Source organism: Alteromonas sp. KUL17 (genome assembly GCF_006538305.1).
GTDB lineage: Bacteria > Pseudomonadota > Gammaproteobacteria > Enterobacterales > Alteromonadaceae > Alteromonas > Alteromonas macleodii.
The window spans coordinates 288,357-346,027 of record NZ_BJKJ01000003.1 but is presented as its reverse complement, the minus strand read 5'-3'; the positions used below and the strand labels follow the sequence as shown (position 1 = coordinate 346,027).

Annotated in this window: 60 protein-coding genes, 1 tRNA gene and 1 pseudogene (2 of these 62 cut by a window edge); 51 read left to right on the top strand and 11 right to left on the bottom strand. The window is 42.4% G+C overall.

Annotated features, from left to right (window positions below; translation table 11 throughout):
* The 6 genes from glmM to KUL49_RS04770 form a co-directional block, all read left to right on the top strand.
* Positions 1-1,160 carry the 3' portion of a phosphoglucosamine mutase gene (gene glmM, locus KUL49_RS04795; protein ID WP_131136475.1) on the top strand. 184 nt of this gene lie to the left of the window's left edge, so 1,160 of the gene's 1,344 nt are visible here — the last part of the coding sequence; its start codon lies off the left edge, out of view; its stop codon occupies positions 1,158-1,160.
* A 96-nt stretch (positions 1,161-1,256) separates the two neighbouring features.
* Positions 1,257-2,000, top strand: coding sequence for a triose-phosphate isomerase (tpiA, locus tag KUL49_RS04790; protein WP_039229431.1), 744 nt, complete (start codon positions 1,257-1,259; stop codon positions 1,998-2,000).
* A 10-nt stretch (positions 2,001-2,010) separates the two neighbouring features.
* Positions 2,011-2,424 carry a preprotein translocase subunit SecG gene (gene secG / locus KUL49_RS04785; RefSeq protein ID WP_131136474.1) on the top strand — a complete coding sequence of 138 codons (414 nt, stop codon included), beginning with the start codon at positions 2,011-2,013 and terminating at the stop codon, positions 2,422-2,424.
* Positions 2,425-2,433: 9 nt separating this feature from the next.
* A tRNA-Leu gene (locus tag KUL49_RS04780) sits at positions 2,434-2,519 on the top strand.
* A 235-nt stretch (positions 2,520-2,754) separates the two neighbouring features.
* On the top strand, positions 2,755-5,049 hold the full coding sequence (locus KUL49_RS04775; RefSeq protein WP_131136473.1) for a GGDEF domain-containing protein: 2,295 nt from the start codon (positions 2,755-2,757) through the stop codon (positions 5,047-5,049).
* A gap of 193 nt (positions 5,050-5,242) precedes the next feature.
* Positions 5,243-5,401, top strand: a complete 159-nt coding sequence (locus KUL49_RS04770; RefSeq protein WP_014949371.1) for a YqaE/Pmp3 family membrane protein — start codon at positions 5,243-5,245, stop codon at positions 5,399-5,401.
* Between the two features lie 161 nt (positions 5,402-5,562).
* Here the strand turns inward: KUL49_RS04770 and KUL49_RS04765 are convergent, their stop codons facing one another.
* The 3 genes from KUL49_RS04765 to KUL49_RS04755 all read right to left on the bottom strand — a co-directional run bounded on the left by KUL49_RS04765 (position 5,563) and on the right by KUL49_RS04755 (position 9,239).
* Positions 5,563-6,018, bottom strand: coding sequence for a hemerythrin domain-containing protein (locus KUL49_RS04765; RefSeq protein ID WP_014949372.1), 456 nt, complete (start codon positions 6,016-6,018; stop codon positions 5,563-5,565).
* 229 nt (positions 6,019-6,247) lie between these two features.
* Complete coding sequence (gene gdhA / locus KUL49_RS04760) at positions 6,248-7,603, bottom strand: NADP-specific glutamate dehydrogenase (protein ID WP_131136472.1); 1,356 nt, start codon at positions 7,601-7,603, stop codon at positions 6,248-6,250.
* 7 nt (positions 7,604-7,610) lie between these two features.
* Positions 7,611-9,239, bottom strand: a complete 1,629-nt coding sequence (locus tag KUL49_RS04755; protein WP_131136471.1) for a diacylglycerol kinase family protein — start codon at positions 9,237-9,239, stop codon at positions 7,611-7,613.
* A 150-nt stretch (positions 9,240-9,389) separates the two neighbouring features.
* Here KUL49_RS04755 and KUL49_RS04750 point away from each other — a divergent pair, with 150 nt between their 5' ends.
* Together KUL49_RS04750 and KUL49_RS04745 are read left to right on the top strand one after the other, a co-directional pair.
* Positions 9,390-9,920 carry a DUF2878 domain-containing protein gene (locus KUL49_RS04750; protein WP_131136470.1) on the top strand — a complete coding sequence of 177 codons (531 nt, stop codon included), beginning with the start codon at positions 9,390-9,392 and terminating at the stop codon, positions 9,918-9,920.
* Between the two features lie 20 nt (positions 9,921-9,940).
* On the top strand, positions 9,941-10,645 hold the full coding sequence (locus tag KUL49_RS04745; RefSeq protein WP_131136469.1) for an SDR family NAD(P)-dependent oxidoreductase: 705 nt from the start codon (positions 9,941-9,943) through the stop codon (positions 10,643-10,645).
* Positions 10,646-10,716: 71 nt separating this feature from the next.
* On the opposite strand, the gene KUL49_RS04740 is transcribed toward KUL49_RS04745, so the two are convergent.
* Positions 10,717-11,547, bottom strand: coding sequence for an HAD family hydrolase (locus tag KUL49_RS04740; RefSeq protein ID WP_131136468.1), 831 nt, complete (start codon positions 11,545-11,547; stop codon positions 10,717-10,719).
* A gap of 179 nt (positions 11,548-11,726) precedes the next feature.
* Positions 11,727-12,317, bottom strand: a complete 591-nt coding sequence (locus KUL49_RS04735) for a hypothetical protein (RefSeq protein ID WP_131136467.1) — start codon at positions 12,315-12,317, stop codon at positions 11,727-11,729.
* A gap of 583 nt (positions 12,318-12,900) precedes the next feature.
* On the opposite strand from KUL49_RS04735, the gene KUL49_RS04730 reads away from it, so the two are divergent.
* The 5 genes from KUL49_RS04730 to KUL49_RS04710 all read left to right on the top strand — a co-directional run bounded on the left by KUL49_RS04730 (position 12,901) and on the right by KUL49_RS04710 (position 19,279).
* Positions 12,901-13,947, top strand: a complete 1,047-nt coding sequence (locus tag KUL49_RS04730) for a DNA topoisomerase IB (RefSeq protein WP_131136466.1) — start codon at positions 12,901-12,903, stop codon at positions 13,945-13,947.
* Positions 13,948-14,313: 366 nt separating this feature from the next.
* Positions 14,314-15,828 (top strand): sodium/proline symporter PutP, encoded by a 1,515-nt coding sequence (gene putP / locus KUL49_RS04725; RefSeq protein WP_061486965.1) that lies wholly within the window; start codon positions 14,314-14,316, stop codon positions 15,826-15,828.
* A 16-nt stretch (positions 15,829-15,844) separates the two neighbouring features.
* Positions 15,845-16,954, top strand: coding sequence for a glutamate 5-kinase (proB, locus tag KUL49_RS04720; protein WP_014949381.1), 1,110 nt, complete (start codon positions 15,845-15,847; stop codon positions 16,952-16,954).
* Positions 16,951-18,198 carry a glutamate-5-semialdehyde dehydrogenase gene (locus KUL49_RS04715; RefSeq protein WP_131136465.1) on the top strand — a complete coding sequence of 416 codons (1,248 nt, stop codon included), beginning with the start codon at positions 16,951-16,953 and terminating at the stop codon, positions 18,196-18,198. Before proB ends, KUL49_RS04715 begins: the two co-directional genes overlap by 4 nt.
* Before the next feature lie 130 nt (positions 18,199-18,328).
* Positions 18,329-19,279 carry a mechanosensitive ion channel family protein gene (locus KUL49_RS04710; RefSeq protein WP_069944269.1) on the top strand — a complete coding sequence of 317 codons (951 nt, stop codon included), beginning with the start codon at positions 18,329-18,331 and terminating at the stop codon, positions 19,277-19,279.
* Between the two features lie 3 nt (positions 19,280-19,282).
* Here KUL49_RS04710 and KUL49_RS04705 read toward each other — a convergent pair whose 3' ends face one another.
* Positions 19,283-19,837 (bottom strand): HNH endonuclease, encoded by a 555-nt coding sequence (locus KUL49_RS04705; protein ID WP_014949384.1) that lies wholly within the window; start codon positions 19,835-19,837, stop codon positions 19,283-19,285.
* Positions 19,838-20,176: 339 nt separating this feature from the next.
* Here KUL49_RS04705 and pnp point away from each other — a divergent pair, with 339 nt between their 5' ends.
* The 10 genes from pnp to KUL49_RS04655 all read left to right on the top strand — a co-directional run bounded on the left by pnp (position 20,177) and on the right by KUL49_RS04655 (position 28,210).
* Complete coding sequence (pnp, locus tag KUL49_RS04700; protein WP_131136464.1) at positions 20,177-22,288, top strand: polyribonucleotide nucleotidyltransferase; 2,112 nt, start codon at positions 20,177-20,179, stop codon at positions 22,286-22,288.
* A gap of 161 nt (positions 22,289-22,449) precedes the next feature.
* Entirely contained in the window at positions 22,450-22,743 is a 294-nt protein-coding gene (locus KUL49_RS04695) for a DUF1244 domain-containing protein (RefSeq protein WP_012518312.1), read from the top strand.
* Positions 22,744-22,926: 183 nt separating this feature from the next.
* Positions 22,927-23,682, top strand: a complete 756-nt coding sequence (locus tag KUL49_RS04690; RefSeq protein WP_131136463.1) for a hypothetical protein — start codon at positions 22,927-22,929, stop codon at positions 23,680-23,682.
* Between the two features lie 91 nt (positions 23,683-23,773).
* Complete coding sequence (locus KUL49_RS04685) at positions 23,774-24,064, top strand: hypothetical protein (RefSeq protein ID WP_131136462.1); 291 nt, start codon at positions 23,774-23,776, stop codon at positions 24,062-24,064.
* 331 nt (positions 24,065-24,395) lie between these two features.
* Positions 24,396-25,055: a hypothetical protein gene (locus KUL49_RS04680; RefSeq protein WP_131136461.1), complete on the top strand. Its 660-nt coding sequence runs from the start codon at positions 24,396-24,398 to the stop codon at positions 25,053-25,055.
* Positions 25,056-25,182: 127 nt separating this feature from the next.
* On the top strand, positions 25,183-25,941 hold the full coding sequence (locus KUL49_RS04675) for a hypothetical protein (RefSeq protein WP_131136460.1): 759 nt from the start codon (positions 25,183-25,185) through the stop codon (positions 25,939-25,941).
* A 176-nt stretch (positions 25,942-26,117) separates the two neighbouring features.
* Entirely contained in the window at positions 26,118-26,567 is a 450-nt protein-coding gene (locus KUL49_RS04670) for an MBOAT family O-acyltransferase (protein WP_131136459.1), read from the top strand.
* 143 nt (positions 26,568-26,710) lie between these two features.
* Complete coding sequence (locus tag KUL49_RS04665) at positions 26,711-27,181, top strand: hypothetical protein (RefSeq protein ID WP_014998279.1); 471 nt, start codon at positions 26,711-26,713, stop codon at positions 27,179-27,181.
* Between the two features lie 34 nt (positions 27,182-27,215).
* Complete coding sequence (locus KUL49_RS04660; RefSeq protein ID WP_242633718.1) at positions 27,216-27,548, top strand: hypothetical protein; 333 nt, start codon at positions 27,216-27,218, stop codon at positions 27,546-27,548.
* A 149-nt stretch (positions 27,549-27,697) separates the two neighbouring features.
* On the top strand, positions 27,698-28,210 hold the full coding sequence (locus KUL49_RS04655; RefSeq protein WP_131136458.1) for a hypothetical protein: 513 nt from the start codon (positions 27,698-27,700) through the stop codon (positions 28,208-28,210).
* Positions 28,211-28,455: 245 nt separating this feature from the next.
* Here the strand turns inward: KUL49_RS04655 and KUL49_RS04650 are convergent, their stop codons facing one another.
* The 3 genes from KUL49_RS04650 to KUL49_RS04640 form a co-directional block, all read right to left on the bottom strand.
* Positions 28,456-28,773: a CcdB family protein gene (locus tag KUL49_RS04650; RefSeq protein WP_131136457.1), complete on the bottom strand. Its 318-nt coding sequence runs from the start codon at positions 28,771-28,773 to the stop codon at positions 28,456-28,458.
* Positions 28,773-28,997 (bottom strand): type II toxin-antitoxin system CcdA family antitoxin, encoded by a 225-nt coding sequence (locus KUL49_RS04645; protein WP_207308450.1) that lies wholly within the window; start codon positions 28,995-28,997, stop codon positions 28,773-28,775. Before KUL49_RS04645 ends, KUL49_RS04650 begins: the two co-directional genes overlap by 1 nt.
* A gap of 163 nt (positions 28,998-29,160) precedes the next feature.
* Entirely contained in the window at positions 29,161-30,138 is a 978-nt protein-coding gene (locus tag KUL49_RS04640; RefSeq protein ID WP_131136455.1) for a transposase, read from the bottom strand.
* A 360-nt stretch (positions 30,139-30,498) separates the two neighbouring features.
* On the opposite strand from KUL49_RS04640, the gene KUL49_RS04635 reads away from it, so the two are divergent.
* The 24 genes and pseudogenes from KUL49_RS04635 to KUL49_RS04525 all read left to right on the top strand — a co-directional run bounded on the left by KUL49_RS04635 (position 30,499) and on the right by KUL49_RS04525 (position 52,031).
* The gene (locus tag KUL49_RS04635; RefSeq protein WP_131136454.1) at positions 30,499-31,308 is read left to right on the top strand and encodes a hypothetical protein; all 810 of its coding nucleotides are present in this window, start codon (positions 30,499-30,501) and stop codon (positions 31,306-31,308) included.
* A 113-nt stretch (positions 31,309-31,421) separates the two neighbouring features.
* Entirely contained in the window at positions 31,422-31,733 is a 312-nt protein-coding gene (locus tag KUL49_RS04630; protein WP_131136453.1) for a hypothetical protein, read from the top strand.
* A gap of 22 nt (positions 31,734-31,755) precedes the next feature.
* Positions 31,756-33,729 carry a hypothetical protein gene (locus KUL49_RS04625; protein ID WP_131136452.1) on the top strand — a complete coding sequence of 658 codons (1,974 nt, stop codon included), beginning with the start codon at positions 31,756-31,758 and terminating at the stop codon, positions 33,727-33,729.
* A gap of 2 nt (positions 33,730-33,731) precedes the next feature.
* Positions 33,732-36,308: a DEAD/DEAH box helicase family protein gene (locus KUL49_RS04620; RefSeq protein ID WP_131136451.1), complete on the top strand. Its 2,577-nt coding sequence runs from the start codon at positions 33,732-33,734 to the stop codon at positions 36,306-36,308.
* Between the two features lie 480 nt (positions 36,309-36,788).
* Positions 36,789-37,577: a PhzF family phenazine biosynthesis protein gene (locus KUL49_RS04615; protein ID WP_131136450.1), complete on the top strand. Its 789-nt coding sequence runs from the start codon at positions 36,789-36,791 to the stop codon at positions 37,575-37,577.
* Between the two features lie 210 nt (positions 37,578-37,787).
* Positions 37,788-38,402: a hypothetical protein gene (locus KUL49_RS04610; RefSeq protein WP_242633717.1), complete on the top strand. Its 615-nt coding sequence runs from the start codon at positions 37,788-37,790 to the stop codon at positions 38,400-38,402.
* 73 nt (positions 38,403-38,475) lie between these two features.
* Positions 38,476-39,141: a hypothetical protein gene (locus tag KUL49_RS04605; protein WP_131136449.1), complete on the top strand. Its 666-nt coding sequence runs from the start codon at positions 38,476-38,478 to the stop codon at positions 39,139-39,141.
* Positions 39,142-39,216: 75 nt separating this feature from the next.
* Positions 39,217-40,236, top strand: coding sequence for a hypothetical protein (locus KUL49_RS04600; RefSeq protein ID WP_131136448.1), 1,020 nt, complete (start codon positions 39,217-39,219; stop codon positions 40,234-40,236).
* 162 nt (positions 40,237-40,398) lie between these two features.
* Entirely contained in the window at positions 40,399-40,893 is a 495-nt protein-coding gene (locus tag KUL49_RS04595) for an AAA family ATPase (protein ID WP_131136447.1), read from the top strand.
* 42 nt (positions 40,894-40,935) lie between these two features.
* Positions 40,936-41,403: a nuclear transport factor 2 family protein gene (locus tag KUL49_RS04590; protein WP_131136446.1), complete on the top strand. Its 468-nt coding sequence runs from the start codon at positions 40,936-40,938 to the stop codon at positions 41,401-41,403.
* A 106-nt stretch (positions 41,404-41,509) separates the two neighbouring features.
* A complete protein-coding gene (locus tag KUL49_RS04585) occupies positions 41,510-42,541 on the top strand; it encodes a serine hydrolase (RefSeq protein WP_131136445.1) in 1,032 nt (343 codons plus the stop codon).
* Positions 42,542-42,604: 63 nt separating this feature from the next.
* Positions 42,605-43,039: a DUF6419 family natural product biosynthesis protein gene (locus KUL49_RS20765; RefSeq protein ID WP_181412761.1), complete on the top strand. Its 435-nt coding sequence runs from the start codon at positions 42,605-42,607 to the stop codon at positions 43,037-43,039.
* A gap of 34 nt (positions 43,040-43,073) precedes the next feature.
* Entirely contained in the window at positions 43,074-43,478 is a 405-nt protein-coding gene (locus tag KUL49_RS04575) for an MAPEG family protein (RefSeq protein ID WP_101564524.1), read from the top strand.
* Positions 43,479-43,492: 14 nt separating this feature from the next.
* Positions 43,493-43,717: a hypothetical protein gene (locus KUL49_RS04570; RefSeq protein ID WP_014949408.1), complete on the top strand. Its 225-nt coding sequence runs from the start codon at positions 43,493-43,495 to the stop codon at positions 43,715-43,717.
* Between the two features lie 21 nt (positions 43,718-43,738).
* Complete coding sequence (locus KUL49_RS04565; protein ID WP_014998290.1) at positions 43,739-43,996, top strand: hypothetical protein; 258 nt, start codon at positions 43,739-43,741, stop codon at positions 43,994-43,996.
* Between the two features lie 46 nt (positions 43,997-44,042).
* A complete protein-coding gene (locus tag KUL49_RS04560; protein WP_131136444.1) occupies positions 44,043-44,588 on the top strand; it encodes a hypothetical protein in 546 nt (181 codons plus the stop codon).
* Between the two features lie 78 nt (positions 44,589-44,666).
* Positions 44,667-45,712, top strand: a pseudogene (locus KUL49_RS04555) (DUF2157 domain-containing protein).
* Between the two features lie 94 nt (positions 45,713-45,806).
* Complete coding sequence (locus tag KUL49_RS04550; RefSeq protein ID WP_131136443.1) at positions 45,807-46,526, top strand: DUF4328 domain-containing protein; 720 nt, start codon at positions 45,807-45,809, stop codon at positions 46,524-46,526.
* Positions 46,527-46,793: 267 nt separating this feature from the next.
* Positions 46,794-48,509, top strand: a complete 1,716-nt coding sequence (locus KUL49_RS04545; protein ID WP_014976513.1) for an OFA family MFS transporter — start codon at positions 46,794-46,796, stop codon at positions 48,507-48,509.
* 127 nt (positions 48,510-48,636) lie between these two features.
* Positions 48,637-49,683, top strand: a complete 1,047-nt coding sequence (locus KUL49_RS04540; RefSeq protein WP_242633716.1) for a succinylglutamate desuccinylase/aspartoacylase family protein — start codon at positions 48,637-48,639, stop codon at positions 49,681-49,683.
* A gap of 95 nt (positions 49,684-49,778) precedes the next feature.
* Complete coding sequence (locus KUL49_RS20760) at positions 49,779-49,955, top strand: hypothetical protein (RefSeq protein ID WP_165477875.1); 177 nt, start codon at positions 49,779-49,781, stop codon at positions 49,953-49,955.
* A gap of 100 nt (positions 49,956-50,055) precedes the next feature.
* A complete protein-coding gene (locus KUL49_RS04535; protein WP_014949416.1) occupies positions 50,056-50,748 on the top strand; it encodes an energy transducer TonB in 693 nt (230 codons plus the stop codon).
* A 9-nt stretch (positions 50,749-50,757) separates the two neighbouring features.
* Positions 50,758-51,360 (top strand): RNA polymerase sigma factor, encoded by a 603-nt coding sequence (locus KUL49_RS04530; protein ID WP_131136442.1) that lies wholly within the window; start codon positions 50,758-50,760, stop codon positions 51,358-51,360.
* Positions 51,361-51,362: 2 nt separating this feature from the next.
* Complete coding sequence (locus KUL49_RS04525) at positions 51,363-52,031, top strand: hypothetical protein (protein ID WP_131136441.1); 669 nt, start codon at positions 51,363-51,365, stop codon at positions 52,029-52,031.
* 93 nt (positions 52,032-52,124) lie between these two features.
* On the opposite strand, the gene cdd is transcribed toward KUL49_RS04525, so the two are convergent.
* A complete protein-coding gene (cdd, locus tag KUL49_RS04520) occupies positions 52,125-52,532 on the bottom strand; it encodes a cytidine deaminase (protein ID WP_039220705.1) in 408 nt (135 codons plus the stop codon).
* 135 nt (positions 52,533-52,667) lie between these two features.
* Here cdd and nlpI point away from each other — a divergent pair, with 135 nt between their 5' ends.
* Entirely contained in the window at positions 52,668-53,570 is a 903-nt protein-coding gene (gene nlpI, locus KUL49_RS04515) for a lipoprotein NlpI (RefSeq protein WP_014949420.1), read from the top strand.
* A 12-nt stretch (positions 53,571-53,582) separates the two neighbouring features.
* Positions 53,583-55,247: a sel1 repeat family protein gene (locus KUL49_RS04510; RefSeq protein WP_131136440.1), complete on the top strand. Its 1,665-nt coding sequence runs from the start codon at positions 53,583-53,585 to the stop codon at positions 55,245-55,247.
* Positions 55,248-55,282: 35 nt separating this feature from the next.
* Here the strand turns inward: KUL49_RS04510 and cysZ are convergent, their stop codons facing one another.
* Positions 55,283-56,020, bottom strand: a complete 738-nt coding sequence (cysZ, locus tag KUL49_RS04505) for a sulfate transporter CysZ (RefSeq protein ID WP_014976521.1) — start codon at positions 56,018-56,020, stop codon at positions 55,283-55,285.
* A 262-nt stretch (positions 56,021-56,282) separates the two neighbouring features.
* Here cysZ and KUL49_RS21510 point away from each other — a divergent pair, with 262 nt between their 5' ends.
* Entirely contained in the window at positions 56,283-57,050 is a 768-nt protein-coding gene (locus KUL49_RS21510) for a chromosome segregation SMC family protein (RefSeq protein WP_373995652.1), read from the top strand.
* Positions 57,011-57,671 carry the 5' end (the start) of a chromosome segregation protein SMC gene (gene smc / locus KUL49_RS04500; protein WP_373995654.1) on the top strand. It continues 2,150 nt past the right edge of the window, so 661 of the gene's 2,811 nt are visible here — the first part of the coding sequence; the start codon lies at positions 57,011-57,013; its stop codon lies beyond the right edge, outside the window. The genes KUL49_RS21510 and smc overlap by 40 nt, the downstream gene beginning before the upstream one ends.

The following is a 57,671-nucleotide window of genomic DNA, read 5'->3' as shown; positions in this document are numbered from 1 at the left end:
TGGAAGCAGGCTTATCTGCAGCGGGTATTAACATTGGTTTACTTGGTCCAATGCCAACACCTGCAATTGCATACTTAACAAAAACGTTTCGTTCAGAAGCGGGTATTGTCATTAGTGCTTCTCACAATCCTTTTTATGACAACGGCATCAAATTCTTCTCTGCTCAAGGCTTTAAACTAGACGATGATATTGAGCTTGGTATTGAAGACATGCTTGAGCAACCCATGACGTGTGTGGCGTCTGACAAACTAGGTAAAGCAACGCGTATAAATGATGCTGCGGGTCGTTACATAGAGTTTTGTAAGGGAACATTCCCCTCTGAGCTTTCACTCACTGGCCTTAAAATTGTTGTTGATTGCGCACATGGCGCGACGTATCACATTGCGCCAAACGTTCTGCGTGAACTGGGCGCAACGGTAATTGAACTAGGCACAGCGCCAAATGGCCTGAACATAAATGACGGTGTAGGTGCTACATCAATGAACGCCATTGTTGAGAAAGTTAAAGAGACGGGTGCAGACCTTGGTTTCGCGCTAGATGGCGACGGCGACCGCATTATGATGGTTGATCACCTAGGTAACATCTTAGATGGCGACCAAATTGTCTATATCATTGCTCGTGACGCACTTAAAAACGGCAAAATGCAAGGCGGCGTGGTAGGCACGTTGATGAGTAACTTAGGCCTTGAAAATGCGTTGTCTAAGCTTGGTGTGCCTTTCGCAAGAAGTAATGTGGGCGACCGTTATGTGATGGAGCTGTTACAGCAAAAAGGCTGGTCTATTGGCGGTGAAAACTCTGGTCATGTTCTCAATCTTAATATGAGCTCTACAGGTGACGGTATTGTAGCTGGGCTTCAAGTGCTTGCCGCAATGCTTCGTTCGCACATGGACTTACACGACTTAGCAAGTGGGTTTGAAATGTACCCGCAAACGCTAGTTAACGTGAGGTACGCTAACCAAGAAGTGGATTATTTAGCACACAGCAATGTACAAAATGCTAAGAAAGAGGCTGAGTCTGCGTTAGGTAAAACGGGCAGGGTACTTCTACGTAAAAGTGGTACTGAGCCGTTAATTCGTGTGATGGTTGAGTCGAATGACGAAAGCCAATCTCACAAATGGGCAGAGCATATTGCTGAAACTGTTCGTAATCTCGCCAATTAGTTGGCGTAGCAGGAAATTTTGCTTTTTGTGCTTGTATCTTCTCAATTAAATAGTTAATATCACGCCCGCTTTGAAGACAGGGCTAAGGTCTGCGTTGTGAGTAAAAATCTTAGAAAGCCATTCGTGGCTGGTAACTGGAAAATGAACGGAAATTTGGCATTAGTTGCTGAATTTAATCAAAAACTGGCGAATGTAAAAGCTGATTCGGAAATCGTAATTTGCGCTCCTTCACTTCTTTTACACGCATTTGAAACCCATTCGTTTGCCATTGGTGCTCAAAACGTAAGTCATCTTAATAACGGCGCTCACACTGGTGAGTTGTCAGTTGAAATGCTTAAAGAAGCAGGTTGCGGTTACGCAATTGTTGGGCATTCAGAAAGACGAGAAGACCAAGGCGAGTCAAGCGAACTTGTTGCATTAAAGGCAAAGCAGTGTGTTTCTTCAGGTGTCGTACCCATCATTTGTGTAGGTGAGCCACTTGAAGTGAGAGAAGCAGGTGATGTTGAATCGTTTGTTGGCGAGCAACTAGATGCACTAGTTAGCGCCATGTCTGTAGACGAACTCAGCAAAACTGTTATTGCATACGAGCCGATTTGGGCAATTGGTACTGGTAAAACAGCCAGCCCTGAGCAAGCACAAGAAGTACACGAATTTATTCGCGGCTACTTTAATAAAGTAGACGCACAATTGGCTCAAGGCCTTCGTATCTTGTACGGTGGTAGTGTTAAGCCAGATAATGCTGAAACCCTATTTGCACAGAAAGATGTAGATGGCGGTTTAATTGGCGGAGCCAGTTTAAAAGCTGAAGATTTTATTTCAATTTGCCAAGCGGCAAACTGACGAGGTATTTATGATTTACGAAGTGCTATTAGTAGCATACCTAATTGTAGCGCTATTACTTATTGGATTTGTATTGATCCAACAAGGTAAAGGTGCAGATATGGGCGCTTCATTTGGCTCAGGCGGTTCAAACACTGTTTTCGGTTCATCAGGTTCAGGTAACTTCATGACTCGTACGACCGCTATATTAGCAGGCTTGTTCTTCTTAATTAGCCTTTCTTTGGGTGCAATGACTGCAAACCGTGAAAGCGCGGAAGATGAGTGGAACAACCTAGAAGTTCCAGCGGCAGTAGAAGAGCCAGTAGAGCTACCAGCTGATCAAGACGTACCAGTTATTGAAGATGCAGCTCAAAGTAATGTTCCTGTTGTTGAAAGCGATGTAACAGACGTACCAAAGTCTGACGACGCTGAAGGTTCAAACTAATAAGTTTTCGCGGAAGTGGTGGAATTGGTAGACACGCCATCTTGAGGGGGTGGTGAGCATAGCTCGTGCGGGTTCAAGTCCCGCTTTCCGCACCAAATAAATGTATAGGCCAGCGCAATGCTGGCCTTTTCTGTTTTTACACTGTGTAATTCTTGTTAAGGTGACCCTGTACGCTCACTTTAAACTGGCCTTGTTAATTGTAACAAAGCGTTAAAATTTAAAATTTACAGGATGTTATGTCTGTTCCTATTTTTATTATTCAGCTATGCTTTTCAGTACTTAGTCATACTGTCTGCGACATAAACATAATAACTTTTACGAGGCACTATAGTGCAAAAAACACTTAGTCAGAGTTTGTTCCAAACCCTATTCATAGGGATTGTGATAGCATCACTTCTGATAATTGGAGCAGTGTGGCGCTCAGCCAATACTCTCGTTGTTCAAAATATTGACCATAATATTGTTTTAGCAGAGAAAGTATTCGATAAGGTTGTTGCGGATCGTCAAGCTGTCATACGCAACGTTTCGAAAGTACTGTCTCGCTCATTTGATTTCAGGCGTGCGGTTGGCACAGAGAATATACCCTCTATAGAAGCGGCGTTTACCAGTTACGCGCAGCGACTAAACACCGATATCATCGCTCTGGTAAGTCTAGACCATCAAGTAGTTGTAACGCGTACAGGCCTATTCGAAGTCGGTCAAAGTGTAGAAAGTAGCCTTGCATTGGTTGCTAAAGGGAAAGACAGCGGTTTCTTCGTAGTCGATAATAAATTAGTACAGTTAAATCTAATTCGTGTAGAAATACCTACGCTTAGATATTACATGCTAATAGGCGTTGAGTTTGATAGCGGATTATTAGAAGAGCTAAAAGCGCTCGTAGACGCTGAAATTATTATCTCAAGAACTGATACCAATGACGTTCTTACGACTACCTTAAAAGAAAATGATGCGCAACGGATCCTCGCGTCAGAACACGACCCCTCGTGGATAGATGTAACGTTTAAAGACGAGCTTACTTACTTTGCTCGTGAGGTGAATATCGCCTCTGATAGCAATTTGCCGGTTAAGATAACTCTAGCTGTAGATACAACGTCTTCATTTAGTTCTTTCACACGTATTCAAGTGACGATTCTGGCATTTTGCTTAGTCGCAATATTCATTGCTCTGGGTCTTTCTCTGCTGCTTGCCAGAAACGTGAGTCGACCAGTGTCTACCTTGGTAAAAGCAGTGAATAAGGTCGCGTCAGGAAGCTATGGCGCAACCCTTGACGCACCGTCGAACCTCAAAGAGATTACCGAACTTGCCAACGCAGTCGATAGCATGCAAGCAAGTATTAAAAGTCGTGAAAATCATATTCGTTATCAAGCAGAACACGACGTGCTTACCGGGCTTTTCAATCGGAACTATGTTGAAGGCTTCTTTGAGTCAGAACTTCAAGAAGAAAGAGAGTTACAGGTTGTTGCCATTACCGTAATCGGATTTCGAACCATTAACGACCTCTACGGTTACTCTAACGGCGATAATACACTGAAAGCATTGGCCGAGAGGCTTCAGCGTTGGCCTGGTACATCCGCAAGATTAGCTGGCGGTGAGATTTTATATATTACGCAAGATTCACTTAATGATGGCCAACTCGAAACGCTCAAGCACATATTAGAGCAACCAGTGGAAAGTAACCTGATTGCAATTCCAGTAAAAGTAGCCATGGCGGTTATCCAGTGCCCGCAAGATGCAACAACATCAGAAGAATTATTCAGAAAAATGAATATTGTTACTGATGAAGCGATACACAGCGACAGCTGGTGCGTTCGCTATAAAACAGAATTAGAAGATAAATACAATCGAAGACTATCAATTACCACCGAACTAAAACGTGCACTGGCTAGCCAGCAAAACGAACTGTCCATGGTTTACCAGCCAAAAATAGATCTGCAGACAATGAAAGTATGCAGCATGGAAGCGCTTATTCGCTGGAATAATAGTGTTCTGGGCTTCGTTCCACCTGATGAGTTTATTACCATCGCTGAGCAAGCAGGGTTAATTGAGCAAGTTACAACTTGGGTAATGAAGCAAACCATTTCAGACTTAGCTTATTTTAGAGGCATGGGGTATGGGTTCACTGTTGCGATGAACCTATCTACTCAGGATATTCAAAATAAGGTACTTCTAGGGAAGCTGGTGTCGCTTTTAACTCAGGAAGGCCTGTCACCTGAAGCTCTGGAACTTGAAATAACAGAAAGCGATTTAGTTGCTGATGCGTCGCTTGCTATAGAGAACCTTAATGAACTAACGGCGCGGGGCTTTCATTTCGCCATCGACGACTTTGGTACAGGCTATTCATCGTTAGCCTATTTAAAGAACTTGCCCGTAAAAACGATTAAAATTGATAAGAGTTTTATTCTGTCGCTGGCGAGTGATGAAAACGACCAGCAAATTGTTCATACCGTGCTGAGTTTGGCGAATGTGTTTAATTTAAAGGTTGTGGCTGAAGGTGTTGAAGACGTAGCGTCGCTTGAAATCTTAAAGGACTGGGGCTGTGATATCGTTCAAGGTTATTACATTAGTCGCCCACTTAGCCGTTCAGACCTTGAAGACTGGCTTCAAAATACGCCTTTCGGTGAATAGCTATTTCTTCAAATTAAATTTATTGTTTTACAGTAATCACTATGCCTTTGTTGCAGTATTTGGCGACATGGCATCGTAAATGCAAAACTAATAATGAAGCGTGTAAAACGCTCTGCGGGCCTGATTTCTTCGCCAAAGTGTGAGTATTTTGCCCACTGAGTTGTGAAATTACTTCAAAAACAAGGAATTTATTATGGACATCATTCGTATACTTTTATCGATTTTACTTCCACCGCTGGGCGTATTTTTACAAGTGGGTATCGGTGCTCACTTTTGGATTAATATCCTTTTAACTATTCTTGGCTATTTCCCAGGTGTTATTCACGCTGTTTACATCATCGCTAAAAAGTAGGTGGTGAAAAACGCTTTATTGGCGGCTATGCAATAAATCGCATAGTCGTAGCAAGTACAGCAACTAAATATGAAATAAACAAAAGCCAGCGTTAATAGCTGGCTTCTTACATTATGACGTTTGTCGAATAGGACGATTTCGGCAACGTGACATATCCCATGTTAGGCGGTGAGCTTTTCGTCGTCTAACTCTTGCTTCATCTCTTTTTGATATTCGTCTGCAAGTTTTGTTTTTTGGCGGTCATTAAGCACATTGCCTGCAACTTGGAAGAATTCCTGTTCTTCGTCGGCAAGGTGATGTTCTACCTTTTCCTGAAGTGTTTTCAAGTGACGTAACCAAGCTGGTGAACTCATATCCGTATCATCGAGCTTTGCGAGTAGCTCATCAATTTCGTGATGTTCTGCAATGCCGTGACGTGTTAAATCTACAGTGGCATCTTTCTCCAGAAGATGAGAATAGAAATGGCGCTCTTCAGCGATAGCATGACTTTCAAGCTGTGTCTTAAGCTCTTGATAATATTCACGGCGCGCAGCAGTGTTTCCGCTTGTTTCAGCTAGAATTTTAAGCAGTAAACGTTGCTTTTCATGGTCTTGACGCAAAGCTTCAAAAATTTTCATGGGTAGTTCCTTATAAATACCTAAAAAATGAATCACACCTGTGGTAATGCTATTTTTATTCCATTAGTGAGATATCTGTTACGCGCTGATTTTTAAAAGAAATTTCAAATGAAGTGACACAGAGTCATTGAATTGGGGAAGGGGACAACGCAAATTTTACAAGTCAGTTTCCGATAAATTCACGGCAGTAAGTCCGTGAATTTACCGAAAGAGGGAGATGGGATATGCGCTACACGCCTTGTGCGACCATGGCGTCAGCGAGTCTACGAAATGCTGCTACATTGGCGCCTTTCATATAATCAACGTAGCTGCTTCCAGCATCGCCTTCAGATTTACCCTCATCAACACAGCGCTGATGAATGCTTTCCATAATTGAATAGAGCTGTTCATCGAGTGCGCTTGCGTTACGTTGATTGAACATGGCGTTCTGGCTCATTTCTAAGCCTGATAGCGCAACGCCGCCAGCGTTAGATGCTTTGCCTGGTACGTATGCAATTTTGGCGTCTAAAAACAAAGCCTGCGCTTCGTTTGTGCACGGCATATTCGCACCTTCTAGTACCATTTGACAGCCGTTATCTAGCAGTGATTTTGCATCTTCTTCAAGTAGTTCGTTTTGCGTAGCGCAAGGCAGTGCTATGTCGCATTTTAAATGCCAAGGCTTTTTATCAGCTATCCACTTGCCCATGTTTTCATCTGCCATGTCAGCAAGGATATTGTTACGGTTTGCATGGTTGTCGATTGCCCATTTAAGCGCGGTATCAGTTAACCCATTCTCATTATGTAAAAGTCCTCGGCTATTAGACAGCGAAATAACTTTTCCGCCTTTCTCTACCGCTTTAAGTGCAGCATGCAACGCTACGTTTCCGGCTCCAGACACTGCAATGGTTTTGCCTTCAATTGGAGTACCTTGATGTCGACATACCGCTTCTAAAAAGTAAATTAAGCCAAAGCCTGTAGCTTCAGTACGCACATAGCTACCACCAAATTCTAAGCCTTTACCGGTTAACACGCCTTCGAACTTATTGTTTAGTCTGCGATACTCGCCATAAAGGTATCCTATTTCTCTTGCGCCAACGTTTATGTCACCTGCAGGTACATCGGTATTTGCGCCAATATGTCGCTGTAATTCACGCATGAAGGCTTGGCAAAACAACATAATGTCGCGATCAGTACGCCCTTTGGGGTTAAAGTCTGACCCGCCTTTACCTCCGCCCATGGGTAAGCCGGTCAGGGCATTCTTGAAACACTGTTCGAAAGCAAGAAACTTAAGCACCGATAAGTTGACGGTAGGATGAAAGCGCAAGCCACCTTTGTAAGGACCCATGGCTGAATTGTGCTGTACACGCCAACCTTGATTGACTTCAATATCGCCATCACTGTTCATCCACGACACGGTAAAATAAATAATGCGTTCAGGCATGCAAATGCGTCTTATAATATCGAACGCTTTGTAGTCTTTGTTTGCATTGTAAATAGGAACAATATCTTCTAATACTTCGTGTACCGCTTGTAGATATTCCGTTTCGTTAGCAAACTTCTCATTAAGAAAGGTATAGATTTCTTCAAAGTTACTTTTCTGAGTCATGTACTGCTTAATCCTTTTCTTCAAAATTGGTGAGAACGTTAAGGCTTCGAGGGCATGTTTTTATCTCAAGCTTTTCGCCTTCGTAGATCTCGCCGTCGACAGCATACGCCGTGGGCTTATCAAATGTTAACGTTATGCTTGATGCGCGTTCGTGCCGTATTGATTCAGATTGCTTCTTTGCTTCAGCTGGACTTAGCACTAGCTCTGCTAACGATGCGAATTGTTTATCAGAGCTGGGCTGAGGTAATAGCCAGGTCAAATCAAGCTTCCCATCGGTGATGTCAGGCGGCTCTGCGCCCTGAGCAAGTGCTGTGGTCATTGGGGCTGCGTTTGCAATAACAAAGCTCGGCGTTTCTAAGGTTTCAGCTGGCTGGTTGTCTTTTGCTACTTTAAACGTCATGTTTTCGTTATTTGAAATCGCGTTCCATAGCCCTTTAAGGTAGGCAAACTGGCCGCCTACATTCTTTTCTTCGCGATCAGCGGCCGAAATCATTTTTTCCTCGAAGCCAACTGCTGCTACCAAAAGCATAACGTGGTCGTTACAGGTTGCGGTATCTATGGCTAAGGTGTTGCCCTCTATAATGATGTCGCATGCTGTACTAATAGGCATGACTTTACTAATGTAGCCATGCAACACTTGGCTCAGTGCGTTTGCTGTACCAAAGGGGATAATCCCCATGGTAACGTCGGTGTTGACCAATGCCGAGGCGACTTCAGTTAACGTTCCATCGCCTCCGCATGCGACAATAATGTGGGCGCCGTCTTGTTTTGCCTTTTCTGCTAGTGCCTTACCGTCTACTTCAGGTGTGGTTTCTTTCACGGTCACTTTGAATTTTTTATTTAATCGAGAAAGAACGTCATCTCGGTATTGCTCCCATTTACCGCCCCCAGCAACTGGGTTAACGATAAGGGTTAGATTCTTTTGTAGTGAAAGTAGGCCACCATCTCTGATCTGCTGCAGCGATGCTAATTGACGTTTGTTGAGCCTTGCTGTTTGGCGTATCTGGTTAATTTCACGTAATGCTTCATCTACACTCAATGTAGGGTTTTTGGCCAGTAAATAGGCTGCAACTACCAGAACAGAGCGACCTCGTCCAAGCGCACAATGCACAACAACATTTTTCTTTTCAGAAATTTGCTGGTTCAACCAATTTATTGCTAAAACAAGCTGTTCAGGAGTGGGGCTGGTATGGTCGAGTACCGGTACGTTTAAATAGCGGTAATCTTCTTGATATGCCGTCCAATCCAGTCCATCAAATTCAGCGGTTACGTCAAGAATGGCATCAATGTTGTTATCGTTTAAAAGGCTAACGTGTTTTCCCGACATGCGGCACGCAAGGAATAAGTGCGGCTCAATTTTTTGTAGGGGAGGGACTTTATCCGTTCTGCGTGCGTATTCATTGTAAAGCCAAGAGCCCAGTAAAAAAGGTACAAAAATCCAGCGTATGTAGAATGGTATTGAGCCATCCTCACGTTTGCGAAACAGGCTTGGGTAGTTGAGCAAATAGGCGCTGCTTACGGCAATAAGGGAAAATGCAATCCAACCAAATACCACTTTTAATAATATCACTGGCACGGTAAGCGTTAGTGCTAACGCCACTAATGCACTAAGTACGTAATACTTCACCATTTTCACGATTAACACATCCTTTGTAATTGGAAAGAGCAAACAGTCTATGCATCTATACTTACACTGGAGCGTTTTCGTTTACTTTTGTCGCAATAGGGTTGAACTATCACGTACCGGTAAACGTATGCTTTGGTATTGAAAATATGAGCGTTTCAAATGAAGAATAGTGCGGTACTAAAGGTTGCGAACTTTGTATGGTTCCAAGGAATTTGGTGGCTGGTCATCTTGTTCCAGAATAAAGCAGTAATTCCAGTGTTAGGGTTAATCCTTCTATGGATAGTCATTTCGCCCAAGCGAGTGGAAGATATAAAGCTAATGGGCACGGTATTTTTGCTGGGCACGGTGGTTGATGCACTTTTAACCTTAAGCGGGCTGTTCATTTTTAACGAGACTGAAACGCTGGTCAGCTTCTGGCCAATTCCAATTTGGCTAAGTCTTCTATGGGCAGCCTTTGCAGGTACGGTCTATCACAGTTTAACCGCCTTTAATGGTCGAATGGCCGTTGCGGCGGTTGCTGGAGCTATCTTCGCGCCGCTCAGTTATATCGCCGGCGCCAAATTCGGCGCGGTTGAATTGGGCGCAAGCGTTGTGCTTTCTTATATTTTTATCGCTCTAGTGTGGAGTGTAATCTTCCCGCTGTGTTTTTATTTATCCAATCGTTTTGAGGCAAAACAAGCCCAAGCGTAAATGCAAGGAGTGTATTGGCAATGACGAAAAACGTATTAGTTACAGGTGGAAACAGAGGTATAGGTCTAGAAATAGTAAAAGGAATGCTGTCTAAAGGCTATAAAGTGCTAATGGGGTGTCGAGACGAAGAGGCCGGCCTTGAAGCCAAGAAAGATATTGTGGGAGGGGATTTGCATATTATTGAGATGCCTCTTGATAACGAAACAGCCATCGTCGATGCGTTTGTTCGAGCTGAGGCCGTGTATGGCCCTATTGATATCCTCATAAACAATGCAGGTATCTTAGACGACACGCCATGGAAAGATGTAAATTCTGAGACGTTGGCTAAATCGATGCAAATTAATGTGAACGCCCCGCTTACACTTATCCAGCAAACGTTACCGCAAATGATTGAGCGAGGTTTTGGACGTATTATCAATGTAAGCTCTAGTTACGGTAGCTTCGCCGAGGGGCTGAAAGGGCCACTGTGCTATGCGATAACAAAGGCTGCTGTTAATGCGCTTACGGTTAAGATGGCAGCGGTAGTTGATGAAGCTGCTGACGGTAAGTCTCTTGATGTAACCGTTAATAGCATGACCCCAGGTTGGGTGCATACTAGAATGGGGGGTAGTGATGCGCCCAAAACGCCCGAGGAGGGAGCAGATACGGCCATTTGGTTAGCAACCATGGAAGCGGGCGGCCCCCATGGCCAATTCTTAAAAGATAGAGAGCCTATAGAGTGGTAGCCTTAATTAACTAGCCTAATTCATATAGTTTGAAGGCTACCATTTTCACGATGCTTTTTAATCAGCATCTTCTAAAGTGAGAATCGCTCTCGTAGAAAGCGGGCGATTCCATCTTCATCGTGATGCCCAATGACGGAAGTGGCGGCGTCTTTGATATAAGGTTTAGCGTTAGAAGGTGCATAAGCCTCGTCTGCTAGCTTAAACATACTTAAATCATTATCACTGTCGCCAAACACAATAACGTTGCTTGCATTCAACTGTTGGCGCAAAAGCTCTACCGCACTGCCTTTATTCGCAAGATTGTGGTGTACATCCATCCAACGGTACTCGTCTCCTTCGATAGCTGGCCCAGAGTACGCTATCAGTCCTTCGTGCATGTTGAGCTGCTTATACATGTCATAGACTAGCGGTGCATCTCCGATCATACTGATGTTTGTTATATGTGCATTAGCAGGTAGCGACTCAATAGACGCTAGTCGCGCTTTAGTGCGCGAAAAATACTTTTCAATTAAATCGTGTTCCACCTGATGCTTAGGCGACGAATGGTAAATCACGTGCTCGTGACCTGGGCTATCCATATTCACTGTGTTAATGAAAGGCGTAATATTATTATTTACGGCGTGCTCGATAATAAGATTTACTTCACTGGGCGCGAGCAAATTTTCTAGTGTTAGCGCGTTTCCGGCAGGATCCCAAATTGCCACCCCATTATTATAAATGTGAGGGAGTACAAAAGACTGACCTTGTAGCACAAATTGCGCTGAATGCATGGTACGACCCGTCGCTACAGTGAATGCAATGTCTCTCTCACCAAGCAAGCCCAACGTCTCTTTAGTAAACGAGGAGATTTCAGAAGACTTATTTAATAAAGTGCCATCTAAATCAAAAAATATTAAATCCATACAATTGGTGCCTAATCTCTCTTTCAGAATAACGCCGACCAAACGACGAAAGGCAATAAACGTGGAGTTCGTTATATTGCCCTTCGAAAATATTGGAACAGCTAGATTGATAACTCCGCTATGATTACTGTATCACATTCTGCTTTGAAGCAGCGTTCCATATTATGTCGCTAGTCTTGCTACCGAATAGATTCGACCACTTTGTCGGTGTGCTGCTTCAGTAATTGCGAGACTTTAGAAGCAGACTGTGACTTTTTAAGGTTAATTACCAGCGCAACTTTACCATATCTAACCGCGTGTCTTACGGTTTGTATAACCTCATTTCTGTCTGGACGTAAACCGATTAAACCCGCTATGAATAACCCAATGAATATGCCTGGGCTAATTAGTGCTATGTAGGTAAACAAATGATTTTGTTGAGTAAGCGCTGGGCCAAACTGCGTTAACAAAAATGCCGCCACTAAACCTACAATCAGACCGATTGAACCAAGCAACAGGTGGGACGACCACATGCTTTTGCCAATGGATGCGCTGTTACGTTCAAGTTTTTCACTCATTTTAGGGTCGCCAGCTTCGATAATTTCTACTTGAGATACCTCAACAGATGTTTGGTCTTGAACTATCTCAAGTACTTCCTGCACTTTACGTTTTGACGGAAATACAGCCGCGACTTGCAAATCACCGGTTGATACAACATGGGCTCTCAAATTCTCATGTTCATTACTGTTTTCGCTTTTTGACTCTACGTTTTTCGAACTTTGAACATTCATCTTTAAATCCTCGACTTCTTACTTGGACTCTCTAAATCAATCCACTTCACTTGCACTTCAAAAGGTATTGCTGTTCGGCTTCACCTAAGTGCATAAGTAACTCGACAACTATTGTTCATACTTATTCAAGTTGCATTCCGACGAAGAAAAGTAGCGGTTTATACTTTAGTAGAAAAAAGAGAAGGTACGTTTTTATGTTATTGTTTTTAATTGTTATTTTAGGAGTGTTAAATATGATTTAGTAAGCTGGAAGGCGAAATGAAGAAGGATTTCGAAGCGATATGCTGAGTTTTAGCAAGCGTCGCTGCCGGACCAAACAACCGGTACTGTGATAATTTTACACATAGCGTGAAAATTCGTTATGGCCTTTAAAATCACTGTCTTGCCGTGGAAGCGTCGGCTTGCGGCAAGGTTAATTGCGTGTAGTGATCATTTCTGTACGTTCTTCTGTAGATTCTATTTATAAATTGAGATTTGGTACCGTTGTTTGCAATCTGACTAAGAAAGCACAGCGAGCATCTGCGGCCGTAGCAGCACCTTAACAGTCGGTCTTCTTAGCTGGTAAGGAAAGGAGTATCTATAAATGAAACGGATTAAGGGTTATTGCAACGTCTACTCTGATGATAGCCATCTATCAATAAGGCGCATCGCTTGCGGTGATAAACGGTTTTACTATCGCTATGCAAGTGGAAAGAAAGTCACAGGAGAGCGCGTGCTAAAGCGTATCAAAAAGCTTGTCATTCCTCCAAATTGGCGCAACACCTTTATAAGCCGTGACAGTAAAGCCAGCGTTCAAGCCGTCGGCTATGACGAAAAAGGACGTAAACAATATATCTATCACAACAAATGGCACGAGCAGCAGCAAGTAGAAAAATTTGAGCGTTTGGTTGCCTTTGGTAATGCACTTCCTGAGTTCCGTGAGCACTGTCTTTCATTAATTTCACAGCCAACATGGACGCAAGAAAGAGCTTGCGCGCTGGTGTGCCTGTTGCTCGATTACACAGGTGCTAGAGTTGGCAACGCTCAATATAGCAAGGAAAATAACACATATGGGTTAACTACATTGCGGCGCAAGCATGTACAAGCGCAGTGTGACGATAGTGTTGAACTTGCTTACATTGGTAAGCACGGCAAACCAAGAACACTAAAAGTAAACGACCCTGAGCTTGCTTCATTAGTTTGTGACTGTGCGCAACAACAAGGTTACTGTTTATTTCGTTATCAAGATGAGAATAAACAATGGCACGACGTAACGAGCGAAGACGTTAATGCGTTCATCCACAAAGAACTAAGTGAACAGTTCAGTTGTAAAGACTTTCGAACGTGGGCATCAAGTCGATTTGCACTAACAAACCTGCCCAGTGTGTATGAACAGATAGCAAACTCCAGAACCAAGAAATGGGAGAGTACGTTAAGTAAGTGTGTTGCAGCAGAACTTGGCAATACTCCCACCGTTTGCAGGAAATATTATATTCATCCGAAACTATTTACTGTGAAAAATGACGAAAAGGCGTGTGAGAAGCTAATTAATCGGGTTCGTTCGCTACATAGTGAAGATTGTACGCAACTTACCCATTTACTGCCTGTAGAAAAGCTTCTTTTGGATGTTATTTCGTCTGAGTGCGCGTAACAAAGTATTTTTAATGAAAATGTTTTAGCTGATAGTAAAGTTGCTGTTTTTGCGACTTTTCAGCTAAAGTTAAATTGTTTCATAAATGACTTAGTGTTTTTAAGTTAATGAATACTAGGGGTAATTTTGGATTTTATTAGCGTAATATGCTGTGAAACATGGTTGGTGCTAATTTAAACATAAGTGCCTGTTAAACGATGTTGTTTAAAAATTGCACTTGAAATTTTCTGTCAGATCCTTATATTGTTAGAGCTCTAATGATTATTGTTCGATTTAATTATTTGCTTTTGAATTTGAATTAGCAAAGGTTAAATGGCGTTTTCATTTACGAGTTTTCGAAGAGCAATAGAGGAAATAACGAACGTTATGCCAATGGAAAGTTACCTATCACTAGCGGTGTATTTTATAGCGATGTTAGGGATAGGGTTGTTTGCTTACCGACAATCTACCAGTGATATTTCTGGTTATATTTTGGGAGGGCGACAAGTTAGCCCTCAAGTAACCGCACTGTCTGCGGGTGCGTCTGACATGTCTGGTTGGATGCTAATGGGCTTACCAGGTGCAATGTATTTAACCGGTTTCGATGCGGTTTATATTGCTATAGGGTTGGTTGCAGGTGCGTTAGCCAATTATTTACTAGTAGCGCCGAAACTTCGCGTTTACACCGAAGTTGCCAACGACTCGCTGACTGTGCCTGAGTTTTTTGCGAAGCGTTTTAATACGCCTAACTCAAGCTTACGCATTGTTTCAGCGGTGATCATCGTACTGTTTTTCACGCTATACACCTCTGCCGGGTTAGTTGCAGGTGGTAAGTTGTTTGAAAGCGCGTTTTCAGTCGACTATCAGCTAGGCCTATTTATTACGCTGGGTGTTGTGGTGTCTTACACATTACTTGGTGGTTTCTTGGCAGTAAGCCTTACGGACTTTGTACAAGGGTGCATTATGTTCGTGGCGCTGGTACTGGTTCCAATTGTCGCGTTTACCGAGTTCGATAGCGTGTCGCAAATGACAAGCGCCGCTTATCAATCTGTACCCAATTTTTCTGAATCGTTAGAAACGCTAACGATTGTAGGGTTGCTATCGAGTTTAGGTTGGGGCTTAGGTTACTTTGGACAGCCGCACATTATTGTTCGCTTTATGGCAATTCGTTCTGTTAATGCCATTGGCACAGCGCGAAATATTGGTATGTCGTGGATGTTAGTGACCATCATTGGTGCACTGGCAACAGGATTCGTAGGCATTGCTTATGCCAATCAGTTTGGTCTTGCTGTCGACGACCCTGAGACGATATTTATTATTTTCTCACAATTGCTGTTCCACCCACTTATCAGTGGATTTTTAATGGCCGCTATTTTAGCCGCTATTATGAGTACAATTTCGTCGCAACTGCTGGTTAGCGCAAGTTCGTTAACCGAAGACATTTACCGCGTAATGGTAAATAAAAAGTCTTCAACCAAGGCGCTGAGTGAAAAGCAAACGGTAACAATTGGCCGTTATGGTGTAGCAGGTGTAGCTGTGGTTGCATTGTTATTAGCCATGGATGCGTCGAACACAATTTTATCTTTAGTAAGTAATGCTTGGGCAGGTTTTGGTGCAGCATTTGGTCCGTTAGTACTGTTTTGTCTGTATAAAAAGGACCTAACAGCGAAAGCGGCAATGGCGGGCATGATTAGCGGTGCGGTAACCGTACTATTCTGGATTTATGCGCCCGTTTTAGCTGACGGTAAAACGTTAAGCAGCGTTATTTATGAAATTATTCCAGGGTTTGCGGTAAGTACGTTAACGCTTTATGTGGTAAGTCGCTTTAGCGAAAACCCATCGTCAAACGTACAGGCAACATTCGCGCAAGCCAGTGAAGAATTAGCAAATCAACAATCTTAAGGTTAAAAAGTTTATTATGAGTCATCCAAATTGGAAACGCGTAGTCATCAAAGTGGGTAGTGCATTGATATCGCCCAACCAACAAGGTTGTAGCAGTCATTACCTTTTGAGCATTGCGCAATTTATCGTGCGATGCAGAGCCAACGGTACACAAGTTGTACTCGTGTCTTCTGGTTCTGTCGCAGCAGGCGCGCACCTGTTTCCAGAGCAAGAAAAGTCAGATATTGCAGTTAAAAAAGCAATGGCAGCAGCGGGTCAAACCGAAATGATTGCTACGTGGGACAGACTGTTTGATTTTCCGTCTGCTCAGATGCTGTTAACGCATGCTGATTTACGAGACAGAGAGCGTTACGTAAGTATCCGTGAAACGATATTCAGCTTATTGGACAACAATATCCTGCCTATCGTTAACGAAAACGACACCGTTACCACCGACAAATTGAAAGTGGGTGATAACGATAATTTATCGGCCATGGTGGCGTCGGCAGCTGAAGCAGATGCACTTATCATCTGTTCAGACATTGATGGGTTGTACGATAAAAACCCGCATGAACACGACGACGCACAATTGCTTAAATCAGTTAATACCATTGATCAAAGCATTTATGACATGGCTGGCGGTGCGGTAAAGGGCGGTGTAGGCACCGGTGGTATGCGCACTAAAATTGAAGCGGCCGAAAAAGCCGTTTCGCATGGTATAGATACATATATTATTAACGGCTTTACTGAACTGTCGTTTAATATGCTGCTAGCAGGTGAAAACCCAGGCACGCATTTCAAACCTCACGCCAAGCCAATGCAAGAGAATGTGCATTGGATGCGCCATACGTCAAACGCGCAGGGTGAGGTGATAGTAGAAGGGGACTTTGACGCCTCTTTAGCTGGCGACGCAGAGCAACTGACAAGTAGCGAAATTATTGACGTGAAAGGTGAGTTCTCGGTAGGCGACACCATTCTAGTACGTAAAGAAGACGGTACTAAACTGGTAAAAGCCAAGTCGAATTACAGTAGCTGTTTATTGAATTTCATTGCGAATCAGGAAAACGAAGAATTCGCCCATGAGTTTGAGGAAAAGACTGGGCCAATTATTTCTGATCAGCACATAGCAAATCTGGAGAAAGAATGAGCATTATTACAGAGTTAGCACAACAGGCAAAAAAAGCTGCACGTACACTGGCTATTTTAAGTGAAAGCCAGAAAAACGCGGTGTTAACTGATATGGCCGCGGCAATTCGTGCAAACAAAAGCAAAATTATTGAAGTAAACGAAAAGGAAGTCGCGCGCGCCAAAGAGAATAACTTAGACGCAGCGATGGTTGACCGCTTAATCCTAAACGATGAGCGTATTGAATCAATGGCTGAAGGCATCGAAGTTATTGTTGAGCTAGACGATCCGGTAGGTAAAGAGCGCGTTATCGGTACACGTCCAAACGGTATTGAGATTAAGAAAATGCGTATACCGCTTGGTGTTGTGTGCATGATATATGAAGCACGACCTAATGTTACTGCCGACGCAGGCGCGCTGTGCTTTAAATCGGGTAACGCAGTGATATTACGTGGTGGTAAAGAAGCACTAGATACGAGTTTAGCCATTGCTGAGCTTATGCAAGACGTGCTGGAGAAGCACAATTTACCAAAAGCGCTGGTAACGGTAGTTCCGAACCCAGATCGTGCATTAATGCAAGAGCTAATGGAGCAGCGTGATTACATTGACGTAATTATTCCACGTGGTGGTGAAGGTCTAATCAACTACGTGACTGACAACGCTAAAGTGCCGGTAATTCAGCACTTTAAAGGTGTGTGTCACCTTTACGTAGACAAAGATGCTGATCTAGATAAAGCCATGGCGCTACTTCTAAATGGTAAAACACAGCGTACTGGCGTATGTAATGCCTTAGAAGGCTTAGTTGTACACCAAGCCGTTGCGGGTGATTTTCTGCCTAAAGTGGCCGATGCATTCAAAGAAAAGGGCGTTAAGGTTCACGTAAACGACAAAGGCAGCCAGTACTTTGATGGTGCTGACGTTATTTCTGAAGACGCGTACGGTGAAGAGTATCTTGGCCTTGAAATCGCTATCCGTGTAGTTGGCGATTTCGAAGCAGCGGTTGACCACATTGCGCAATTTGGTAGTAACCACACTGAAGTAATTTGTACGGAAGATGCTGAAAAAGGCAAGTTATTCCAACGCGCAGTTGATGCAAGTGTAGTAATGGTTAATGCCTCTTCACGTTTTTCTGATGGTAGCCAGCTAGGCTTAGGTGCAGAAATTGGTATTGCAACCACTAAACTACATGCTTATGGCCCAATGGGCTTGGAGTCATTGACTTCAGAGAAATATTTAGTGAATGGCGAAGGCCAAATTCGCGACTAATAAAAAGGTGTTTTAACTGGTCGGCATTGTGCCACGAGTTTACATGCTTCATAATTAAAAGCGCTGACATTCGTCGGCGCTTTTTTTCGCCTATTCAAATATTTACCCTCGGAGTACAGACGGAGCTTACATGGAGATTGTGATAGACCCCGCGCAGTTATGGCATCAATTTATAAGTTTTGCCAATGATTATAAACTGCTGACATCTCTAGTACTTTTAATTGTACTGCACTTTATCAAAAAGGGTGTGTTGCGCCTTATCAGGCGCATTAGTTCTCATCGTGGCGAAGACCGCCGAAACCAAATCAATATCCTAGAACAGTTGGGCAATGCTTTTATCATCATTGTGTTAATGATGGTGTGGAGCTCTGAAATCCAAACACTGGCAATCTCCATTGCTGCCTTTATGGTGGCCATTGTGTTGGCAACCCGCGAGTTTATTCAGTGCTTTATGGGGTTCATTTACTACCTGGGCGCTCGGCCGTTCAGGGTAGGCGACTGGATCCAAATGAACAACATCATTGGTGAAGTAGTAGAGATGGACTGGGCGAAAACGGCACTTTTAGAAGTAGACCCTGAAAGCTTTAACTACACGGGTAAACACGTGTACGTGCCTAATAGTCAGCTTGTAACTCAAACTGTGCGTAACCTTAACTTCATGCGTCGCTACCGTTTGCATTCATTTGAAATAGTGAACGAGCCTTCTGTTAACGCCTATAGTTTGCTTCCAGCGTTTCATGCCAGGGCACAGGCACATTGTGAATATTTTCGCGATGTAGCAGAGCGCTACAAAGGCTTAATTGAACGTCACTTAGAGCAAGAGTTTATTCGCATCGACCCAGAGGTTGAGATTAAAACCAATGAACTTGCCAAAGTGGTGGTAAAGGTAAGCTTGTTTTGCCCTACAGCCGAAGCTCACGAGTTAGAGCACAAAATGTGCTCAGATTGGTTAAGTCTGTGGTTCAAAGCGCAAAAAGAAGAGCAGCGCCAGCTTCATGCACAGCAGAGCGATTCCTCTTCAGTGCAAAACCAAGCTAAAGCAATGCCCGAAGCACAGATAACTACTAGCGGAGCGCTATAGCGTTTATTCTAAGCACGTCCATTCTCTGTGGCTGGTGAAGTGGCCTTGTAAAAAGGCCATTTGGTCAGCCAAAATTCGCCTGTTCATTAAATAAAAGCGCTCGTACACATTTGGCCTAAACGGAACCGCGAGTAGGGGCATGTTGGCTTCTTCTGGCGTTTTAGCACCTTTCGCGTGATTGCATCGCTGGCAAGCCGTGGCAACGTTCGTCCAACTGTCTTTTCCGCCGCGAGAGCGGGGGATAATGTGGTCTCGGGTAAGCTGCTTTGGCGTAAACTTATTGCCGCAGTACATACACAGGTAGCTATCGCGCCTAAACAAATAGCGATTAGTAAGGGCAACTTTGCCAGATAAATCTGTTACCTTACCGTCGCACGCGATAATACTAGACAGGGTAAGCTGACTTTGCAGCCCTTCGTGATTCCAGCCTCCCTTAAGCGTAATAGCATCGCTACCTAGCTCAAATAGCACCTTATCTTGACTGTAAAGCTTTGCGGCTTGTTCAACATCTATCCACTCTTGTGGCATGCCTGCTTTATTAAGTCGAAGTACCAACATGGTTATCTCCTTTAGCACACTAATATTAGACGTTCTTGTTGTGGTTAATCACTTCTGCGCATTGGTTGCACGAGATGTTTATTTATGTTCTTGCTTTGTTCGCTTTTTGTTCTAGCATACGCTGTTTTGTGTCAGTATGATGAAAATATAGTCAATAATTGAAATTTCACAGATATTTCATATAGTCATGGTGCTATAGGTGGTAGCGGTTAATGACCAAATAACACGACAAATTCCGCGCGGGGCTGCATTTGACCATGGTATTAACGCTACTTCATGGCTATACTATGCGCCGCGTTTAAAAGCGATAAAATAAAGATTGAAATTAAAGGACAAATAGTGACTCCTATTACTAAATCATTTCAGTATGGACAGCATACTGTAACTCTAGAGACGGGTGTAATTGCTCGTCAGGCAACAGCTGCGGTTCTTGCAAGCATGGACGACACGTCTGTACTGGTAACAGTAGTTGGTAAAAAAGAAGCCAAAGCAGATCAAGACTTCTTCCCACTTACTGTTAACTACCAAGAAAAAGCGTACGCTGCGGGTAAAATCCCAGGTGGTTTCTTCAAGCGTGAAGGTCGTCCATCTGAAGGTGAAACACTGATTGCACGTCTTATCGACCGTCCAATCCGCCCATTATTCCCAGAAGGTTTCAAAAACGAAGTACAAGTTGTTGTTACTGTAATGTCTGCCAACCCAGATATCCCTACAGACATCATCTCCATGATTGGTACTTCAGCAGCCCTTGCTATCTCTGGTATTCCTTTCAACGGCCCAATTGGTGCGGCTCGTGTTGGTTATAGCAACGGTGAATACATTCTAAATACACGCGCAGAAGAGCAAGCTGAAAGCGAGCTTGACCTTGTTGTTGCGGGTACTGAAGGCGCAGTACTTATGGTTGAATCAGAAGCAAGCGTGCTTTCTGAAGACACTATGCTAGGTGCGGTTATGTTCGGTCACGAACAAATGCAAACTGTGGTTAACGCAGTTAACGAATTTGCAGCTGAAGTTGGCACTGAGAAGTGGGACTGGACACCAGAAGCAGAAAACACTGCGCTTAAAGACAAAGTTAAAGCACTAGCTGAAGCAGAAATGACAGCGGCTTACCAGATTTCTGACAAGTTAGAGCGTAAAGACGCGGTAACTGCAGCAACTGAAAAAGCGCTTGCAGCCATTATTGCTGAAGACGAAACGCAAGATCAGAAGGAAGTACTAGACCTTCTTCACGAACTTGAGTCTGACGTTGTACGTTCACGCATTCTATCTGGCGCGCCACGTATCGATGGTCGTGACCCTGCGATGATTCGTGCACTAGACGTTGCTACAGGTATTCTTCCTCGTACTCACGGTTCTGCACTATTTACTCGTGGTGAAACGCAGGCACTTGTAGCTGCTACGCTTGGTACAGAGCGTGACGCACAGATGATTGACGAGCTTCAAGGTAAGCGCGACAGCCGTTTCATGCTTCACTACAACTTCCCTCCATACTGTGTTGGTGAAACAGGTATGATTGGTTCGCCTAAGCGTCGTGAAATTGGTCACGGTCGTCTAGCGAAGCGTGGTATTCAAGCAGTAATGCCAAGTGAAGAAGAATTCCCGTACGTAGTACGTGTGGTTTCTGAAATCACAGAATCAAACGGTTCATCTTCAATGGCGTCGGTTTGTGGTACTTCACTAGCGCTTATGGATGCAGGTGTTCCAATTAAAGCGTCTGTTGCGGGTATCGCAATGGGCCTAGTTAAGAGTGACGACAACTTTGTTGTACTTTCAGACATCCTTGGTGACGAAGATCACCTTGGCGACATGGACTTTAAAGTAGCGGGTACTACCGAAGGTATTACTGCACTTCAAATGGACATTAAGATTGAAGGTATTACTAAAGAAATCATGCAAATTGCGCTTAAACAAGCAAAAGAAGCACGTTTGCACATTCTTAACGTAATGGACGAAGCTATTGGCGGTCACCGTGAAGAGCTAAGTGAATTTGCTCCACGTATTTACACCATGAAGATTGACCAAGACAAGATTCGTGACGTTATCGGTAAAGGCGGCGCAATGATCCGTCAAATTACAGAAGAGTCTGACACTAACATCGAGATTGAAGACGACGGTACTATCAAAATCTTTGCGACAGAGCGTGCGAAAGCAGACATCGCTATTAGCAAGATTGAGCAAGTAACGGCTGAAATTGAAGTTGGTAAGACTTACAACGGTAAGATTACACGTATTGTAGACTTCGGTGCGTTTGTAGAAGTACTTCCAGGTAAAGAAGGTCTTGTTCACATTTCACAAATCGCTCACGAGCGTGTGAACAAAGTAACTGACTACCTAGAAGAAGGCCAAATGGTTGACGTTAAGGTTATGGAAATCGATCGCCAAAACCGTGTACGTCTAAGCATTAAAGAGCTTCTAGAAAAGCCTGCGCCTAAGTCTGACGACGCAGAGTAATGGCAATTAGGTTTTAAACCTAGTTAGCTGTATATAAGTAAAAAGGGAGCTTGGCTCCCTTTTTTCGTTTTGGGTTTTAAAAGCACTAACGGGTTGTGTTTCACCTATTAACCCTCACATCCAACCTATAACGTAAAGCGCTTTTTTAGAGGTATTAGATAATGGATAAGCAAACGCAAACCGAAGTAGAAGCAGCGGTATTCCGCCGCTTAGTAGAACACCTAGACGCAAATAAAGACGTTCAGAACATTGACCTGATGATTTTGGCCGATTTCTGCCGCAACTGCTTAGCAAAATGGTATTCGGCAGCTGCAAGCGAGCAGGGTGCTGATATCGACTACGAAGCCGCGCGCGAAGTGGTATACAAAATGCCGTATTCAGAGTGGAAAGAGAAGCACCAGCTACCAGCAACTGACGAGCAGTTGGAGAAGTTAGCTGCTAGGCAGGGGAAGTAAGCATTGTTTTTGATAGAAGAGCCAGCGAAAGCTGGCTTTTTTGTGCTTGGCTTGCGGGAAATACATCAAAAGCACCTGCATGTCGATTTGGTGGCTTTAATAAATGTGCGAAAAACGACAGTATGGTTTTTTCTTTATTTCTCTGTTGGTTGTGGTTAAAGTAGTTTTAAATACAAGGAGAAATTGTCCCAAAGTGGTGTGGAAAAGCATGTCGGTTCGGGGATGAGTAAGCTGTTAGGCGCAAAAAGGATTGATGCTTTGAATAAGTCAACCATAGTTCCTGAAAAAATCAACAAACCCATCCAGTTACTTGGTGCATGGCTAGCTGGCCTATTCTCCGTTGACTCCTGCTTTCTGTTTGCTGCATCGCGTATGGAATCAGGCTCAACGGAATCAGTAGCATTAGTTATCGCGGCAATAGCAAATGTTCCACTTTTTCTTATTGCTGTATTCCTTCTACAAACGCGATTTCGCCCTGAACTGCAGGAGGATTCGTACTACTCCACTTATTTATCCCAAAAAACTAACGAACCAATCTCGATAAAGAAAGAAGATGGGAAGCTCGCAGAACTTTCACAGAAAATCGCAACTCTGGAAGTACTCGTCTCCTCTCAAAAGCAGCCTACTTCTAGCCAAGAATTGCTGGCAGGCATTCTATTCGGCGTAAATGAGTTCTTGCCGTACCGAGAGGAAATTAAAGCGCTACTTAGGCAAAAAGGAGTTCTCGGAGTATCGTCTTTTGGCAACAAAGATTTGCCCAGGCCAAAATTTGCCGTAGCAATATCAGAGTATCTGCCCAAACAAGTGCAAAATCATGTTATAGAAATCGCAAAGGAATTAGGCGCTACCCACTACAGCTTTTTCGATAACCATAAAGAAGAAACTGAAGAGGAAGTCCTGTTCGGTGGTTACAACGCAGATCAATTTGAAATCGCCTAACAAGGCCGTAAACGCGGACGCATTTTTCGTTCGCTGCGCTAACTACAAATGCGCCGGTTACGGCTGGCGTTATCCATAAAATGAGGAAGCTATGCAAACGATCAGGTCAAATCTGACTAGGTTAAAAAACCTAGCCGAAAAAAATCTTCCAGAAGGGAATGATATATTTGGTTACGCCGGTATTAGTAAGCTCCTCATTATTGATTTTATTGAGTCCTCTCATAAGTTCAGTTATGAGTTAGCCGATTTAGAACCAAATTTTGAAATAACCATTTTAAAGAGAAAGCTCGCTAAGCTTATAGATCTTTGTAAAGATTATTTAAACGAAGATGTGAAGGGTTTTTTGAAAGAAAAAAATTTGACGACTTTATCGATAACCTAACTGAAATTAGAGATCAAGTAAGAATTACCTATATCGTAGTGGTAGACAAATCCTTACGAAAAGAAACTGATGCTGCAGAAATAAAAGAAAATTATGAAATACTAAAAAATCATATGAAGAGTTCCAAGATAGATTTAGGACTGTTGATCAATCCTTACAAAGTGTAACCGATAATCAAGAAAAAATTGAAGAGGCTAAAAACGAACTGTTAGTGCTGCTGGAAACCTCTAGAGGGAACTCGAGTGATATATCTTCGTATAGGGTAGAATGTGAGTCAAATAGCGAGTCAATTGAAAAGTACGAAGATGAAGCAAGGTCAAAAAAGGAGTTCTTGATTGAGTCGTCCGAAAAGTTGACTAATTTAATAACAAAATCTCAAGAATTGAAGTCTGAATCAGACTCCATGTTGGATACGATCAACTCTCTTTCAGAAGAACTCAGCGAGCAGATTAAGTTGAATTCAGAAAAGCAAAAGGAAATACAAGACACGTTAGGAAATGCCAATAGAGTTGGAATGGCAGGATCCTTTAAAATTAGAAAGGAAGAGTTAAATAAACCTATAATGATGTGGGGGGGAATATTCGCCCTCGCGATCTTGTCAATATTTAGTGTGGCTGTTTACTTTATCGCCCCGGTATTAAAATCAGGCGGGGAGATTGTTTACTGGAGTATTTTTACTAAGTTGTTATTAGCCACCCCATTTGTTTGGCTGGCTTGGATGAGTGCTAAACAATACGGTTATCTTTCTCGTATCAGTGAAGATTACGCGTATAAATACGCATCTGCTATGGCCTTTGAGGGATATAAGAAGCACGCGGTAGAAGCGGATGATGGGTTGCTTCATGAACTTCTATCGATTTCTATAGCAAACCTCTCTCAAAATCCAATTAGACTTTTTCAGTCAAAAGATAATTACGCGAGCCCTGCTAACGAATTAGTAAAAGAAGTGTTTGCAAGAGTATCTAAAAATAATAGCGACAAAAATGGATAACAAGGGTGTCATAGGGACATTTTGTTTTGGTGTGGTTGTGCCACGTTACACCAAAACGACACTGCACACAAAATATTCCATACAGTAGCGTTAAAAAGCAAGCTAAATAATTTACCAAGGAGTAGTAATGTTTAATCAGGAAAACCCTGCAGGAAGGTTGTACACAATATTATCTAAATTTAAAGGTGCAGATGGTAATTCTTTTTTAAAGCATGTTTGGGCTGATGCATTAGGAGTCGATAGAGAGAATGAAATTGAGACACTAAAACAAGTTTTTGAAATCTATAACTTAACTGGTGAAATAGAGAGATTAATAAAAATTAGACCAGGTATTAATCATGAATTGTTACTTGCATCGCATTCCACGGTTGAAAAGATAACATCTCCTGCAAATTTTCATTTACGTTGGCATCAAGTAAGCCAAAACTTAGAAACCGATGTTTTAACGCGCTTACAGTTTTGTGCTCAAGAATTGAGTCAATTTTATGAAGAAGAGCAAGTATCAGACGAAGAGATTGCAGAGATAACTGATATTGTTAATTTTCTGTTTGATGAATTAAAGAACTCACAAATTGATGATGCTATAAAGCTAGTATTACTCGAGGAAATTGAACGAATTAGATCTGCCTTATCGCATTATAGAATTAGAGGTGCAAAGGGTGTTAAAGAAGCATTACAGGCAACATTAGGTGCAGTAATTGTAAATAAGCCTCAATTAGAAGCCGTAGCTAAGACTAACACTGACGTTATTGCTAAACTCGGTAAACTTATAGATAAACTTGATGCGTTTTCTTCAAAAGCCTTAAAAGTACATAAAGCACTTACAAAACCAGTTAGTTATTTACTTTCATTTACTAAAGATGAAGGTGATGATAAAGCTGCTTAGCAAGTTGCTTAAAGGGACAATAAAACAGCTGGCTTTTGCTCGTTACTCGCTAATTTTAATCAGCAATTTTATTGTCGCTTAGCAAAGCGTTATGTGCTTTGGTAGTGAAAAATTGATTAGAGACATGGAAGAAATACTAAATAAGACAGGCATGTTTGTGGATATACGGAATCACCATGAAAAGCAAACTCTCACTTGCACAATATGTTAAGAAGCGAAATGGGGTTCCATTAGGGGCAAGTGGCTCCATGACAAACATGCTTTCGCGCTCTTTTGGCGCCACTTCTTTTCCGGTGTTTTGGCGCTATTGGAACCCGATCTGGGGCTACTACTTATCACGCAACGTCATGCGTCCACTTGCGAATTTTCTTCCCATTTCGTTAGCTACTTTTCTTACATTTCTTGTTAGCGGAGCGCTTCACGATTTAGCGGTCTCAATCGTCAAGCTGAAAAATATTTTTTTCTTCACCCCTTGGTTTGGATTAATGGGTTTGATTGTTGTAATTTCTAAAGCGGCAAGGATCTCATATGGCCATGTAAGTTGGCCAGTTCGTGCGTTAATTAATGCGTCGTTTATTTTAGTATCGTTAGGTTTAATGTACTTCGTGGAAAAGTTGTATACATAACAAGACAGAGATAGGCGTATAGTCTTGCATATATGAAGTGAAATGGTGGATTAGAGACCTAGAGTTATAGTCTCGAAATTAAAAGCTCACTTTCACGTGCCTCACATTAGAAAAATAAATATCAATAAAAATTAGGAGAGAAAATGCACCCAAATAGACATGCTATCGCTTTTGGAAGTCTAGTATTTTTGGTGGTATCGATTGTTTTAATTATTGCGGCATTATTTTGGGGTTGGCCAAAATACAAAGTCTATAAGAAAGAAATGGATGGTATTGCTGCACTGAAAGAAGCAGAGTGGAGCAAGCAAATACTTATTGAAGAAGCCAAGGCTAGAGAGCAAGCAGCGTTAATGCAGGCGAAAGCCAGAGTCACACTAGCGCAAGCAGAAGGTGAAGCTAAAATTGTGCAAGCTAAAGCCGAGGGACTCGCTGATATTGAGCGTGCAAAAGCCGCTGCTGAAGCTAATAGGATCATTGGCGAATCGCTTAAAGGGAATGAAGAGTACCTTCGCTACGTCTGGATTAAAGGTCTTCAAGATGGAAATGGTGAACGCATCTATATTCCAACTGAAGCTGGCCTTCCAATACTAGAAGCGGGTAAGGCAGGGAAGTAATGCCCCTCTACTGGGTTATTACAGGTAAAGAGCTATGGCAAAAATTCTAATATTTGGAAACTCTGGTTCTGGAAAACCTACGCTGGCACAGCACTTATGCAAAACACAAGGTTTAGCTCATTTAGATCTGGATACATTAGCGTGGAAACCTACTAGCCCTCCTGAAAGAAAGCCTATTGATGAGTCTGAAGAAGAGATAAAGACGTTTATTTCTTCCAACGACAAATGGGTAATTGAAGGCTGTTATACAGACTTACTAAAAATTGTAGAACAGCAGTCTACTGAAATTGTATTTATGAACTTACCCATTGAATCCTGCATTTCAAACATACTAAACAAGACAGGCATGTTTATGTCTTCCCTCTAATACACATGAAGCGGAATGAAATATAACAAAAAATTAAGCCACTCATTTCGTTCGCTGAGTCGCATACACGAGGGGCGGCTTCGCTATTATGCCCCACTTGTATGCGCCCCTTATTTAAAAGTTAACTCTCTAAGAACCAAGATCAAATAATGAGTGATAAAAAGAAAATACTACTTTTGAGGTTGATGGTGATACCGTCGTTAGTTTTTTTTCTATGTCTTTTTTCTGCAGCCTTTACACCTAAAGATACGCCCTCGGTAGATGCAAGTGTCATGAAAAAATGGGTGGAAGATAATAGAAAAACCGATAGTTATATGGTTCATTTGAGCGGGGGAAGTGTCAAAAAGAAGAAGCAGGCAATTCCTCAAGGGTTGTATAGAAAAATTGAAATTGGTGATCAAGTCAAGTTGATTCAATCAAGCCCTCAAGGAAGCTGGATCTACATAAACACGTTTCGAAATGGCGTGGAGGTGATCCCCACAACAAATATTAACAGCGTACCTATGATCATGTTTGGTGCGCTACTGGTTTTAATATCTTTTCTTGCTTACCTGCCTAGTCGTTGGCTGCTAAGGCACGGTAGTATTTCAGTCACTATATTTATGTTCGGTTGTTTTAGTACATATTTTTCAGTCGATTTTATAGTGGCACTAGTCACATAAAGCTAACGAAACAGTCAAGTTGACCATCCTAGATATTTTGTTTTTTGCTGTAGGAACACTAAACAAGACGGGAATGTTTATATAATGTCGTCAGACCACGGTAAATCCGATGGTGGTGGTACCGGAGATATCGGAAGCGACGAGTACTTGCACTATAAAATTCTGTAATATGTACTAGCTCATCGCTTTACTTTTCTAGCCACATTACGCCGTCATATACGCATGGCGGTGTCTGAACTCGAAGGCTATATTCCATTAATAGCAAAGTCTATTGCATCTATTAAAAATTCGCGGGATTGCTCTAAAGAACCGATGTAGTCCTTGAGCGCATCTTCGGGTATGGAATTAAGTTGTTGAGTCAGGAATAGGTATGTCTCGCCTTCGAATTCTATCTCCGGCGTTAGGTTTTTCATATAAAGACTATTTCTAGTCTTGTTCTTCGTCAGCGGTACAACTAGCCTTGTTGCTAATTGGTCAATTACAGAGTTTTGAGCATCTACAAGAAAAGGGTAAGCTTTATTTGTTTTTGAGCTTGGGTTTCTGTAAACATCAAACTGTGCCATTAGAAGTTTCTGTACTCATCACCTATACAGCCGTTCTCAGCAACAAACTCGTTGTAGGCAGCTATGGCAGCTTTGTTTTCTTTTTTCCACCTTTCTTCTTCAACACTTTTCAGCTTGTCTTTAAGTGCCTGTTCTAAGGTTGCAGACAGGTTAATTTTTAAGTCTCTAGCTTTTTGTAATAAGTCGCTGTTCAAGCTTAAATTTGTCGCTTTTTTTTGGGGCATGAATGTCATATAAATCCTGCATGCTATCACTCCAAACTGTTCTACATATTAACTATACGCATAGAGATGCGCATTGCAAAAAATAGGTTCTTAACAAGCCCAGAATTGTTATGTAGAGATGTATACATATAGTGCCTGTCTTACTCTCTATTAAACTGCAAAGTTAACCAAGTAATCGCATTGCACTTTGTCGGCCCTGAACCCGTTGCTGATGTTGATTCTGCGCGTATTGCTCTAGGTGAGACACTTTGCCGGCGGCGTGCTTAAAGCAGGTTTCAAACTGCGTGGTTAAAGTTATCCAATGTTCTTGTTCAATATTGAGGCGCTCTAAAATAGAGGGTAGGTTATGCTCAACCTTGCCACGCTTGTTTGGGGGAATATATCGGCTGGTTATGTCTACAAGCTGTAAGTAGTCTGGAAGAGTAAAAGGTAAACCGTGTGGCATCTCTAGTCTTGGGTTGCCTGCAAAAGGCATAAGTCGTTTTGGTGTTTTGCCTACCTTAGCGGCGTTAATTCGGTATTTAATACTGGTATGGTCTGATGTTTCAGGTGTTTTGGCCATCTTTGCTCGTACTGGGTTTAAATCAACATATGCCATACAAGCGGCAAGGGCTGACTCATCCAATAGTGCTTGAGATTTAAACCGTCCTTCCCAAAAATGCCCTGTGCAGTCGTCTTCTTTATTAGCCGCCCTAGCAATGTATTCATTCAGTGCACGCATAAACCAGCTGATATCAAATAGCCTTTTACGCCATACTTCAGCCGTTAACTCTACCGCTTTAATTTGAATTTCATGTAAATCTTTACGTGAATCTGGTGACATGTAGCGCTGCGAGAGTAATGTGCCATTGTACAGTTTATGCCAACGTTGAATCACGTCTTCTGTACTCAGTGCGTCTGCTTTCTCTTTGTTTACGTGTAATACCAGGTGCGAATGATTACTCATTACCGCATAAGCACATACATCAATGGCGAACACCTCACTCAAAACATGAATACGGTCTTCTACCCATTGGCGACGATGTTCGAAGCTTTTACCGTTTTCCTCGCCACACAAGAAAGCACGACGAACAAAGCGGGAAATACAGTGATAATAGGGCGTATCCGATAAACTAATTTGTGACTTTCGGGCTTTAGGCATTGTGACTGTCCAACTTTGATTAAATCGATTAGCAGTTTGAATGGGGATTTAGATTAAAGAAAGTGTACGAGGGGACAGTTTCAATCTTGCTAGATACACCTGTCTTGTTTATTCATTGTTTATTCATTGTTTATTTTCATGACCCTTACGTTTGTGTTCAATACGTTTACAAAAGTTTATGAATGAGGAATTTCCCGCATCTAGATATAACGTATTGTGTGATAGTTCTCTTCATTCTTTTGTTGCTTAAAGTCTTGTACCATATATATTTATTCTCTTTTATAAGCATACTTGTAAAAGCCTTGTTCGTATTTAGTTATCAATAAAGAATGATAAAAATCTAATAAGTGGAAAATATTTATGGATTGGGGGCTAATGGGACCAGAAAAGGTCGTTTCTCAAAGGAGAACGCGAACATTGGGTTTAAGTTCAATTGTTCGTAACTTTAATGACTTAGCAGTACCAGGATTAGGAGGTGTTAAGTACGCAAAATCTGTTTTCTTAGCCTGTTTAGGTGTTGATGTTGCCAATAAAGTAAGAGATTCTGGTAAAAAAGTTACAAATATTGAAGTAACAAATGCTATTGAAGCACTTGCTTGTTACTTAGCTTATAGCGCAACTAATTGGGAGGCAAACGATCGGTTACGCGGTAGAACAAAACTAAGTAACCAACCATTTTTAACCTATAAAATATTCAGCGGTAGCAACTTTTATGTCACTCAGCCGATGCGTATGCGCACGGTACAGGCGTTACCTAGCTTAGGGTTTGTAGACTCAAAAGGTGAGAGGTTCAATAGTTTTAGTTTAAATCAGCAAGGTAACGACTTTGTTGTTGCAGCTTGTGCAGATATCAAATGTAATAGATTAAGTATTTCTGAGTTTTTAGCTCGATGGGTAAAAAATGAAATAAAACTGCCTTCTTCCAACACCAACAGCTACAAAAAAATGCGCTTTGTATTGTCACCTCTGGATCGTTTAGAGCAGCATGCTTTACATGTTTTCATTCAAGCTCTATTGTCAGGTGACAATGAAAGTGTACGTCGAAGAAAAGGCGTACTTGATTGGGTAAAGTCTAAAAACCTTCACCGTTACGTAAATTGGTCAAAACCTCCGTTCATTGAACAAGCGCATTTCGATGATTTAAAAAGTGGCGCTTTCTTTTTTCTTTAAGAAATAAGTCTTTAGATTTGCTTAATGTAATTGAGGCAGAAATAACGTCGCTTAACCCGCCAAGACTCGAACTCACACAAGCATTATCGCACAGCATACATGATGCAGTGCGTATGCTAAAAGAAGCGGCAAACGCTTTCCTAAATCTAAAACATGACCCTAGTGCATCAAAAGAAGCGACTTACTTTGCTAAACAATGCTTGCAAAAAAACGATACAGACATAATTAAATTTTTATTAGAGCGAGATGAAGTTGTTCTTCGGTGTAGAGGTGAGCAAATTTTACCTGCTGCGGCATTTGGCAAACCAGAGCCTGTCAATAATGACGATATCGAGGATGATTCATTATTTCCGAAAGGTATTTCTTTTCGCGTTTTGAATATGTACGTTCTAAATCAAGATTTTGAAAATAAATTAGAAAAGTGACTTGGTCTAGAAGGACATAGAGATGAGTAGAAAATTAGCCCCATCTTTAGCAAACTACTTTATCCCTCCTAGAGGATTTAAAGGGGAATTCGGCTTAGTGGCCGGTTATTCAGCTGATGCCGAGTTTTTTAATGATGCGTTAGAAAAATTCACTTTGAATATGAAAGGGCAGAGGTCCTATCAAGGGGGGATAAGCCTTACATTAATGCTTGATCCTAATCATGTCCAAATATCGCCTATTGCATGCCCAGGCTTGTTGCACCTTGCATTTAAACACGACACAACTAAACAGTTTAAATTACTACATAGCAAAGTCGCTTTACTTACTTTTAAAGCCATTGAGAGTGAAGAACAATTTATACGTTTAATTGTTTCAACAGGTAATTGGACGAGGCAAACACTTGAAGACAGCCTCGATCTTGTGTGGTCGATTGATGTGGTGCCTGGTAATAAGGATGAGCAAGGTAAAGCTGACATTCTCGCTGCTTATCATTTTTTTAATGACATTCTTAGACATTTTGATACGGCTATTTTGACTGACAGCGGAGCCAGTAAACTGAAATCTTATACACATACTCAATATGCAAGGTTCCATAAGCTATTTGACGAAGTAGTTGTAGAAGATAGTATAAAGCCTCGTTTTTTCGACAACCGTTCAGCATCGCTTTTAGACCAGTTACCTGCTTTGGTAAAACACCACTGTAGTGAAAAGAAGCGAAACTATTTGGCTTTAGGATCTGGCTTTTACGAGGGCGGCTCTAGTGATGCTGTTCCAAGTGTCATTAACTCCCTTCATCTGCGTTTAATTGATGAAAGCTTGCTCTCAAAAAATGCTGACAAAAATATTATTGTCAATCAGCATGGGTGTCAGTCTATTGCCAGTAGCTTAAACAGTTTAAAAGATAATAATTGGCAAGTATTAAAAGCATATGACCCTTTATATCAGGGTGGGAAAATGCAGCGAAGCTTGCATGCAAAGTTTATTTTTTCTGCCAAGTCATCCGAAACCACAGTTGAATGCAAAAGTGCATGGGTGTATTTAGGATCGGGTAATTTAACTGGCCCAGGCTTTACAAAAAAGGCGTCAAAATTCGGTGGTAACATAGAAGCGGGAGTAGTATTTGAAGCTAAAGGTATTACTTGGGTTGGGGAAGAAAACCCAGAAACGGCTTTAAGTTTAAAATTACCCCTTTGCTTTGATAGTGATTATGCGTTAACCGACACATCACAACTAAGTGGAGGTAGTGAAATGCCTGAGCATGAGGCAGAGCATATATCTCTACCAATCTCCTACTTTGTACTCGAAGAGTTAGAACACGATAAATACGCTTTAGTACCCAATACCCCATTTACTGATGCTTTTACAGTTGTCAACGCTGGTGCAGATAAGCTAACAATCAAATCAGAAGCATGTTTACTATGGTTTGGAAAGCCGCCTAGGCAACTCACGGTTTCATGGTGCAATAATAGCACTGTTCATACTGAGGACATTCCTGTTATTGATCAATATGGCCGGGTTGCCGCGACTGAACTCCCCGAATTAGCCCTTGATGATGCTTGGTATATGTTTAGTGCTTTTCCACTTCTACCAAGCTTTGAAACTGAGGGATACGAGGGCGACGAAGGCGATGGGGCATCTGATGATGGACAAGTTAAGGGCGCTGAAATGGATGTTGAAGTCGATAAGCGCTACTCAATTAACACAATGATGGTTTTGATTGAGCTTATCGCAGAAAAGCAAACTGAAGTATCAGAAAAAGACTGGATACAATGGTGTACTCGTTTAGAGCAAACATTTTCTCAATTAAAGAGCAGTTCAGCTTTTACTTTCTTCAAAAACATAGCAATCAATCCAATCTCACCATTATGGCAGCCTTCCTTTAGGCCAGACTTTGCTGAATCAAACGCAACTGAATTAGGTGCTTATTATGAAGAAGTGCTGAAACGACTCGAACTAAAATTAGGGTTGGCAGCATTAGCAAAATTAGGAGAGTAGTGATGAAATTCAAAGGTTGGGAGCAAGTAGCAAACATCATTTCTGACTCTTTAGGTACAAATGAAAGGTTAAATGCTGGGCAAAAGTACAGTGTTCGCAATCTAATTAAAACATTGCCAACCTCAGGTGCAATCATTGCGGATGAAGTCGGTATGGGTAAAACCCGTATTGCCGTTGAGCTTATTCATGCTGTAAAACAATCTGGTGGACGAGTATTGGTCGTTGTTCCGACAACCTTGGGGTTTCAATGGCAAAGCGAGCTAGAAGAGAGAGATAAAGACCTTAAGCCAAAATCAGTAATACGAAGTCTTTGGGGGTTTCTAGATGCTTATAGCGATGAGGATACCGCTGAGCCGTGGGCAGATGAGCCCGTAATTCTGCTTTCACATAACTTTGCAAATTGGCGCCTAGGAATCGGTTCTAAAGCAGAACGTTGGGCTTTATTGCCTGAGGTCTATGGTCAATACCATAAACTTCATAATGGAAGTGTACCAAGAGGTTATCATAAGCGCACAGACTTAGTGTCTTGGGAGGCCGAGATATGTGCCAAAAATATAGTTAATCACGCAAGAAAACTACCCAAAAAGCATATTATTAACAAAACCCTAAGTGACATAGTAATAAGCTTCAATTGGGGAATGAGTGGTTTTGAGGGAGATGTTTTCTATACGGGTAGTGAATACAGAAATTTACTCGAAAAAACAGTAGGGTTAGGCTTGGGCGCTTTTGATTTAGTCGTCATAGATGAAGCGCATAAAAGCAGAGGTGAAACCAGCAGCCTTAATACGATATTAAATAATATCGTATTAAGAGCCGAGGAAGCCCGCAACCTTGCTATGACAGCAACCCCTGTCGAATTGGGTGTTGGTCAATGGGATGACATGCTCAGCAGAATTGAGCTACCAAAAGAAAAACGTGATGAGATTCTAGAGGTCGTCAAAAATTATGCTCAGGTTGTTTCAAAGTTCAAGAAAACTTGGCGTTCAGACCCAATAATCAGACAACAATTCAAAGACATCTCAAATCAGTTTCAGAAGGCGCTAGCGCCTTACTTATTTAGAAGAGACAAACGTCAAGATGAAACTATCAAAGCGTTTCATAGAGCTTCTGGTTTACCTATAAACGCTTATCGTCGGCATATACCAGTAAATATAGAAGTATCTGAGCTTACAAGCGAGTGGAAAAAAATTGTCTGCGCCGTTGAAGGACTTTCCGCAGCATCGAGTATGCAGACAGATTCAACATCCAAAAGAGCAAGACTTACTTTAGCGAATGGTCACGGCATTGCGGGAATAATTGATAAAGCCATTAATGCTTCAGAAGATGACGATGCGTTCGAAACAGAAGACGTTAATTTGCCCAGTAAAAAAGAACAAAGAGCTCAGTGGTGGCATTCAATCATTGCCAACTCGTTTCAATCAGGAGAGGAGTCACTTTATAGCCATCCAGCTATTTTAAAAGTAATTGATGAGATAGAAAGTGATTTATCGAAGGGCCAAAAAGCGCTTGTATTTGGCAAGATGACAAAACCAATGCGGGCTTTAGTTAACCTGCTAAATGCTAGAGAAATGCTTAGGTCTCTTCAGAAAAAGCGTTATTGGCCTCAAAGTAAAATCCATGAAACCACAGATAATAGTGCAGAATCTGAGGAATTGGCAGTTAAAGCAGCGCTTTATCAACTAAATATTGAGTGGAGTATTAATGAGGTAAACGATAGGCTGGCTGGGCAATATAAAGTACACACTAACAAACTGGATAAGGCCAAAAATACGCTAATTAAAAATATTGAATCAGTTAAAGCTGAAGTTTTTGATTCAAGAACCTTAGCTTTATTTGAAGCATTTAAAGTCTCATTAAAATCAAAAGAGTCAGAAAAACAAACCAACTTAACTGACTTTGCAAATGCAATATTTGAATTGATAGATAAAGAAGGTTTTGAGTTTTCGTCATTTGAAATTGCTCAAGGCTTTAGAGATTTAATGAATGTGCTGACAGCCAAAAACGAAGGCGACCAGAATGGTGATGGCGAGTTGGATATGGATGAAGCCAAAGGGCTGTGGCCAATCATATCCAAGCGCGTTTCAGCTGAATTTACTCATATTAGAGGAGGCTTGGCGCGCCTGATGTACGGCGGTACAGAAGCGCATAGTAGGAGAGTTATGCAGTTAGGTTTTAATCGTCAAAATAGCTTTCCCAAAGTGATAGTTGCCCAATCGGCAGTGGGCCGTGAAGGACTAAACTTACATCAAGCATGCAGAGTCGTGTACTTACTTCATCCTGAGTGGAACCCAGGCGTGGTCGAGCAGCAAATAGGGCGTGTTGACCGCCTTGGCTCAAGGTGGCAAAAAGAATTCGAAGCTTTTCAAAAACAAGGTGGTGTTCTGCCATTCATCGAAGTTAAACCTGTGATTTTTAAAGGCACTTACGATGAATATAATTGGCAAGTACTTGATACAAGATGGGATGAGCTTCGTTCCCAACTACATGGCGTGATCTTACAAGCATCTGAAAGAACGCGTGGTGATGAAGATATATATGACGAGCTTTGCAGAGCTGCACCTGACTTTAGACCAAAATAAGATTTGTATGATGGATTAGTAAATTTGAAAAGTTAAAACTTGCCTACATTAAGTGCATAAAGGAGTTACTATTGCAACTAATACTGGTTTTATCGCTTGGAGCTAAATTGATGCTACTGGTTTTTACAAGCATCTTGGACTTCTGTAGTCATCAAACTGCTCATTAGTTGAATTAGTCTCGACTTAACAAGACAGGCATCTTTGTGCTTTTTTATTAAGCATTTAAAAGAAGAGTTTAAATGAAAGGTATTTATCGAATTCTGATTGCTCTGGCTCTTCTAGTCACAGCTATAACATCTTACAGTATGGGAGTTCAGTCAGGTGTATTCCTGTTCATTATTTTGGGGCTCGTTGTAGAAGGGGCATTTTGGTTCAGCTTGTTTTCAATTAAAAGACGAAAAGAGGCCTAACGATACGTACCAGCACTTGAATAGCCATAATTGCTGAGCGTTGGGTTTTCAGCATACAAAAGGAAGATAGATGAAGCTTAAGATGTTTCAGGTTGATGCTTTTGCAAACCATGTTTTTGAAGGTAATCCGGCTGCCGTATGCCCATTAGAAGCTTGGCTTGATGATAGTTTGTTGCAGGCTATTGCTGAAGAAAATAACCTCTCTGAAACCGCATTTTTCGTTCCGATGGGGAACGCCTATGAATTGAGGTGGTTTACACCAGCAGATGAAGTTGATCTTTGTGGGCATGCGACACTTGCTGCGGCTCATGTACTCTACACTCATCTAAACTACGCCAAGCAGGAAGTAGTTTTCCATACCCGCAGTGGGCCGCTTACTGTCACGCGAAGTGGCACGGGTTTTAGTATGGATTTTCCGGCTGCATCGCTTATCAACACTGAAGCACCTTCAGCGCTAGTTAATGCGCTCAGCAAAGCCCCGAAGGAAGTACTATCCGGGTTCGACTATCTCGTTGTTTTTGATTCTGAAGAAGAAATAAAATCACTAAAACCGGATTTTGAAAAACTCAAAGAGCTTGGGCTACGGGGTGTGGTTGTAACTGCCCCGGGACAAGAGGTCGATTTTGTTAGCCGCTGTTTCTTTCCTAAGCTTAGAGTGAACGAAGATCCGGTCACAGGGTCTGCCCATTGTGAACTTGCGCCATACTGGGCTAGCCGTCTCGGTCGCAATAAGCTTAGTGCTCGACAGCTGTCTAAGCGGTCGGGCAGCGTAGAATGTGAAGTCAAAGGTAATAGAGTATTCCTATCAGGGAGCAACGTGGACTACATGACCGCAGAGATTAATATCCCGCAAAACTAACTAAAGAACAGGCACTTTATATTACACTCTGAGAGAATACGGGGTTCGCACCTTTAAAGAGAATCATCGACTAAACGCAGACTAAACGAGACAGGCATCTTTGTCTAAAAGGGTCTACATTATGGGTCTGTCTAACTAGTTATTTTTACGTCGGTATCCGCTACATATGGAAGCCCACTGTAGTGGATAAAACCAAGTTGGAATCAAGGAATGATGAAGAGATTACTGATAGTTATAACTGCTCTTGTTGTAATAGGCTGTAATGAAAATCAGCCGAAAAACCACTCCCCAGAAATTGCATTAGCGAAGATAATCGGCAATGGAAATCAAACCGTTGTAAATGAAGTTCAACTTTATCTTTCTGATAAGAATGCATACAAACTAAAACACAAAGACGGACTAGAAGAAAGCGGATTTGATGGAGCCTTTGAAAATTCATTTGACCTTACATTTGTAATTATAGAAGGTCTAAAAAGCATCAACCGTGTGGTGGTTGTAGATTGGAGAGAGGATGCGCAACATGTCTTCGATTTATTAAACGATTTATCTAAAAATGCACTTTCTACTTGCAGCATATCGAGACAGCTGGCGGACGATATGATGCAAACTCAGTTCAATATATCTTACTACTTAGAATCTAGTGAATCTGGCTTTTTATTCTCAACCTGTGCAAAAAGTATGGGGTTAGAAATTATTGGCATTGACGATGGCTCAGACTCGTTCGTCTTGTCTTTAATACCAAGTGGCAACGTGGCAAAACTCAAAACATATTCGCAGCAACTAAAATTGAATATAAAGACATACGATAACCGTGTGACTAGTTAGTTGGAGCGAAGAAGAACGTGCTGCGATAGCTTTTTTGTACTGCTTAAATTTTTCATTTTTTTTCGAGGCTAAAATGACCAAAAATGAAATACCTATTATTGCTAAACAAGCGCTGTCTGAATATCTAGAGGAACCGGGAAGCGTTCTCTATAGTAGTCACGACACACTAAAGCCTAGTGATGTTTACTTGCTCGGCTTCAATCCAGGTGGCGCAAACGGAAAGCCAGTTGAACAAAGTATTAGTTCAATGCTTACAAATACCACTAACGCCTACTTGGATGAGAGTTGGGAGAATCATAAAGGTGTGTGGGCAAGTGGCGAAGCCCCTCTTCAAAAAAGAGTTCAATGGATATTTGAAAGCCTTGGGATCAACACCAGAGATGTGTGTGCGAGTAATTTAATATTCTTACAGAGCCGCGAAGCTACAGATATTAACTTTTCATTAGCTGAAATATGTTGGCCAGTACATGAGGCAATTTTAAGCGTTGTTAAGCCAAAGCTTATAATAACTTTCGGAAACTCTGATGTTTCACCCTACGGCTACTTGCATTCTATGTTCGGCGGCAAAGAAGATTATTTACCGTCAGGACACGGAAACTGGGCGGTTAAGGGATTTAGTTGCAAAATCAATGAACGCCCTATTTACGTAGCAGGCCTACCTCATTTAAGTCGCTACTCTCCTGTAGGTAAAACTGAAGTTATCAAGTGGCTGTTGAGTAAGATACAACGAGTCAATTAACATCGCAGCTTTGATGCAGCCGCAGAAGGCTGTATCAAAGCTGTTACCTGTTATTCACTTAAAGGAATGCAAAGCATGCTCTACAAAATAGAAGAACAAGCAGAAGTATTTGAAAAGTTGGAACCCGTAGAGTTCAAAGACTTTTCTAGCTTTGGAAAATTAGAGAAAGATCTAGAAAACTTAATTGCGAACAGTATTTTAGACGTCTTATTTGAAGACGCTAGATTGATGCCGGTGTTTCAAGAACGACAATGGCAGGCAAAAGCTGACATATATGCACTGAATGAAAGTGGCGAATTAGTTATATTCGAGCTAAAGCGTGCATCTGCCGGGAAAGATGCCGTTCATCAAGCGCTGAGATATGCGCAAGATGCTGGTCAATGGAGCTATCAAAAATTAGAAAATAAGTTCAAAGAATATAGCAAAGGCGACATGTCGCTAGTTGAAGCACACAGAGAGGCTTTTAGTCTTGAGCACCAATTAGAGCCTAAAGAAATTAATAATAAACAGCACTTATTAGTTATCGGCAGTGCAGCGGATGACTCATTAATATCTTCCGTCGACTACTGGAAGAAAAGTGGTATATCCATCGATTTCTTGCCCTATAGAATTTATGAACTTGCTGGCGAAAAGTACTTTGAGTTCTTTGCGCTTCCCTATGATAAGCACAAAAACCCAAGTGATGTAAAAGGTGTATTATTTGATACAAATCGCAGTTGGAATGAGGACTCTATTTGGTCGATGATGGATAATAGTCGTCTGGAGGCGTATGGAGACGCCAAAAGGTTTGTTCACCATGTTCATATAGGCGACATTGTTTTCTTTTCCCACAAATGGTGTGGCTTGATAGCTGCTGCAAAAGTGAAAGGTGAGGTTAAAGCGCCAGACAGTGAAACACTGTATCGAGACGTAGAGTTTTTAACTCCCATCCCAAGCCGAAACGATAACACGTTATTGGCTATGCCTTTTTCAGAAGTGAGTTCTAAAACAGGTAAAAGTTTCTTTTGGGCCAGAACGATAAAAGTACCTTACTTAACGAAAAGCGAAGCACTTGAGTTAGTCGATGAGCTTAATAATTATTTACATCGCACTTAACAAGTTAACGCGGTTGGGGTTCTTCACAGTCAAAACTTTAAGCGCTAGTGCACTTTTAATGGCCTTTTGGTAGTTTCTGGCTACGTTGCCGTGGACTGTTACAGGTCGTTTAAAACGCATTGTTAGTTCAGCATTTTATTAGTTGATTTAAGGAGGGTGGTTTTGGCAAAAATTTTAATATTTGGAAACTCTGGTTCTGGAAAATCTACGCTGGCACAGCACTTATGCAAAACACAAGGTTTGGCTCATTTAGATCTAGATACATTAGCGTGGAAACCTACTAGCCCACCTGAGAGAAAGCCTATTGATGAGTCTGAAGAAGAGATAAAGGCTTTTATTTCTTCTAACGACAAATGGGTAATTGAAGGCTGCTATACAGACTTACTAAAAACTGTAGAACAGCAGTCTACTGAAATTATATTTATGAACTTATCCATTGAAACCTGCATTTCAAACGCAAAGGCGAGACCTTGGGAGCCCCATAAATACAAAACAAAGCAAGCCCAAGATGACAACTTAGCAATGCTTATTGATTGGATTGGGCAATATTCAGAAAGAAACGATACATTTTCTTATGCGGCACATAAGCAGTTTTATGATAGCTACCATGGTCATAAAAAGATGATTACGCAAAATGTCCCAACCGAGACAAGTTAGGCAAATTCGTTAATATATGAAATAGGTGAAACGGAGTTTCTAGTGAAAAAAAATCTACTTCTTGCATTATCACTTCTAGTGTCAGCTACGGTATCGGCTGAAGATATTAAATTAGATCTTAAGCAGCTTGCCCAACGGTATTTCGACACAATGGTTGCTACTCAGGCCCCTGGCGCGACAAAAGTTGAGCTTGAAAATCACTTAAATTTGCTCGCGGATGATGTTGGTCATTCACATTTGCCATGGGTGATAGACGATACGCGATTACCTGACGGTAAGGAGCAAATGAGAGAGGGCATGACGTTCTATTTAGGCGCACATACAGAATATAGTGCTGAGCTGTTAGATGTTTTTACATTTAATCATTCTGCTATTGCTATCAGATATAAGAATTATGCCAAGGGCGTGCACCCGCAAAACAATCAACCTATTGAATACAGTCAAGTAATGATGGAAGTACTAGAAATAGAGAACGGTAAGATTGCTGTAATTCGAAAGTACCATGAGTAAGTTTCATTTTCGATAGCCGTTTAGGTAACAATTGTATTTTCGGTTGCAATAAGTTGGCGTACACCTAGTGATAGTGTTACAAGATGAGCTTTAAGGGCAAGGTAAAATGACGAAGAACCGAAGAACAACCATTATCAGGCTTCTTCTGCTAGTCAGTACTATTGTTTCCTTGTTTTTCGTTCCGTGGATATTGGTTAAAGCCTGGATCCTACCTTTGCCACACACAGTGCAAGAACAAGTTGATGAGGCAATTAGCCATGGCTTTGACGGCATAATTGTTTACGTGGATCAGGCGGGAAAACCTCCAGCTTTCTTCACAGCAGGCTGGAAAGATAGAGATAACAAAATACACGCTGCCCCCGACTCTTTGTTTAAAATTGCCAGTATCAGTAAGCTGTACACCGCTGTGGCTATCACCAAAATGGCGCGAGAACAGCGACTATCCCTAGATGATTTACTTATTGATTATTTCCCTGAACTCAAAGACAGAATTGAGCATTCAGAAAAAATAACGCTTAAAATGATGGTGCAGCATAAGTCAGGGATCCCTAACTTTACCGATAATGCCGCCTACTGGGAAAACGAACCGGAGAACAGCAAGCGAGCGCTCGACTTTGCGCTAGATCTTCCGGCGAGTTTTGAGCCCGGTGATGGGTATGAGTACTCCAACACGAACTATCTTTTGCTTCGCAAGATTATGGATAAGGTTTTGGGGTACAGTCACCACGAGTACATTAAGCAAAAAATTTTACTTCCGCTTGAATTGAACAACACCTATTTTTCATTAAGCGAAGTCAATATGGACGACGTGATGAGCGGCTATTACGTTGGTTACGAGGAAGATGTTAAGGCTCGCGACTACGGTATGCTAGCGACAGCAGAAGATGTAGGTAAGTTCTTACGAGCGCTAAACAACGGCGCTATTTTCAATGAAGGCGAAGCGGAACTTTACCCTTATGTGTTCGAGCATGGAGGCTTGGTTATCGGCTATCAAAGCCTTGCAGAATATGACAAAGACCTCGATACCGTGGTTGTTCAATTTATTAATACCACTGACTTTGACGGTTACGAATGGAACTTGTCTGAAATCACAATTAGCCGAATTTTTAAAATACTAAGAAAAGCAGAAAACGAGTAGGTGGTAGGTTGGGTTCAACGCTTTTTCAGTTTAGGCCAATCATTACAAGTTAGAAAATAATGGGTGGCAACAGAGCGGTTTTATTATGTAGTTAGTTTATTAACTCGCCGTTTTTACTCTATGCTTTTAGTGGTTATTTTATCTCTTCAGCTGCTCGGCAATAAAAAGGGGCAAAACGTGAAAAAACTCTTCTTAATGTTATCTGTGCTTATATCGGTTTTGTGTATGCTACTGGCCGCTGCGCCATTTACTCCGGCAGTTGCGGGTTCGTTTTTAATGCTTATGTTAGCTGGAGTTTTAGGCTATAAAGGGTATTCAAAAATAAGCTTGCTTTTGCTTTGTATCAACACCTTTTCGATAGTTGTCAGCCCCAACATAAACGAGTCTAGTTTTGCTGGATTAACTGTAATATCGATTATCTTTATTTTCTCTTTCACCGGTGTAGCACTTGGTCTGCCGAAAGGTGTTCAAAGATATGATAGTTGCGTTGATAGCTAACGAAATTTGATAACAACGAGATAATTAAACCAAGATGTCTAGTTTAATAGCCCCTATGTTTATGCACATTTTTCTTTGTGCATTGCTCTACGTTTTTCTCACGCTAGCTCGCGCGCCTTCGGTATGGGGAGTAGGGAAAAACAAAGATGGTTCAAACCCGTTTGCTGATATACAGCCTAAAGTAAGTGCGAATCTGAGCAATCAGTTTGAGTGGCCGTTATTTTTTCACGCTGTTTGCGCCTTGCTAATTGCCTTAGGTGAGCCAATTAGCAATTCACAAGTCTCCCTTGCGTGGGTATTTGTTATTGGCAGGGTGCTGCATAGTCTTGTACAAATATTTACAGACAATATTAGATTGCGTGGTTTGGTGTTTACTATCAACTTCGTTGCCGTTCTTGCAATGTGGTTGTTGCTTTTTATAGAACAGGTTTTAGTTTAAAGAGCGTAAAGGTTATGGAAGAAGTATTTGAACCGCTGGGCCGCTTTATACTTAGAGTAATAAAGTGGATTATCATTGACGCAATTATAGAATTCGTTTTGAAGGGCACGGGCCATGTAGTGCTTAAATTGCTAACCTTCGGCAAGTACCCAAGAGCTGGCCGTGATGAGGGAAGGACCGTTGCTGTTGGTTTTATAAGCTTTGTGGTGGTTTTTGTCTGTCTTGCAATGATTGCTTAGTTTTGAAAAAGGATATCTGCGATGAAATTAGAAAAGTGGGCGAGAATAAGAGAAAAAGGAAAACAGCGCTTCGTTCTAGTTTACGGCGTTTTAGGCTGGGGAGTCTCGACAGGTTTATTATGGTCATTACTTATGGCGTTTATCGAGCCTTCCGAAAATGTCTGGGGGAAACTCGCCATTGCGATGATCATCTTTCCCATTGCGGGTATCGCTTTTGGCCACTTAACGTGGAACAAATCTGAAAAAGCTTTTGCAAAAGAAACGACGAAAACTGTATAGAATTGCTAGAACATGTCTTGTAATAACCAATGAAGGGAAGCCGCTGTTGTTAAGTATCAAAAAATTATTTGTTGTTTCATTAACTTTGCTTGTAGTTAGTTGCGCCAATATACCTATTGCAACAATGCTTGAGTTTCGCTCATTTGATGAGGAGAAATTTGTTGAACTCGACCCCAATCATTTACTTACGAAGATTCACTTAGACAAGCCTGCCGAAATAAAACCAGAAAGCACCTGGCTTACCTTGGGTGTTAGCTCCTCAGAGCAAGAAAGAAGTTTTAAGTATAATCTTGAGGTCATTTCAGAAAATACACTGCCAGCTGAGTCAGGATGGCTGAGTAAAACGCCAGCGCGAACTGAGTACATTTTAGGGTTAAGTACCGAAGCAATAAAAGAATTCACTGAACTTCAAGAGTTCATGGGTTCTGCATCGCCAACGGGCTTTGATCTTCACGTTAACACTGGGTTCAAAGAGGCGGCAAATGAAATGACAAGCATCACTATGTCTATTTTTTTAAAGCTTTACGCTGATGAAGACTATTTTACGCTAATCGATAGAGCGGAATTAGATATCGAGAAAGGAAGCGAGTAACTTCTATTAGGCTGGCTTTTTACCCATAACAAAGTAAAGTAATAATCTTCAGCTCTTCAAGCTTATTTAGAGAAGTACATGGAAGTATCTAAAGCCAGTATTCAAAAAGCAGTAGCTAACAATATCATCTCCGAGCAACAGGGCATTGCTCTGTACAATTTCTTCCAAGAAGAAAATCAGCATACTCCCTCTTTTACCTTCACCCATATTTTGTACTACTTAGGTGGCCTTATTGCAATTGACGCCATGACTCTATTTATGAATTTAGGCTGGGAGCAATTTGGTGGTGCCGGCATCGTATTTATCTCTATGCTTTATGCTGGCGTGGGCTTAAAGCTTGCCAATTCCTTTGCGCGTAAGCATTTAATAATACCAGCAGGGATCTGTGCCACGTTCGTAGTTTGTTTAACGCCAATTGCTATCTACGGAGCTCAGCAATGGCTAGGGCTATGGCCCGACGACAATACGGTTTATCGCCAGTTTCACCACCGCATTAAATGGCTATGGTTATATATGGAACTTGGAACGCTAGTAACTGGACTTGTCGTAGCATGGCGATATAAATACCCGTTTCTAATAATGCCGATTGCAGTAACGCTCTGGTATATCAGTATGGATGCTGTGATGCTCGTTATTGACCAAGAGGACTTATGGAACAGCTATACGTGGCAATTCCGAGCACTTGTGTCGATGTGCTTTGGCGCGTTGATGACGCTATTGGCGTTCTGGGTGGACATCAGAGCACGAAACACAGCAGATTACGCGTTTTGGCTTTATCTTTTCGGCGTTTTAGCGTTTTGGGGCGGCCTTACCACCAAGATTCAGACAGCGAACTGTCTAAGTTTATCTATTTCTGTATAAACCTTGCCATGATTGGCGCTGGTGCTCTGTTGGTTCGACGTGTATTTGTCATATTTGGCGCTTTGGGATGCTGTTTATATTTAGATCATCTTGCTTCTACCGTTTTTGAAGATAGTTGGCTTTTCCCAGTGGCGCTATCAGCGATCGGTTTAGGCGTCGTATATTCTGGAATTTGGTGGCAAAAGAATGAAGCTCGCATAACAAAGAGTGCGCAAGCGATACTGCCGAAAGCGCTACAGGAACTATTAGCTAATAAAGCTTAGTTCACCTAGGCAGTAAATAAACCAGTAACTAACTCAATACAGATAACAATTAACAAAAGATAACGCTTACGCAGTAGTAAGGGGAAAGAGGTAAATGGAAATGTCGGAAAATAACGTAGAATTTAAGGAGCCTGGTCGCCTCACTACGTGGATAAAGTATTTATTGTACGTACAGGTGGCTTTAGCGCTTATAGCCATCGGCTCCAACTTAATGGAGTATCAACTTTTAACAGATTTTCAAAATGGTGTTTATTTCAATCAAGAAATGGCCGTTGCAGACGCTGAGTCCAATGACAAAAGGCAGCAGATAATTGCTTTTTCGTATTTGGCAGTATTTATCATTTCAGGCATCTTAATTCTTAAATGGATTTATCAGTCAAACCAAAATGCGCGTTATTTAGGCGCTAAAGATATGACGTTTACACCTGCTTGGTCGATAGGTTTCTATTGCATTCCTATTGTGTCGTTATGGAAACCTTATCAAGCGATGAAAGAGATTTGGCAAGCCAGCCAAAACCCTAACAATTGGCAGTTAGAAAAAGCAGGCCCTATTCTAGGCATATGGTGGTTTTTCTGGATCGCCAACAGTGTGGTTGGACAGGTCGTTTTTCGTATGTCCAGAAGGGCGCAAGAAATCTCCGAAATAATGAATGTTAATCTGGTTTCGCAGGTTTCTGAGGTCCTATCCATTCCACTAGCCATAGTTACTTGGTTATTGATTAACAACATCTCTAACATGCAAAAAGCACAGATTGAAGGTGACGTGGAAAAAGCAGAAACTGCAGAAGATTCAGATTTACAACCCGCAAAATAGTAGTATCCATTTCGCTTGTTGCTCTGCCACAAAGGTAGAGCAACTGTCTTTATAAGACTAAAGTCTTACTCTATATGTAAACATTAAGTAAAAATTAAGTTGCGCGACAGTATCGTTATACTTAAGTATAACAAAAGGTCAGGATAACGCTGGCTTACGTACACATCTTCGTTTCTATACCTTTGATTTAATACAATAATGGGAGCCATACACCCCCAGTAATAAAGCGGCATAGAAACGCGCACAATACATGTAGGGGAAAAATGTATGTCAACTTCAGGAACGGGGGCGCTTGCTTTCTTACGCAAAGAAAACATTGTCGCACCAGATGGTTATAACCGCTGGCGGGTTCCGCCAGCATCTATCGCAATCCACCTTTGTATCGGGTCTGTTTATGCGTGGTCAGTTTTCAACACGCCGCTAACTCGAGACTTGGGCGTTGTTGCGTCTTCTGCTAACGATTGGAGTTTATCTTCGGTTGTTTGGATCTTCTCAGTGGCTATTGTTTGCCTTGGTTTAGCTGCCGCATTTGCGGGTAAATGGCTAGAGAAAGTAGGGCCTCGTTTTGTAGGCGTGGTTGCGGCTTTCTTGTGGGGCGGTGGTTTTATTGTTGGTTCGATAGGTATCTCTACCCATCAACTGTGGCTGCTGTACTTGGGCTACGGTGTACTCGGCGGCTTCGGGCTTGGGCTCGGTTACGTATCACCAGTCTCAACACTTATACGGTGGTTTCCCGATCGACGAGGTATGGCAACAGGTCTCGCAATCATGGGTTTTGGTGGAGGTGCAATGATAGGCGCTCCGCTTATTAGTGCACTGCTTGAAACCTTTCAAAGAGCGCCAGAATACTTAGGTGCAGAAAACATGGTTGCGCTGGTTACCGAAGAAGGGCGTCGTTTTGCAGAGACGGCAGCAGGAAAAGTAGAAGTGGTTATTGCCTCTGCAAATCAAGCGGCCTCGTTTGGTGGCGAAGCCGGTGTTTATGTCGTTGGTACGGGCGAAACTGGCGCGGCATCGACTTTCCTTACCCTTGGTATCGCTTATTTTATTGTAATGATGTTTGCGTCTTTCCAGTATCGCGTACCGAAAGAGGGGTGGAAACCAGAAGGTTGGCAGCCTAAACCTGAAGCATCATCGAAAGGAATGGTATCGAAAAATCACGTCCATATTGATCAAGCCCTTAAAACACCTCAATTTTGGTTGCTTTGGATAGTATTATGTTTCAATGTCACCGCGGGTATTGGCGTTATTGGCGTAGCCAAGACCATGATCAATGAGATCTTTGGAAACTTAGCCATTGTTACCGCAGGTTTTGCGGGTACCTATGTATTGATGATCTCCGTGTTTAACATGGTAGGGCGTTTCTTCTGGGCTTCTACGTCTGACTACATTGGCAGAAAGAATACCTACCACTGCTTTTTCGTAATAGGTACGCTGCTTTACTTGTCTATCCCATTTTGGGCTGGAATGGGGAACACCACCGCGTTAATTGGGTTCTACATTGCAACAATGATAATTTTCACAATGTATGGCGGTGGCTTTGCAACTATTCCTGCATACTTGGCAGATCTATTTGGTACCTTACATGTAGGCGGCATTCACGGCCGATTGCTAACAGCATGGTCTACTGCCGGCGTATTAGGGCCATTCGCTATTACTTATTTGCGCAATATGTCAGTAGAAAATGCAATTGCCGATTTAGCGGCAAAAGTCGACCCTGCCGCGTTTGCAAGTAAGTTTGGTGCGCCAATGGCTGACTTGCAAAAATTGGTAGAAGCTAAAACGGTAACGGTTGCACGTTTGCTGGAAATTGCGCCAGCCGGAACGGTAGACCCAACCTCTACGCTCTACAATACCACTATGTATGCAATGGCTGGGTTATTGGTATTGGCATTTATTGCTAATTTACTTGTAAAACCTGTGCGAGAGAAGCATCACGTAGAGAACACGCACCCCGAACTGGAGCCCGCGCGAGCAAGCTAATTTACCAATCGAGAATACCCGCTTTATAGCGGGTATTTTTTTGCAAAGGTGTTTTAAAATACTCTTTATTGATTAAGTTGAAACGTTCTGGCTTACTAGTGCGCTATTTTCTCATGAGTTGTCAGCTATGCTATTTAAGAAGAATCCTCTTGCCTCCATTGTTGTTTCCCTATGCTGTGCGTTTAGCCTCAATGTTAGTGCAAATGCGCCGTATGAATTAATGGGGGTGACAACAAAACCGGGGGAGAAAACGTCATATCTTGCTAAAGAAAGCAACATAACCTTGCCAGTGACGGTTATTAACGGAAAAAGTGACGGTCCTGTATTGTTGCTTACCGCTGGTATTCATGGCGATGAGTTTCCATCTATGTATGCGTTGCAGCAACTACAGCAAAGCATTGATCCTAAAGAGATGAGCGGTGTGTTGGTTGTGTTGCACTTGGCAAACTTAGATGGGTTTCACGCAAATAGAATCGCGTTGAACCCTAAAGATGAGAAAAACCTAAATCGGGAATTCCCAGGGAGCGTTGATGGCACACCAACAGAACAGATTGCGGAGCTGCTAACCAGAGAGTTTATTGGCAAAACAGATTTTTTGATCGACATGCATTCTGGTAGCGCAAACCAAACGTTGCTGAATCATGTGTATTCTCCTTTTGTGGGCGACGAAGAACTTGATGCGTTAACATTTGAATTTGCCAAAGCCACGGGCATGCAGCATATCGTTATGTATGGCGACCGCCCAAGAGATCCCAACAATTCAATTTCATACCCTAACACAGCGATGACGAGAGGAAAGCCGGGACTGACGACTGAAATTGGGCATTTGGCACAGACAGATGAAGAATCGGTAGCAGAAGCGCTAGATGTGGCTAAAAACGCCATGTATTTTTTGAAAATGCTGCCAGAGACGCCAAAGCAGCACCCCGAGCCAGTTATCTATGAAACAATCAAATATCCTAAGAGCTCAAAAAACGGGTTCTTCAAAGCTTCTGTGGTGATAGGCGATAAAGTAAAGGCAGGGCAGGATGTAGGTGCGGTCACGGACTATTTTGGAAATCTCGTTGAAACCATTAAATCGCCCGTTGATGGCACGGTTATGATGGTTAATCAAATGCCAGCCATCAAAGACGGACAGTCTGTTATGGCTATTGGTGTTGAAGTTTCTGAATAACTAAGATGGTGGTGTAGTTACAGTGGTGATCTAATTAACCTACCCAAACAAATAAATGTTAAAGTTATTTCACGAAATTGTGATTAGGGAATGATATGGACTTTCTTTTTAATGTTTTGATTTGGGTGGGCGTTGTTATTTTTGCCATATTTTTTATTGGATTTATGGCCGCTGCTAAGCTGAATAAACGCCAAGAAGGAAACCGCGCCAATCAGACGTCTGCAGAGCCTACTCGTGAAGGCGAAAAGCCGAGTAACCAAAATAAAAGTTAACCTTTCGTTCATTGTAAAACGTCAACGTTAAATAAAAACGTTCACATTTATTCACCCCTTTATATCAGTTCCCCCGTTTAGTGAAAAAAGGGGGAACATTATGCAAACAACAATTTTACCAAACGCCAACCCAAAGCACTTAACACACCAAAGTGTACTACCGTTTGAAAAAGCGCCTTTCGCTAAACGTGCTTTAAACGCGGCCACAATTGCTATTGCTGGATGTACCGTTACGGCAGGGCTTTTCGTATTAATGGCAGAGCTCATTAAGCAAGACAAAGTAAACATAAGCGAAGCCCCACCGGTGTTCTTTGAGCCGATCATTTACCAACCTGAAGACGAACGGACCATCACTAAAAAACCTATGGTGCCAATTGAGCAGGTAATAAAAACGCCACCTCAAAAAGTTATCGAGATTGACCCTGAGCCCAATGAAGGCCCAGGCGGCTTTGAGATAAAAACGCACATACCTAATACGGCGTTAGATTTGTCGATTAACTTGAACAGTGCGCAAGGTGATATGCAAGCCACACCCCAATTTAGGGTAGACCCCACTTATCCACCTGAGGCCAGTCGCGACGGCATTGAAGGCTGGGTAAAGCTCGGGTTTACGATAAGTGCTAGTGGCTCAGTGTCTGATATTACAGTTCTAGATTCAGAGCCCAAGCGTGTGTTCGATAGAGCTGCGCGCAGAGCGCTTAAAAAATGGAAGTACAAACCCAAGCTGAATGGCGGTAAACCTGTTAGTCAATCAGGTATGGTTGTAGTATTAGATTTCAAATTAGAACAATAAGGACTGCCTATGAGTATAGGCGCAAGCTTGCAAAGCCTGTTTCAAGGCAAGCGCGAAAAAGCGCTGGGAGTCAGCGAAAGGCTAATGCTGCGGTACAGCGCAAAAGGTGATGAAGCATCGTTAGCCGCGCTGTTTGACTTACACAGCCATAAGCTATTTTATTTTTTGAAGGTGTTAAGTGATAGCACTGTTGCAGAAGATATGTGTCAGCGCACTTGGATTAAGGTTATCGAAAATCGTCACTTATTTAAAAGCGGGGATAATTTCCAGGCTTGGCTGTTCACTATTGGTAGGCGAACGCTTATTGATGAATTCAGAAAAAACGCCAAGCTTGAATATAACAACGAGGCGGTTGAATCGTTTTCGTTAAGTGAGTTACTTAAAAATGCACAGTCTTCGGTAGAGGATGACGTAGCAAAAGGGATAGAAAAAGACGTGTTTAAGGCATGTATTCAGCAGTTACCCTACAAACAGAAAGAGGCGCTTTCGCTACAGTTTGAAGGTTTTTCGTTAGCGGAAATCGCCGCTATTTGCGGCGCTGAAAAAGAAACGATTAAAACCCGGATACGTTATGCTAAAGACAGCCTTAAAACCATGCTGGAGAAACTGTAATCATGTCTACATCAGATAAAGAGCTACAAGATGCGTTTAAACGCAGCCAGCAGGTACAAAAGCAAAATGATGGAATGAGTGAAAAGGCTAATGCTCGAATTCGTGAAAGGGTTCTCGCGTACAACATGGCAATAGAAAGTGATAGTGGAATAAAACGCGTATTTGCCGCTACGGCTGCTAATATTCGAGCGTACTTCGCTTCTTCAACCTTACGTTTTACGGCTGTGGCATTCGCAATCGTTGCCATGTTGGGCGTATACAATATCGGTACATTCCAACGTAATAGTTCGTCGCCTTTTCAAACGGCAGCACACCGTGTAGACATTGTTCAATATCACGGATTCGAAGGGGAAGATAAGCTGCTAGCTGGTAAAGCCGGAACTGATTATAAAGCGCGATTTAATGCCTATACTCAACAATATATTGAAAGCAATTTAGTCGCTAGAGCGGTTACGTTAGAGCCAGCCACGCTTACGGCGCAAAATGGGTATTGGCTCTTGGTGAGCTGCAAAAATCAGCAAGTTGTGGTTTCTGAAAACCTTATTGCATCATTAAATATTAACGGTCGCATAGAAGGGGATATCAATATTGGCACGCATGTAGCGCTCGCCTTTGATGCGCAAGGAAGAATACTTTCAATTAAACAGTCGAGTAAGCCGTTGATGTGCTGATTTATAGGGTGTTTAGCTGGATGCGTTCGTAAACGAGGTAAAGGCGGTGAAACTCGCTCGAGCCTCGATTACGAACAGTATTTTAGGAATGACTTATTTGTCTAAATCGTGTGCTCTAAAGGCATTTGGAAGTAACTCACCAATGGTGGTTTCGAATGTCTCGCCGTTTTGACTTACCATGGTTACGGGAGTTTCATCTGGGGCGAATTCAGCAATTTTCTGTCTGCATCCACCGCACGGAAAGCAAAACTCGTCGTTCGGGCTCGCAATAACGATATGCGAAATACGTTTTTGTCCCTGTGTGACCATATTGCCAATAGCCGTGGCTTCAGCGCATTGTCCTAATGGAAAAGCAGCACTTTCTACATTACAACCAGAGAAGGTTTCGCCACTTGGAGTAAGCACCGCAGCACCAACTTTAAAGTTGGAATAAGGTGAGTGTGAGTTTTTCTGTGCGTCAAAAGCAAGTTGTGATAGTTGTTCTAAATTATTTTTCTTCATAGCTACCTGTGTTAACCACCCAATACGCTTTACTTTTATCATCAAATGCGAGAAGGTTGGCGGCATTAGCGCCGCAACAAGCGTATACTTAATACTCAGGCGGTTTTTTCTTTTTTTATAGAATGCTTTTTTACCATGTGCAGAAACGTTAGTCTCATCTTTTTTTCTCTATTCGCTGCTATTTTAACCGGTTGTGCGCAAACACCACCTGTTTCAGAAAGACCACAAATGGGAAACCTGCTTTTAGCCGAACCTGCGCCCATTAATCCTCGTTCCGAAATGGCTATTGCTCGTTACAATCAGGTGCTTACCAGCCCTGCGTTATCAGATGAAGACAAAGCTGAACTGCACTTTCAACGAGGCATGTTGTACGACAGCGTGGGCTTATCGGGCTTAGCGCAGTTTGATTACACCCAAGCCATTAATTTAAAGCCAGATTTGGCTGAAGCCTATAATTCTATGGGTATTCACTATATTCAGCAGAACGACTTTATTCAGGCTTACGACGCATTCGACTCTACGCTGGAAATTAACCCAGAGTATGATTTCGCGTTCCTAAATCGCGGTATTGCGCTTTATTACGGTGGCCGCGCCGAACTCGCGACCAACGATCTTAACCGCTTTTTTGAAAAAGATGACAGCGATCCATTTCGCGCTCTGTGGGCGTACTTTGCGCATCACGACGTGTCAGAGCTTGAAGGACAAAAATACTTAGCTTCTATTCGACCAACGCTGGACAACCAGCACTGGGCTACTACGCTGGTGGATTTGTTTTTAGGTACTGTTGATGAGAACGATGTACTTAACTCATTGTTAGACGGTGTGAAAAGCCAAAAAGCGTTAACAGACAGGTTGTGTGAAGCGTATTTTTACTTAGGTAAGTTTCATACTCAGCGCGGCAACAGCGGTATTGCATCAAATTACTTCAAGCTTGCATTAAGCACCAATGTATTTGATTACGTTGAACACCGCTACGCACGAATGGAACTTAACCGTTTGCGTGAACTAGCTAGCAGCGATCTGGTTAGCGAAGAGTAAGCAGCAAGCGTTATGCGAGGCTTATTTTTAGCAGTGTTCGCACTGCTCATAGTTGCGGGCGATAGCGGACGCTATGTCCCGCAGCTAATTGCTAATGCAAGCAAGGTGCTTACGCCGGCAAGCCTAGTGTCAGATAGCGACCCAACTGAAAAGGCGAGTTCTGCTTCAGTAAATGCTGCCGACGGCATGGAGCAGGACAGCACAGAATCTTCTCCCGACGCTCAAACTTCGGCTAATACCGAACGTTTCAATTATTCTAACTATCACCTTAAGCATGATGCACTAGCGCTACTTTGGTTAGCTGCAAAGCAGGGCAGTGAAAATGCACAGGCACGCTTGCTCGGTGAATTTGAGCGTGCGTATAATGCAGGCTTTATTGCTACTGACTATATTGATGAAACCACTGCAATCTATTTTCTAGAGAAGCTAGTTAATCTTGAAAACGCAGACGCTGCATGGCTGCTGTACCAAATATTAGGTGAAGAAGGTGCGTCACAGCGCTTTATGCGCTTAGCGGCGCTCGGCGAGGTCGCAGAAGCACAGCTTGCGTTTGCAATGTCTACTGATTCGCCAGAAAAACGTGAGAAGTGGCTGGTACGCGCGGCTTCACAAAACTACGTACCCGCACAGGCCGCATTGGCCGATTGGTATCTTCTACACGGGCAACAACAACTAGCGAAACCACTGCTCGCAGCAACAGCAACCTTAGACATGCAAAGTGCATTTAAGTATGCTCGCCTTCTGTGGGACGAAGGGGAATTTTCTGAGGCTAAGGAGCATTTTAGCTTTGCCGCGAAGAAAGGGCATCTTCAAGCGGAAAAAGCCTTAGAGGCCATCAATCTCTACACGCCGTATTCTATACAGCAAGCACTAAAGCAGTCTCCTTCATTTAACTGGGAGAATGAAGGGAAATGCCTTCAGCGTATTCAGCCTTTTGCTACCAGTTTAGCTACTATCATGCGTGCTCATAGTCTTTATAACTCATTCAATGACGACAAGCGCCTGCAGAACCTTTCTATTTGCCTGGCCCCGCCTATTTGGCTTAAACCCGATGTACTAAGCTGCGATCCGGATTATAAGAACGCTGGGATCTTAGGCTGTAGTATTACTCCTTTGGCAAGCATTGCGAAAAAGCAGAAATTTAGTCATGCAGTAGTAGTGGCAGAGCAGGGTAAGGCAAATGTTCAAAACGGCGTAATGTACTTAGACATCAGTGACGCTTATTCAGTGTTTGTTCATGAGCTAGCGCACTTCGCAGGCTTCGCTGACGAATATCCTATTGGCAAGGGCATGGCGAATAGGCTGTGCGATGAAGATGGAATAGGCGATTTTGCACCACCAAACCTAATCGTAGATTCTGAGTACTGGTATGCACCTCACAAAACGGTCGAAAATTGGCTAGAGATAGATCCTGCAACCATTATTGCACGGGCCAAAACGTGTACCGTATTGGGGGAAAACAGCTATAAGCCCAGCCGCAGAATTACCTTTATGGAACATCACGATAGCGGCGTGATCCCGCCTTTATATTTGGTACTGTGGCAGCAGCAGCTGGAAAAACAAAATGCCCAGCGACCTATTTCAATGAATTTCTTCCAGGCGTTCCACAATAGCGGCAACCAAAAAGAAGCCGCACACTGGTTAGCCGAATACGAAGCGTTTACTGGTGGCAAATAACCGCAGTTGTCATTACTAAAACAATGCACTCGCCACTATTTGGCGAGTGTATCTTTAAGCTCTCTTACCCACATAGACGTTGCACCACAAATTGCTACGGGCATAACGATAAAGTTAACCACGGGAATAAGTGAGAATATATTCACCATCATTCCGAACGTCATCGCTTTCCCTTTGTGTTCGCCAAGGTGCAGGCGCATGCGCGTAAAATCTATTTTGTGGTTGTCGTATGGGTAATCGCAGTACTGAATTGCCATCATCCAGGCGTTAAATAAGAACCACAAGATTTGCCCAATAATAGGTAGGAAAAAGAACAATAACAAAAAACCAATAGCGCGAGGTAAATACCAAACGAGCTTGGTAAGTTCACGGCCTACAGTTCTAGGAATGTCTTTAACTAAAGACATCACGCCCTCGTCACCTAAATCTTGACCCGTTAAATGACGCTCTACTTTTTCTGATAACACACCGTTAAACGGCGCTGCAATCCAGTTTGCGAGTGTACCAAAGATGAGTGCGAAAATGAGCAATACGCTGATGACTGCTAGGGGCCACAAGAAAAAGCTGATCGCTGTTTTGATCCAGCCTAACCATTCAGGTACAAGGTCAATCACGTAAGCGATGCCCATTTCTATTTGGCCAAATAAGAAGTAAAAAGCCACAGAAAAAAGCACTAAGTTTATTGTTAGGGGTACAAAAACAAAACGCTTTAATCCTTTGGTTTTTATAAGCGAAAAGCCTTCAAAGAAATAATGTACACCGCCTGAACTCATTCGTACTCCTTCGCGTTTGAAACGCTGTGTTTGTTAACTATCTGTTCTATCATACGCGCTTGGCGTATTCTCTGCCTAACTCAGTGAAATGGTAATTGTTACAAGCTGTTAGATTTGGTAGAGTCGAAGCATAATAACAAAAGAATCTTTCGTGTGATTGCATCATTTCTACATCAACTGCTATTTCAGCCGATGGTTAGCTGGTTTCTGGCTAACATCAAGGTGATACCGCGTGCAGCTTTGTGTTTAAGAGGGATGATGTGTGAGGCTTAAAAAAATTAAGCTCGCGGGTTTCAAGTCCTTTGTTGAGCCAACTACTATTCCATTCCCCGGCGAAATGACCGCCATCGTAGGCCCTAACGGTTGCGGTAAGTCGAATGTCATTGATGCTGTACGCTGGGTTTTAGGGGAAAGTTCTGCCAAAAACTTACGCGGCGATGCAATGACCGACGTGATTTTTAATGGCTCTTCGTCTCGTAAGCCAGTGGGGCAATGTAGCGTTGAACTTGTTTTCGACAACAGTGCAGGGCGGATAGCGGGTGAATTTGCCAACTACAATGAGCTGTCTGTTAAACGCTTAGTTACACGGGACGCCACCTCTACCTATTTTCTAAACGGCACTAAATGTCGCCGGCGTGATGTGACCGATCTATTTTTAGGAACAGGGCTGGGCCCCCGGTCTTACGCCATCATTGAGCAAGGTATGATCTCGCGGCTTATTGAATCTAAGCCACAGGATTTGCGTGTATTCATAGAAGAAGCCGCGGGTATCTCAAAGTACAAAGAGCGCCGCAGAGAGACAGAAAACCGTATAAGGCACACGCAAGATAACCTTGAACGCTTGAATGATGTGCGCGATGAATTAGGCAAGCAGCTCGAAAAATTACAGCGTCAGGCGGCCGCGGCTACTCGTTACAAAACGCTACGTGCACAAGCCAGAGAGCTGAAAGGCCAGTTAGCAGCCCTTCGTTTTCTAAAAAATGTGAACATATTGAAGCGCTGCAAAAACAGCAGCAATCACTACAGTTAGAAGTGGACGACTTAGTGGCTCGACTACAGGGCGATGAAGCGGGGCTTGAGTCGTACAAAACCAAGCAACTGGAAACAAAACAAACTATTGATGATCTTCAGCAGCAGCTGTTTACTACCAGTAACGCAATCACACGACTAGAGCAAAATGCGCTGCACGCAAAACAACGCAAAGGGCAGGTAGAGCAAGAGTTAGCACGAATTAGCGAGCAACACGAATTGCTTAACCACTCTATTGACGAGGCACAGGAAGCGCTTGCGGTATCAAACGAGGCGCTTGAAAATATTGAGCCTGAATTTGCCCTTAAGGAAGCAGAGTTAGAGCATGCCAAAGAGCGTTTTGAAGACGCTGAACAAGCGCTAAGAGAATTTAACACACAAGCGCGAGCGCAAGAACAAACCTACAATCAACTTCGTCAGAATGTTCAGCAATGCCATAGCCAAATTCAGTCAACTATGAGCATGCAGTTACGCACTTCTCAGCGTATCAGCGAACTACAAGACGAGCTAAAACAGCTAGATGAAGAAGATTTTGCCAGTCAGATAACGCTTTTAGAAGAGCAATGTAGCGAACTCGATTTTGACATTGATGAAGCTAAGCAATTACTTCAAGAGTCCAATC

Coding starts and splice junctions, on each gene's coding strand:
- secG (WP_131136474.1), top strand. CDS start 2,011: ATGATTTACGAAGTGCTATTAGTAGCATACCTAATTGTAGCGCTATTA.
- KUL49_RS04770 (WP_014949371.1), top strand. CDS start 5,243: ATGGACATCATTCGTATACTTTTATCGATTTTACTTCCACCGCTGGGC.
- KUL49_RS04765 (WP_014949372.1), bottom strand. CDS start 6,018: ATGAAAATTTTTGAAGCTTTGCGTCAAGACCATGAAAAGCAACGTTTA.
- gdhA (WP_131136472.1), bottom strand. CDS start 7,603: ATGACTCAGAAAAGTAACTTTGAAGAAATCTATACCTTTCTTAATGAG.
- KUL49_RS04750 (WP_131136470.1), top strand. CDS start 9,390: ATGAAGAATAGTGCGGTACTAAAGGTTGCGAACTTTGTATGGTTCCAA.
- KUL49_RS04745 (WP_131136469.1), top strand. CDS start 9,941: ATGACGAAAAACGTATTAGTTACAGGTGGAAACAGAGGTATAGGTCTA.
- KUL49_RS04740 (WP_131136468.1), bottom strand. CDS start 11,547: ATGGATTTAATATTTTTTGATTTAGATGGCACTTTATTAAATAAGTCT.
- KUL49_RS04735 (WP_131136467.1), bottom strand. CDS start 12,317: ATGAATGTTCAAAGTTCGAAAAACGTAGAGTCAAAAAGCGAAAACAGT.
- KUL49_RS04730 (WP_131136466.1), top strand. CDS start 12,901: ATGAAACGGATTAAGGGTTATTGCAACGTCTACTCTGATGATAGCCAT.
- putP (WP_061486965.1), top strand. CDS start 14,314: ATGCCAATGGAAAGTTACCTATCACTAGCGGTGTATTTTATAGCGATG.
- proB (WP_014949381.1), top strand. CDS start 15,845: ATGAGTCATCCAAATTGGAAACGCGTAGTCATCAAAGTGGGTAGTGCA.
- KUL49_RS04715 (WP_131136465.1), top strand. CDS start 16,951: ATGAGCATTATTACAGAGTTAGCACAACAGGCAAAAAAAGCTGCACGT.
- KUL49_RS04710 (WP_069944269.1), top strand. CDS start 18,329: ATGGAGATTGTGATAGACCCCGCGCAGTTATGGCATCAATTTATAAGT.
- KUL49_RS04705 (WP_014949384.1), bottom strand. CDS start 19,837: ATGTTGGTACTTCGACTTAATAAAGCAGGCATGCCACAAGAGTGGATA.
- KUL49_RS04695 (WP_012518312.1), top strand. CDS start 22,450: ATGGATAAGCAAACGCAAACCGAAGTAGAAGCAGCGGTATTCCGCCGC.
- KUL49_RS04685 (WP_131136462.1), top strand. CDS start 23,774: ATGCAAACGATCAGGTCAAATCTGACTAGGTTAAAAAACCTAGCCGAA.
- KUL49_RS04675 (WP_131136460.1), top strand. CDS start 25,183: ATGTTTAATCAGGAAAACCCTGCAGGAAGGTTGTACACAATATTATCT.
- KUL49_RS04670 (WP_131136459.1), top strand. CDS start 26,118: ATGAAAAGCAAACTCTCACTTGCACAATATGTTAAGAAGCGAAATGGG.
- KUL49_RS04665 (WP_014998279.1), top strand. CDS start 26,711: ATGCACCCAAATAGACATGCTATCGCTTTTGGAAGTCTAGTATTTTTG.
- KUL49_RS04660 (WP_242633718.1), top strand. CDS start 27,216: ATGGCAAAAATTCTAATATTTGGAAACTCTGGTTCTGGAAAACCTACG.
- KUL49_RS04655 (WP_131136458.1), top strand. CDS start 27,698: ATGAGTGATAAAAAGAAAATACTACTTTTGAGGTTGATGGTGATACCG.
- KUL49_RS04650 (WP_131136457.1), bottom strand. CDS start 28,773: ATGGCACAGTTTGATGTTTACAGAAACCCAAGCTCAAAAACAAATAAA.
- KUL49_RS04645 (WP_207308450.1), bottom strand. CDS start 28,997: ATGCCCCAAAAAAAAGCGACAAATTTAAGCTTGAACAGCGACTTATTA.
- KUL49_RS04640 (WP_131136455.1), bottom strand. CDS start 30,138: ATGCCTAAAGCCCGAAAGTCACAAATTAGTTTATCGGATACGCCCTAT.
- KUL49_RS04635 (WP_131136454.1), top strand. CDS start 30,499: ATGGATTGGGGGCTAATGGGACCAGAAAAGGTCGTTTCTCAAAGGAGA.
- KUL49_RS04630 (WP_131136453.1), top strand. CDS start 31,422: ATGCTAAAAGAAGCGGCAAACGCTTTCCTAAATCTAAAACATGACCCT.
- KUL49_RS04625 (WP_131136452.1), top strand. CDS start 31,756: ATGAGTAGAAAATTAGCCCCATCTTTAGCAAACTACTTTATCCCTCCT.
- KUL49_RS04620 (WP_131136451.1), top strand. CDS start 33,732: ATGAAATTCAAAGGTTGGGAGCAAGTAGCAAACATCATTTCTGACTCT.
- KUL49_RS04615 (WP_131136450.1), top strand. CDS start 36,789: ATGAAGCTTAAGATGTTTCAGGTTGATGCTTTTGCAAACCATGTTTTT.
- KUL49_RS04610 (WP_242633717.1), top strand. CDS start 37,788: ATGATGAAGAGATTACTGATAGTTATAACTGCTCTTGTTGTAATAGGC.
- KUL49_RS04605 (WP_131136449.1), top strand. CDS start 38,476: ATGACCAAAAATGAAATACCTATTATTGCTAAACAAGCGCTGTCTGAA.
- KUL49_RS04600 (WP_131136448.1), top strand. CDS start 39,217: ATGCTCTACAAAATAGAAGAACAAGCAGAAGTATTTGAAAAGTTGGAA.
- KUL49_RS04585 (WP_131136445.1), top strand. CDS start 41,510: ATGACGAAGAACCGAAGAACAACCATTATCAGGCTTCTTCTGCTAGTC.
- KUL49_RS04575 (WP_101564524.1), top strand. CDS start 43,074: ATGTCTAGTTTAATAGCCCCTATGTTTATGCACATTTTTCTTTGTGCA.
- KUL49_RS04570 (WP_014949408.1), top strand. CDS start 43,493: ATGGAAGAAGTATTTGAACCGCTGGGCCGCTTTATACTTAGAGTAATA.
- KUL49_RS04565 (WP_014998290.1), top strand. CDS start 43,739: ATGAAATTAGAAAAGTGGGCGAGAATAAGAGAAAAAGGAAAACAGCGC.
- KUL49_RS04550 (WP_131136443.1), top strand. CDS start 45,807: ATGGAAATGTCGGAAAATAACGTAGAATTTAAGGAGCCTGGTCGCCTC.
- KUL49_RS04545 (WP_014976513.1), top strand. CDS start 46,794: ATGTCAACTTCAGGAACGGGGGCGCTTGCTTTCTTACGCAAAGAAAAC.
- KUL49_RS04540 (WP_242633716.1), top strand. CDS start 48,637: ATGCTATTTAAGAAGAATCCTCTTGCCTCCATTGTTGTTTCCCTATGC.
- KUL49_RS20760 (WP_165477875.1), top strand. CDS start 49,779: ATGGACTTTCTTTTTAATGTTTTGATTTGGGTGGGCGTTGTTATTTTT.
- KUL49_RS04535 (WP_014949416.1), top strand. CDS start 50,056: ATGCAAACAACAATTTTACCAAACGCCAACCCAAAGCACTTAACACAC.
- KUL49_RS04530 (WP_131136442.1), top strand. CDS start 50,758: ATGAGTATAGGCGCAAGCTTGCAAAGCCTGTTTCAAGGCAAGCGCGAA.
- KUL49_RS04525 (WP_131136441.1), top strand. CDS start 51,363: ATGTCTACATCAGATAAAGAGCTACAAGATGCGTTTAAACGCAGCCAG.
- cdd (WP_039220705.1), bottom strand. CDS start 52,532: ATGAAGAAAAATAATTTAGAACAACTATCACAACTTGCTTTTGACGCA.
- nlpI (WP_014949420.1), top strand. CDS start 52,668: ATGTGCAGAAACGTTAGTCTCATCTTTTTTTCTCTATTCGCTGCTATT.
- KUL49_RS04510 (WP_131136440.1), top strand. CDS start 53,583: ATGCGAGGCTTATTTTTAGCAGTGTTCGCACTGCTCATAGTTGCGGGC.
- cysZ (WP_014976521.1), bottom strand. CDS start 56,020: ATGAGTTCAGGCGGTGTACATTATTTCTTTGAAGGCTTTTCGCTTATA.